Origin of the sequence: Halomonas caseinilytica (assembly GCF_001662305.1) — a bacterium.
Taxonomy (GTDB): Bacteria; Pseudomonadota; Gammaproteobacteria; order Pseudomonadales; family Halomonadaceae; genus Halomonas; species Halomonas caseinilytica.
Genome location: NZ_BDEP01000002.1, coordinates 55851 through 112465, shown reverse-complemented (window position 1 = coordinate 112465; position 56615 = coordinate 55851). Strand labels below are relative to the sequence as shown.

Annotated in this window: 51 protein-coding genes (2 of these 51 cut by a window edge); 40 read left to right on the top strand and 11 right to left on the bottom strand. The window is 63.4% G+C overall.

The features are described 5' to 3' along the window. Nucleotides 1-645 carry the 5' portion of a tRNA (adenosine(37)-N6)-threonylcarbamoyltransferase complex transferase subunit TsaD gene (gene tsaD / locus A9O65_RS01125; protein ID WP_064701115.1) on the bottom strand. Its footprint begins 384 nt before the window's first position, so the window shows 645 of its 1029 coding nt (coding positions 1-645); the start codon lies at nucleotides 643-645; its stop codon lies beyond the left edge, outside the window. 257 nt (nucleotides 646-902) lie between these two features. Between tsaD and rpsU the strand changes: the two genes are divergently transcribed. The 3 genes from rpsU to rpoD all read left to right on the top strand — a co-directional run bounded on the left by rpsU (nucleotide 903) and on the right by rpoD (nucleotide 5170). Then, nucleotides 903-1118, top strand: a complete 216-nt coding sequence (gene rpsU / locus A9O65_RS01120; RefSeq protein WP_013333229.1) for a 30S ribosomal protein S21 — start codon at nucleotides 903-905, stop codon at nucleotides 1116-1118. A gap of 122 nt (nucleotides 1119-1240) precedes the next feature. Next, nucleotides 1241-3064: a DNA primase gene (gene dnaG / locus A9O65_RS01115; protein WP_064701114.1), complete on the top strand. Its 1824-nt coding sequence runs from the start codon at nucleotides 1241-1243 to the stop codon at nucleotides 3062-3064. 258 nt (nucleotides 3065-3322) lie between these two features. Then, nucleotides 3323-5170: an RNA polymerase sigma factor RpoD gene (gene rpoD / locus A9O65_RS01110; RefSeq protein ID WP_064699204.1), complete on the top strand. Its 1848-nt coding sequence runs from the start codon at nucleotides 3323-3325 to the stop codon at nucleotides 5168-5170. An 86-nt stretch (nucleotides 5171-5256) separates the two neighbouring features. On the opposite strand, the gene A9O65_RS01105 is transcribed toward rpoD, so the two are convergent. Both A9O65_RS01105 and A9O65_RS01100 read right to left on the bottom strand, forming a co-directional pair. Next, nucleotides 5257-5895, bottom strand: a complete 639-nt coding sequence (locus A9O65_RS01105) for a hypothetical protein (RefSeq protein ID WP_064699205.1) — start codon at nucleotides 5893-5895, stop codon at nucleotides 5257-5259. A 68-nt stretch (nucleotides 5896-5963) separates the two neighbouring features. Beyond that, on the bottom strand, nucleotides 5964-6890 hold the full coding sequence (locus tag A9O65_RS01100) for a LysR substrate-binding domain-containing protein (RefSeq protein WP_064699206.1): 927 nt from the start codon (nucleotides 6888-6890) through the stop codon (nucleotides 5964-5966). 198 nt (nucleotides 6891-7088) lie between these two features. Between A9O65_RS01100 and A9O65_RS01095 the strand changes: the two genes are divergently transcribed. Then, on the top strand, nucleotides 7089-8468 hold the full coding sequence (locus tag A9O65_RS01095) for an L-serine ammonia-lyase (protein ID WP_064701113.1): 1380 nt from the start codon (nucleotides 7089-7091) through the stop codon (nucleotides 8466-8468). Nucleotides 8469-8700: 232 nt separating this feature from the next. Next, nucleotides 8701-9741 (top strand): calcium/sodium antiporter, encoded by a 1041-nt coding sequence (locus tag A9O65_RS01090; RefSeq protein WP_064701112.1) that lies wholly within the window; start codon nucleotides 8701-8703, stop codon nucleotides 9739-9741. A gap of 5 nt (nucleotides 9742-9746) precedes the next feature. On the opposite strand, the gene A9O65_RS01085 is transcribed toward A9O65_RS01090, so the two are convergent. After that, on the bottom strand, nucleotides 9747-10649 hold the full coding sequence (locus A9O65_RS01085; protein WP_064701111.1) for a LysR family transcriptional regulator: 903 nt from the start codon (nucleotides 10647-10649) through the stop codon (nucleotides 9747-9749). A gap of 126 nt (nucleotides 10650-10775) precedes the next feature. Between A9O65_RS01085 and A9O65_RS01080 the strand changes: the two genes are divergently transcribed. From A9O65_RS01080 to etfB, 10 genes are all read left to right on the top strand, one after another. Beyond that, nucleotides 10776-11885: an S-(hydroxymethyl)glutathione dehydrogenase/class III alcohol dehydrogenase gene (locus tag A9O65_RS01080; RefSeq protein WP_064699210.1), complete on the top strand. Its 1110-nt coding sequence runs from the start codon at nucleotides 10776-10778 to the stop codon at nucleotides 11883-11885. An 82-nt stretch (nucleotides 11886-11967) separates the two neighbouring features. Continuing rightward, complete coding sequence (fghA, locus tag A9O65_RS01075) at nucleotides 11968-12819, top strand: S-formylglutathione hydrolase (RefSeq protein ID WP_064699211.1); 852 nt, start codon at nucleotides 11968-11970, stop codon at nucleotides 12817-12819. Nucleotides 12820-13108: 289 nt separating this feature from the next. After that, complete coding sequence (gene gbdR, locus A9O65_RS01070; protein WP_122983335.1) at nucleotides 13109-14251, top strand: choline metabolism transcriptional regulator GbdR; 1143 nt, start codon at nucleotides 13109-13111, stop codon at nucleotides 14249-14251. Nucleotides 14252-14393: 142 nt separating this feature from the next. Further along, nucleotides 14394-15095 (top strand): monofunctional biosynthetic peptidoglycan transglycosylase, encoded by a 702-nt coding sequence (gene mtgA / locus A9O65_RS01065; protein WP_064699213.1) that lies wholly within the window; start codon nucleotides 14394-14396, stop codon nucleotides 15093-15095. A 142-nt stretch (nucleotides 15096-15237) separates the two neighbouring features. Further along, nucleotides 15238-16215 (top strand): dipeptidase, encoded by a 978-nt coding sequence (locus tag A9O65_RS01060; RefSeq protein WP_064699214.1) that lies wholly within the window; start codon nucleotides 15238-15240, stop codon nucleotides 16213-16215. 77 nt (nucleotides 16216-16292) lie between these two features. Beyond that, the gene (locus tag A9O65_RS01055) at nucleotides 16293-16841 is read left to right on the top strand and encodes a DUF5943 domain-containing protein (protein WP_064701110.1); all 549 of its coding nucleotides are present in this window, start codon (nucleotides 16293-16295) and stop codon (nucleotides 16839-16841) included. Nucleotides 16842-16852: 11 nt separating this feature from the next. After that, entirely contained in the window at nucleotides 16853-18925 is a 2073-nt protein-coding gene (gene dgcA / locus A9O65_RS01050; RefSeq protein WP_064699216.1) for a dimethylglycine demethylation protein DgcA, read from the top strand. A gap of 207 nt (nucleotides 18926-19132) precedes the next feature. After that, the gene (locus A9O65_RS01045) at nucleotides 19133-21127 is read left to right on the top strand and encodes a (Fe-S)-binding protein (protein ID WP_064701109.1); all 1995 of its coding nucleotides are present in this window, start codon (nucleotides 19133-19135) and stop codon (nucleotides 21125-21127) included. Further along, nucleotides 21127-22395, top strand: coding sequence for an electron transfer flavoprotein subunit alpha (gene etfA / locus A9O65_RS01040; RefSeq protein WP_064701108.1), 1269 nt, complete (start codon nucleotides 21127-21129; stop codon nucleotides 22393-22395). Before A9O65_RS01045 ends, etfA begins: the two co-directional genes overlap by 1 nt. Next, nucleotides 22385-23188 carry an electron transfer flavoprotein subunit beta gene (etfB, locus tag A9O65_RS01035; RefSeq protein WP_064699219.1) on the top strand — a complete coding sequence of 268 codons (804 nt, stop codon included), beginning with the start codon at nucleotides 22385-22387 and terminating at the stop codon, nucleotides 23186-23188. Before etfA ends, etfB begins: the two co-directional genes overlap by 11 nt. A 91-nt stretch (nucleotides 23189-23279) precedes the next feature. Here the strand turns inward: etfB and A9O65_RS01030 are convergent, their stop codons facing one another. Further along, complete coding sequence (locus tag A9O65_RS01030; protein ID WP_064699220.1) at nucleotides 23280-23798, bottom strand: invasion associated locus B family protein; 519 nt, start codon at nucleotides 23796-23798, stop codon at nucleotides 23280-23282. A 528-nt stretch (nucleotides 23799-24326) separates the two neighbouring features. On the opposite strand from A9O65_RS01030, the gene fdhA reads away from it, so the two are divergent. Further along, nucleotides 24327-25520: a formaldehyde dehydrogenase, glutathione-independent gene (gene fdhA / locus A9O65_RS01025; RefSeq protein ID WP_064699221.1), complete on the top strand. Its 1194-nt coding sequence runs from the start codon at nucleotides 24327-24329 to the stop codon at nucleotides 25518-25520. Between the two features lie 184 nt (nucleotides 25521-25704). Continuing rightward, on the top strand, nucleotides 25705-25944 hold the full coding sequence (locus tag A9O65_RS01020; RefSeq protein WP_064699222.1) for a hypothetical protein: 240 nt from the start codon (nucleotides 25705-25707) through the stop codon (nucleotides 25942-25944). A gap of 56 nt (nucleotides 25945-26000) precedes the next feature. Here A9O65_RS01020 and gbca read toward each other — a convergent pair whose 3' ends face one another. Further along, nucleotides 26001-27284 (bottom strand): glycine betaine monooxygenase oxygenase subunit, encoded by a 1284-nt coding sequence (gbca, locus tag A9O65_RS01015; RefSeq protein WP_064701107.1) that lies wholly within the window; start codon nucleotides 27282-27284, stop codon nucleotides 26001-26003. Between the two features lie 331 nt (nucleotides 27285-27615). On the opposite strand from gbca, the gene gbcB reads away from it, so the two are divergent. The 11 genes from gbcB to A9O65_RS00960 all read left to right on the top strand — a co-directional run bounded on the left by gbcB (nucleotide 27616) and on the right by A9O65_RS00960 (nucleotide 41205). After that, on the top strand, nucleotides 27616-28722 hold the full coding sequence (gbcB, locus tag A9O65_RS01010) for a glycine betaine monooxygenase reductase subunit (protein ID WP_064699224.1): 1107 nt from the start codon (nucleotides 27616-27618) through the stop codon (nucleotides 28720-28722). A gap of 84 nt (nucleotides 28723-28806) precedes the next feature. Then, a complete protein-coding gene (locus A9O65_RS01005; RefSeq protein WP_064699225.1) occupies nucleotides 28807-29847 on the top strand; it encodes a GlxA family transcriptional regulator in 1041 nt (346 codons plus the stop codon). Between the two features lie 293 nt (nucleotides 29848-30140). Beyond that, nucleotides 30141-31442 carry a serine hydroxymethyltransferase gene (gene glyA / locus A9O65_RS01000; RefSeq protein WP_064701106.1) on the top strand — a complete coding sequence of 434 codons (1302 nt, stop codon included), beginning with the start codon at nucleotides 30141-30143 and terminating at the stop codon, nucleotides 31440-31442. A gap of 46 nt (nucleotides 31443-31488) precedes the next feature. Then, a complete protein-coding gene (locus A9O65_RS00995; protein WP_064699227.1) occupies nucleotides 31489-32739 on the top strand; it encodes a sarcosine oxidase subunit beta family protein in 1251 nt (416 codons plus the stop codon). A gap of 98 nt (nucleotides 32740-32837) precedes the next feature. Continuing rightward, a complete protein-coding gene (locus A9O65_RS00990) occupies nucleotides 32838-33197 on the top strand; it encodes a sarcosine oxidase subunit delta (protein WP_064699228.1) in 360 nt (119 codons plus the stop codon). After that, nucleotides 33194-36232, top strand: a complete 3039-nt coding sequence (locus A9O65_RS00985; RefSeq protein ID WP_064701105.1) for a sarcosine oxidase subunit alpha family protein — start codon at nucleotides 33194-33196, stop codon at nucleotides 36230-36232. The genes A9O65_RS00990 and A9O65_RS00985 overlap by 4 nt, the downstream gene beginning before the upstream one ends. Then, nucleotides 36225-36875 carry a sarcosine oxidase subunit gamma gene (locus A9O65_RS00980; RefSeq protein WP_064699230.1) on the top strand — a complete coding sequence of 217 codons (651 nt, stop codon included), beginning with the start codon at nucleotides 36225-36227 and terminating at the stop codon, nucleotides 36873-36875. The genes A9O65_RS00985 and A9O65_RS00980 overlap by 8 nt, the downstream gene beginning before the upstream one ends. 166 nt (nucleotides 36876-37041) lie before the next feature. Further along, a complete protein-coding gene (purU, locus tag A9O65_RS00975; protein WP_064699231.1) occupies nucleotides 37042-37908 on the top strand; it encodes a formyltetrahydrofolate deformylase in 867 nt (288 codons plus the stop codon). A gap of 130 nt (nucleotides 37909-38038) precedes the next feature. Continuing rightward, nucleotides 38039-38428, top strand: a complete 390-nt coding sequence (locus A9O65_RS00970; protein WP_064699232.1) for a DUF4168 domain-containing protein — start codon at nucleotides 38039-38041, stop codon at nucleotides 38426-38428. Between the two features lie 146 nt (nucleotides 38429-38574). Next, entirely contained in the window at nucleotides 38575-40482 is a 1908-nt protein-coding gene (locus tag A9O65_RS00965; RefSeq protein WP_064699233.1) for a DUF294 nucleotidyltransferase-like domain-containing protein, read from the top strand. Beyond that, nucleotides 40483-41205, top strand: a complete 723-nt coding sequence (locus A9O65_RS00960) for a 3'-5' exonuclease (RefSeq protein ID WP_064699234.1) — start codon at nucleotides 40483-40485, stop codon at nucleotides 41203-41205. 6 nt (nucleotides 41206-41211) lie between these two features. Here the strand turns inward: A9O65_RS00960 and cobO are convergent, their stop codons facing one another. Then, on the bottom strand, nucleotides 41212-41811 hold the full coding sequence (cobO, locus tag A9O65_RS00955; RefSeq protein WP_064701104.1) for a cob(I)yrinic acid a,c-diamide adenosyltransferase: 600 nt from the start codon (nucleotides 41809-41811) through the stop codon (nucleotides 41212-41214). Nucleotides 41812-42007: 196 nt separating this feature from the next. Here cobO and A9O65_RS00950 point away from each other — a divergent pair, with 196 nt between their 5' ends. From A9O65_RS00950 to pepN, 3 genes are all read left to right on the top strand, one after another. After that, nucleotides 42008-42475, top strand: coding sequence for a GNAT family N-acetyltransferase (locus A9O65_RS00950; protein WP_064699236.1), 468 nt, complete (start codon nucleotides 42008-42010; stop codon nucleotides 42473-42475). A 117-nt stretch (nucleotides 42476-42592) separates the two neighbouring features. Next, a complete protein-coding gene (locus A9O65_RS00945) occupies nucleotides 42593-42976 on the top strand; it encodes a YbaN family protein (RefSeq protein WP_064699237.1) in 384 nt (127 codons plus the stop codon). An 82-nt stretch (nucleotides 42977-43058) separates the two neighbouring features. After that, the gene (pepN, locus tag A9O65_RS00940; RefSeq protein ID WP_064701103.1) at nucleotides 43059-45689 is read left to right on the top strand and encodes an aminopeptidase N; all 2631 of its coding nucleotides are present in this window, start codon (nucleotides 43059-43061) and stop codon (nucleotides 45687-45689) included. An 87-nt stretch (nucleotides 45690-45776) separates the two neighbouring features. On the opposite strand, the gene A9O65_RS00935 is transcribed toward pepN, so the two are convergent. Together A9O65_RS00935 and A9O65_RS00930 are read right to left on the bottom strand one after the other, a co-directional pair. Beyond that, on the bottom strand, nucleotides 45777-46064 hold the full coding sequence (locus tag A9O65_RS00935) for a hypothetical protein (RefSeq protein WP_082919974.1): 288 nt from the start codon (nucleotides 46062-46064) through the stop codon (nucleotides 45777-45779). 83 nt (nucleotides 46065-46147) lie between these two features. Next, nucleotides 46148-47746, bottom strand: a complete 1599-nt coding sequence (locus A9O65_RS00930) for a cation:proton antiporter domain-containing protein (RefSeq protein ID WP_170862771.1) — start codon at nucleotides 47744-47746, stop codon at nucleotides 46148-46150. 142 nt (nucleotides 47747-47888) lie between these two features. Here A9O65_RS00930 and yegS point away from each other — a divergent pair, with 142 nt between their 5' ends. Genes yegS through A9O65_RS00915 form a run of 3 tightly spaced genes read left to right on the top strand, consistent with a single transcriptional unit; the run spans nucleotide 47889 to nucleotide 50099 of the window. Continuing rightward, nucleotides 47889-48851 carry a lipid kinase YegS gene (yegS, locus tag A9O65_RS00925; RefSeq protein WP_082920085.1) on the top strand — a complete coding sequence of 321 codons (963 nt, stop codon included), beginning with the start codon at nucleotides 47889-47891 and terminating at the stop codon, nucleotides 48849-48851. A gap of 10 nt (nucleotides 48852-48861) precedes the next feature. Next, nucleotides 48862-49293, top strand: a complete 432-nt coding sequence (locus A9O65_RS00920; RefSeq protein ID WP_064699240.1) for a VOC family protein — start codon at nucleotides 48862-48864, stop codon at nucleotides 49291-49293. A gap of 56 nt (nucleotides 49294-49349) precedes the next feature. Further along, complete coding sequence (locus tag A9O65_RS00915) at nucleotides 49350-50099, top strand: hypothetical protein (protein WP_064701102.1); 750 nt, start codon at nucleotides 49350-49352, stop codon at nucleotides 50097-50099. Nucleotides 50100-50187: 88 nt separating this feature from the next. On the opposite strand, the gene A9O65_RS00910 is transcribed toward A9O65_RS00915, so the two are convergent. After that, a complete protein-coding gene (locus A9O65_RS00910; RefSeq protein WP_013333187.1) occupies nucleotides 50188-50394 on the bottom strand; it encodes a cold-shock protein in 207 nt (68 codons plus the stop codon). Between the two features lie 303 nt (nucleotides 50395-50697). Between A9O65_RS00910 and A9O65_RS00905 the strand changes: the two genes are divergently transcribed. Then, nucleotides 50698-51123, top strand: a complete 426-nt coding sequence (locus tag A9O65_RS00905; protein ID WP_064699242.1) for a TM2 domain-containing protein — start codon at nucleotides 50698-50700, stop codon at nucleotides 51121-51123. A gap of 9 nt (nucleotides 51124-51132) precedes the next feature. Further along, entirely contained in the window at nucleotides 51133-51777 is a 645-nt protein-coding gene (locus A9O65_RS00900; protein WP_064699243.1) for a LysE family translocator, read from the top strand. A 103-nt stretch (nucleotides 51778-51880) separates the two neighbouring features. Here A9O65_RS00900 and A9O65_RS00895 read toward each other — a convergent pair whose 3' ends face one another. Beyond that, nucleotides 51881-53827, bottom strand: coding sequence for a transglycosylase SLT domain-containing protein (locus tag A9O65_RS00895; RefSeq protein WP_064701180.1), 1947 nt, complete (start codon nucleotides 53825-53827; stop codon nucleotides 51881-51883). 147 nt (nucleotides 53828-53974) lie between these two features. On the opposite strand from A9O65_RS00895, the gene A9O65_RS00890 reads away from it, so the two are divergent. From A9O65_RS00890 to htpG, 4 genes are all read left to right on the top strand, one after another. Then, nucleotides 53975-54304, top strand: a complete 330-nt coding sequence (locus A9O65_RS00890) for a YkvA family protein (protein ID WP_064699244.1) — start codon at nucleotides 53975-53977, stop codon at nucleotides 54302-54304. A 67-nt stretch (nucleotides 54305-54371) separates the two neighbouring features. After that, nucleotides 54372-54866 (top strand): PaaI family thioesterase, encoded by a 495-nt coding sequence (locus tag A9O65_RS00885; RefSeq protein WP_064699245.1) that lies wholly within the window; start codon nucleotides 54372-54374, stop codon nucleotides 54864-54866. Beyond that, the gene (locus A9O65_RS00880; protein WP_064701101.1) at nucleotides 54859-55329 is read left to right on the top strand and encodes a PaaI family thioesterase; all 471 of its coding nucleotides are present in this window, start codon (nucleotides 54859-54861) and stop codon (nucleotides 55327-55329) included. Before A9O65_RS00885 ends, A9O65_RS00880 begins: the two co-directional genes overlap by 8 nt. 94 nt (nucleotides 55330-55423) lie before the next feature. Continuing rightward, nucleotides 55424-56615, top strand: partial view of a molecular chaperone HtpG gene (htpG, locus tag A9O65_RS00875; protein ID WP_064701100.1) — the 5' portion only. It continues 698 nt past the right edge of the window; 1192 of the gene's 1890 nt are visible here — the first part of the coding sequence; the start codon lies at nucleotides 55424-55426; the stop codon falls past the right edge of the window.

The window sequence follows — 56615 nt, the reverse complement described above, 5'->3', positions numbered from 1 at the left end:
CTTCAAGCCGGAAAAGCTGAAATCCAGCCCCGGGCGATCGGTCATGGGGCGCGGGAAGCGCAGTCGGCCCGGGTCTCCCGTTTCGGCGAGCCGTGCCACCGCCGGGCCACCGGGATACGTCAGGTCGAGCATCTTGGCCGTCTTGTCGAAGGCCTCGCCGGCGGCGTCGTCCACCGATTCGCCGAGCAGCCGGTAGCGTCCGATGCCCGCGACTTCCACCAACTGGGTGTGCCCGCCGGAGACCAGCAAGGCCACGAAGGGGAAATCGGGGGGATCGTCTTCCAGCATGGGGGCGAGCAGGTGTCCCTCCATGTGATGCACGCCGAGTACCGGAATGTCGAGTGCCCGGGCCATGCCGTGGGCCGTACTGGCGCCGACCATGAGGGCGCCGACCAGTCCCGGGCCGGCGGTGTAGGCGATGGCGTCGAGGTCGCGGCGGCTGGCGCCGGCATCGTCGAGAACGCGCTGGATCAGTGGCAACAGGCGTCGGGTGTGGTCGCGGGAAGCCAGTTCGGGTACCACGCCGCCGTATTCGGCATGCATGGCGATCTGGCTGTGCAGGGCGTCGGCCGCAAGGCCTCGCTCGGTGTCAAAGAGGGCGACGCCGGTTTCGTCGCAGGAGGTCTCGATGCCCAGTACGCGCATGGTCATGGCTCGGTGGATCGGAAATGGCGGTATTCTACGCGTTTTGGGCGCAGGGCGGCAGGGGCTGGAGATCGCGAAACGGTTTGCATGGTGAGGTCACGACGACTAGAATACTGTGCGCTGCAAGACTGGGTCGTGCGCCTGGGGCTCGCTTTATTTGTTTCGCCACGCTGCGGCTCGTCCGGGCGAAGCGCGATGAATGCCCCCGAGGCGTGCGTTCAAACCGAACTCAAGTTTTCAAGGTAGGTGAGTGCTTAATGCCTTCTGTCAAAGTACGCGATAACGAGCCGTTTGACGTCGCGCTGCGTCGCTTCAAGCGTTCCTGTGAAAAAGCCGGTGTGCTTTCCGAAGTTCGCCGTCGCGAGCAGTACGAGAAGCCGACCGCGGAGCGCAAGCGCAAGGCGGCAGCCGCCGTCAAGCGTCACGCGAAGAAACTCCAGCGTGAGCGCAAGCGTTTCGAACGGCTCTATTGATCCGTACTTGGGGTGACCCTTCTCGGGTCGCCTCGGGAGGACGCCAAGCGGCCGCCAATCGGTGGCCGCTTGTTTTTGCAGTGTTCCTCTCGCCCCCTTCCTCCGCTTTCGGGATAGCCTGAATGGCCGGACAGATTCCGCAACGTTTCATCGATGACCTGCTGGCCCGCACCGATGTGGTCGAGATCGTGGGGGAGCGGGTCAAGCTCAAGAAGACGGGTCGCAATCACTCGGGGCTGTGCCCCTTTCACCAGGAGAAGTCGCCGTCGTTCACCGTCAGTGCCGACAAGCAGTTCTATCACTGCTTCGGGTGCGGCGCGCACGGTAACGCCCTGCGCTTCCTGATGGAATATGATCGCCTGCGCTTCCCCGAGGCGGTGGAGCAACTGGCCGCGCGGCTGGGCCTCGAGGTGCCTCGGGAAGGGGATGATGATCCTCGGCAGCAGGTGCGCGAGCGCAAGCGAAAGGAAGGCGTCAATCTGCTGGAACTGGCAGCGAGCTTCTTTCGCGAGCGACTGAAGATGCCGGAAGGGGAGGCGGCTCGGGCCTACCTCGACAAACGTGGCCTCTCACCCGAAGTGGTGCGGGATTTCGGCATCGGCTTCGCGCCGGCGGAGTGGGAGGCAATGCGTCGCCACCTCGGCGAGCGCGGCATCAGCGAGGCCGTCCAGATCGAATATGGTCTGCTGGTTCATCGCGAGGACAGCGGGCGGACCTATGATCGCTTTCGCGATCGGGTCATGTTTCCGATTCGAGACATTCGTGGCCGCACCGTGGCCTTCGGGGGCCGGGTGCTCGGCGATGCCAAGCCCAAGTACCTCAATTCGCCCGAAACGCCGGTGTTCCACAAGGGGCGAGAACTCTACGGTCTTTATGAGGCCCGTCAGGCCAATGCCCGGCTGGATCGTCTGGTGATCGTCGAGGGGTACATGGATGTGGTGGCACTGGCCCAGTTCGGTATTCGCAATGCGGTGGCCACGCTGGGAACGGCAACCACCGAGGATCACCTGTCGCGGCTGTTTCGAGTCGTCGATGAGGTGGTGTTCTGCTTCGATGGCGATCAGGCCGGCCGTCAGGCAGCGGATCGCGCGCTGCGTACGGCCCTGCCGATGATGATTGACGGGCGTCAGGCACGCTTTCTGTTCCTGCCCGAGGGCGAGGATCCGGACACCCTGGTGCGTCGCGAGGGGGCCAAGGCTTTCGAGGACAGGGTAACCTGCGCGAGCCCGCTTTCGGAATTCCTGTTCGAGCAGGCCTCGCAGGGGCGCGATCTGGCGCGTATCGAAGACCGCGAGCGCTATGCGAGCCAGGTGCTCGAGGCGATCGGCGTGCTGCCTGAGGGTGTGCTGAAATCCTTGTTGCTGACGGAACTCTCGCGCCGTACTGGCGTCGACCAGTCAAGCTTCGAATCTTTGATGAAGCACCACGGGGAGGCCGAGAGCGAGGCGCACGCCCCGGCCGTCGAGACAGGGGCTCCGCCGACAGTCGAGGCGCCGGCGGGGAGCGAGTCGCCAGCGAAGGATGGGGCGCTCGGGTTGATGGCCCGGGCACTGCAGTTGCTGGTGCATGAGCCGGGACTGGTCGAGCGTCTACCGGAAAGCGACGACTGGTGCGCCCATGAAGGGGAGGATGCCCGACTGTGTCGTGAAGTGGTGCGTCTGCTCAAGGCGGGGCGCTACCGCAGTGCCCAGGTGTTGCTGGCGCACTTCCATGGCACGCCGGAAGGCGAGCGCCTGGCGGAGCTGGCTCGTCGTGAGCCCCTGGTGCCAAAGGGGGTGCGCGGTGCGGAGCTGGATAACTGGGTGGCGTATTTCCAGCGCCATCATCGGAAGCGTTCACCTCAGGAAGAGTATGACACGCTGCTGGCGCGGAGCCGTGCCGGCGAACACTTGTCGCAGCAGGAGCGCCAGCGGCTGAGTGAGTTGCTGATGGAACTCAAGGGGTGAAGTCTTTCGAGCGCTTGCCGGGCTGGCGCGAAACCGCCGGCAAAAGTGGCGCGAGGGTTGAATTCTCTCCTACCATCACCACATTAGGGGCGTAACCGAACGGGACGCAACCGGACAAACTAACACACCTGAATGACCGCGCAAATACACCGAACTAGCAAAACAGTAGGCTAAACCGCTATACTGTTCGGCTTATCGAGTTTTTCTCCGCCTCAGTGCTTCAGGTGCTTCATTCTTCTTCGTCGAGATAGGGTTTCTATGGCTGGAAATGCGCAGCAGCAGTCACGTCTGAAGGAGTTGATCGCGCGCGGCAAGGAACAGGGCTTCCTGACCTATGCCGAGGTCAACGACCATCTACCCGAGGATATCGCCGACCCGGATCAGGTGGAAGACATCATCGGCATGATCAACGACATGGGTATCAATGTCGTCGAGGAAGCCCCCGACGAAGACACCCTGATGATGGCCGATCAATCCACCGACGAGTCGGCGGCCGAGGAGGCCGTGGCGGCGCTGGCGGCGGTGGAAAGCGATGTGGGCCGCACCACCGATCCGGTGCGCATGTACATGCGCGAAATGGGGACCGTGGAGCTGTTGACCCGCGAGGGCGAGATCGAGATCGCCAAGCGCATCGAGGAAGGCACTCGGGAAGTGATGTCGGCGCTGGCCTACCTTCCGGGCGCGGTGGATTCCATTCTCGAGGCCTATGACGCCACTCAGGATGAGGAGGCGCCGGGGCGTCTTTCCGACTTGTTCTCGGGCTTCATCGATCCCGACGAGGGTATTCCCGGCGTGGCCGAGGCCGATGTACCGGAACCCGAGCTCGAGCAGGGCGCCGCTGACGGTGAAGCCGCCGATGACGACGATGACGCCGAGGAAGAGGAATCCGGGGGTGGGCCGGACCCTGAAGAGGCGAAGGCACGCTTCGAGCAGATTCGCGAGCAGAACGAGGCGGCGCGTCGCGCTATCGAGGAGCATGGTCGCGATGCCAAGCAGGCTCAGGCCGAACTGGCGCGTCTCGCCGAGCTCTTCTCGCCGATCAAGCTGGTGCCCAAGCATTTCGAACGCCTGGTCGGACAGGTGCGTATCAGCGTCGAGCAGGTGCGTGCCCAGGAAAAGGCGATCATGCAGATGTGCGTCAAGAAGGCGAAGGTGCCGCGCAAGACCTTCATCAAGTCCTTCCCGGGCAATGAGTCCCGTCAGGACTGGGTGGATGCCTTCATGGCCGAGAATGCCAGGTACGCCGATCGCCTGGCGCCGCTCAAGGGCGACATCCAGCGTGCACAGCGCAAGATCGCCTTCGAGGAAGAGATGGTGGCGCTGATGGTGACCGACCTCAAGGAGGTCAACCGAAAGCTCTCCATCGGTGAGGCCAAGGCGCGTCGGGCCAAGAAGGAGATGGTCGAGGCCAACCTTCGTCTGGTGATTTCCATCGCCAAGAAGTACACCAACCGCGGTCTGCAGTTCCTGGACCTGATTCAGGAAGGCAACATCGGTCTGATGAAGGCGGTGGACAAGTTCGAGTATCGCCGCGGCTACAAGTTCTCGACCTATGCCACCTGGTGGATTCGTCAGGCGATCACGCGCTCGATTGCCGACCAGGCGCGCACCATCCGGATTCCGGTGCACATGATCGAGACCATCAACAAGCTCAACCGCGTCTCGCGCCAGATGTTGCAGGAGATGGGGCGCGAGCCGACGCCCGAGGAGCTGGGCGAGCGTCTCGAGATGCCCGAGGACAAGGTGCGCAAGGTGCTCAAGATCGCCAAGGAGCCGATCTCCATGGAGACGCCCATCGGCGACGATGACGATTCCCACCTGGGGGATTTCATCGAGGATGGCACCATGGTGCTGCCCATCGACTCGGCCACCGGCGAGGGGCTGATCGAGGCCACCCGCAATGTGCTTGGCGGCCTGACGGCCCGCGAGGCCAAGGTGTTGCGCATGCGCTTCGGTATCGACATGAACACCGATCACACCCTCGAAGAGGTCGGCAAGCAGTTCGACGTGACCCGCGAGCGGATTCGCCAGATCGAGGCCAAGGCGCTGCGCAAGCTGCGCCACCCCTCGCGTTCCGAGCCGCTGCGCTCCTTCCTCGACGAATAGCCGGCGATACGTCGACTATCCGGCTCAATGTGCGACGCCCGCGGGTTTGCCCCGCGGGCGTCGTCGTTTCGGCCTCGCCTGGAGGTTTACCGTTCGGCGGCGAGTCGGCGACGTACCAGCAGCACCAGCTCCAGCATGGCGAACAGCAGCAGGGTATAGCCGAACAGTTCAGTGACCTCTTCCGCTGCATCCTTGATGATACGCAGGTAATGATCGCCCAGGATCGCCTGCCAAAGCTCGCTGCGCCCATAGAGACGCGAGAAGGCATAGGTGGTCAGAAAGCCGGCCGCGAAGAGCCCGAAGGAGAAGGTGCCGGTGATCGACTCGAGTTCGGCCACGAAGGCGCGGCGGTGGCGGATCACCACGAACAGTACGGGAAGCACCAGCAGTGTCACCAGCGTCTGCCAGGCGCCGTCGAAGACATAGGTGTCGAGCCAGGCGTCCTGCTCGCGGATGAACGAGGCGCCGAGCAGTCCGACCAGCAGCAAGGCGACATTGGGCAGCTGGCGTTGCCAGACCCGTACGGAAAGGGCCAGCCCTGTGGCCAGTAGCAGCAAGAAGGATTGGGTCAGCTCGGTGAATCCGGATTCCGAAAACCGGACGTCGACGAACTGCTGGGCCTCCTGCATGACGCCTTCCATCAGGGCGGCAATGATCAGCAGGTAAGCCAGGGCTCTCAGGCAGGTGGCGCGAAAACTAATCCGGTCGGGAGAAATCTTGGGCATCTGTCTTCTCGCGGCGAGGTGAATCGAAGCCCGATATTATACGCATCTTGTTCTGTCGTCGCTCGGGGCTAGCGGGTGGGAAGCGGTCTTTCCGCCTCTTCCACGAGCCAGTCATGCACGGCTTTCACACGACGGTCGTCCAGGGCGCCGGCAGCGTAGACGATGCCGTAGCGCATGCCGGTGGCAACGCGTCGTTCCAGGGGGGCAATCAAGGCACCGGTGTCCAGTTCGTTGGTGATCAGTGTCTGGCGAGCGATGGCCACGCCCATGCCGGCGATGGCGGCTTCCATGGTCAGATGGTTGCGATTGAAGGTATAGCCGCGGTGCACGTTGACCGAGGGGGCCTCAATGGCCTCCAGGTAGTGTTCCCATTCGCCGTAGTCGCGGCTTCCGCGCCAGGCGGTTACGTCGTGCAGCAGCGGATACCAGGCCAGATCCTCGGGGCGGCGCAGAGGTGGGCGGCCGCGCAGCAGCGAGGGTGCGCAGACCGGAAAGATGGTCTCCTCGATCAACGGGGTGATGGCCAGCCCCGGGGTCTGGCCGTCGTTGAGGTCCAGGGCGAGGTCGAAATCGCCCTCTCGCAGCGAGGTGCTGCTGTCCTCGGCGGTGACGTGAAGTTCGATATCGGGGAAGCGTGCCTGCAGTCGGGGCAGGCGAGGCATCAGCCACTTGTTGAGGAAAGAGGGGACGCTGCGCAGGCGGATGATGCCGCTCATGACCCCGCTGCGCAGCCGCTTGACCTCGAGTCCGACGGCTTGATAGGCGTCATCGACCACCGTGGCGAGTCGCCTGCCTTCCTCTGTCAGGGCAAGGCGCCGGGGTAGGCGCCGGAACAGCTTGAACCCGAGGCGATCCTCCAGCTGCTTGATCTGCTGGCTGACAGCACCCGTGGTGACGTGCAGCTCTTCTGCTGCCCGTGTGAAGGAAAGATGCCGAGCGCTGACGGCGAAGACCTTCAGCCAGGCGTGGGTCTGAGAGTTGAGAAGACGGCTCATGGTTTAGTCATACTATACTGAAAGCGAGATATTCTCGATTGCCCTAGGAAAAACGTGGCTCCAACATAAGGGTCAAACAAGGTAAATGCCACTTGGCTTTAGCCTGACTGACACAAAAGCATGAGAGAAGGCCTACGACAATCGCCTTCCACCAGACCCTGATCACCGGTTCCCCCGGTCGCGCAATGAGGCATCACCATGGCAATCAGCGTCTTCGACTTGTTCAAGATCGGTATCGGTCCATCTAGCTCCCATACGGTGGGCCCGATGCGGGCGGCCTATGACTTCGTCCAGGCGTTGCGTGGTCGAGATCTGCTCGAACGGGTGGCTCGGGTCGAGATCCATCTGCATGGCTCGCTCTCGTCCACCGGCAAGGGACATGGCACCGATCGGGCGACGATCATGGGGTTGATGGGAGAACGTCCCGATCACATCGACCCAGCGATCGTCTCGCCCTGTATCGAGGAGCTGCTGGAATCCCAGACCCTGCTGCTCGATGGGCACCTGGCGATCCCCTTCGTCTGGGCGCGCGACCTGCAGTGGCATGACGAGAGTCTGCCCTATCATCCTAATGCCATGACGCTGGTGGCTCACGGTCACTCCGATGAGCTGTACCGCAATGTCTTCTACTCGGTGGGAGGCGGCTTCGTGGTCGATCAGGGGCAGGTCGACCGGGATGAGCTGGATGCCGACACCACGGCCTTGCCCTACGATTTCAACAGTGCTGCTGAATTGCTGGCCCTGTGTCGCCTGCATGACATGCGCATCAGCGAGCTGATGATGGAGAACGAGAAGGCCTGGCGGGATGAGGCCGAGGTAGGTGCCGGTCTCTGGCGCATCTGGGAGGCCATGCAGGACTGCGTCAACCAGGGATTCGCGCATGAGGGCATTCTGCCCGGTGGTCTCGAGGTCAAGCGGCGTGCAGCCGCTCTCCATCGTCGACTGTTGGCGATGGAGGATGATACCAGCCTGATCACCTCCACCTTCTCCGCCATGGACTGGGTCAATGTCTTCGCTCTGGCGGTGAACGAAGAAAATGCCGCCGGTGGCCGGATGGTGACCGCACCCACCAATGGCGCGGCAGGCATTATTCCGGCCGTGCTGCATTACTACATGAAGTTCCAGCCGGATGCCTGCGAGCGGAATGTGGTGGATTTTCTGCTGACCGCCGGTGCCGTGGGCATTCTTTGCAAGAAGAACGCCTCCATTTCCGGCGCCGAGGTCGGGTGTCAGGGCGAGGTGGGCTCAGCCTGTGCCATGGCCGCCGCCGGGCTCACCGAGGTGATGGGAGGCAGCGTCGGCCAGATCGAGAATGCCGCCGAGATCGGCCTGGAGCACAATCTGGGCCTGACCTGCGACCCGGTCGGTGGGCTGGTCCAGGTGCCCTGCATCGAGCGCAATGCCATCGCCTCGGTCAAGGCGATCAATGCCACCCAGATGGCGCTGCGCGGCGACGGTGAGCATTTTATCTCCCTGGACAAGGCAATCCGTACCATGCGCGATACCGGCGCCGATATGCAGGAGAAGTACAAGGAAACCTCCAAGGGCGGCCTGGCCGTCAATGCCATCGAATGCTGAACCGATCGTTTCCTGGGCTGTGCCTTCAGCCTTGTTGCGCGGCATCCTTCGGGTGCCGCGCTTTTTTATGAGCCTCCCTTATGGGCTTCTCGTGCCGGTGACGGGATGGGGCGTTTGGCCGAGTCGTTCTCTTGGTCGGAACGCAGTTGCACCGCTACCTCGACCGGTGTAATAACCATCGGGCAGATCTCCATGGCAAACCTGTCAGGAGAGCGCGATCGAGAGGGCACACATGATGATTATCGGGTTTGTCGCCGGCCTGGCGCTGTTGATCGTCGGCGCCGAGGTGTTGGTCAGGGGGGCGTCGCGTCTGGCGCTGCGGATGGGGATCTCGCCGTTGATCATCGGTCTGACGGTGGTGGCCTTCGGCACCAGTTCGCCGGAACTGGCGGTCAGCGTGAAGTCGGCCCTTGACGACCAGGCCGGCATTGCCATGGGCAACGTGGTGGGCAGCAACATCTTCAATGTGCTGTTCATCCTCGGTGTCGCAGCACTGATCGTGCCGCTGACGGTGGCCCCTCAGTTGATCCGCCTGGACATCCCGCTGATGATCGGCCTCTCCGGGCTGCTGCTGGTGCTGTCGCTCGATGGGCGGCTGGGGCGCGTTGATAGCCTGCTGCTGGTGGCCTGCCTGGCCGCTTACCTGCTGTTTCTGTTTCTGCACAATCGACGTGAGGCGCCGCCGCCGTCCGAAAAGGCGAACACGCCCCTGCCTCTCAATCTGTGCATGGTGCTCGGTGGGCTGGCGCTCTTGGTGCTGGGCTCGCGCTGGTTCGTGGGCGCCTCCGTCGAGATGGCGGCCAGGCTGGGGATCAGCGAGCAGGTGGTCGGGCTGACGATCGTGGCGGCAGGTACCTCGCTGCCCGAGGTGGTGACGTCGCTCATCGCCGCCCTGCGGGGTGAGCGCGACATTGCGGTGGGCAATGTCGTGGGCAGCAACATCTTCAACATCCTCGGCGTGTTGGGGCTGTCCGGATTGCTGGCGCCGTCCGGCATCGGTGTCTCGGCGGCCATGCTGGGCTTCGACATGCCGGTGATGCTCGCCGTGGCGCTCGCCTGCCTGCCGATCTGCCTGACCGGCGGCACGATCAACCGCTGGGAAGGGGGAGTGTTGCTGGGCTACTACCTGGCCTATACCGCTTATCTGGTACTGCAGGTCGCTCATCATGACGCGTTGCAAGGCTTCGGAGCGGTGATGAGCTATTTCGTGTTGCCCATCACGGCCCTGACCCTCGTGGTGCTGGTAGTGCAGGAGCGTCGCCGTCACACCTAGGGACGTCATGCGCTCGGCCGGCGTTGTGCCGGCAGGCTGGGCCCGAGCTCGGCGACCAGGTAATCGAGGAACTGGCGAACCTTGGGGGAGCGGTGCCGGTGGCGGGGATAGACGGCCCAGACCGCGGTATCGTCGTGTCGGTAGGCGTCGAGCACGCTGATCAACTCGCCCCGGGCCAGATGCTCGTCGACATAGTAGTCGGGCAACTGTGCAAGCCCCAATCCCTTGAGCGCGGCATCGAGCAGGGCCGGTCCGGAGTTACCGCGCCAGGGGCCATCGATGCGTATCTCGCGGCGCACGCCGTTGACGTCGAATCGCCAGTGATCACGCGTACCCACCAGGCAGCGATGGCGAGCCAGCTCGGAGAGGGCGTGGGGCTGGCCGTAATGGGTGAAGTAGTCGGGTGAGCCGACCACGTACTCGCGACGTTCGCACAGCCGGCGAGCGATCAGCGATGAGTCCTGGAGCGTGCCCATGCGGATGGCGATGTCGAAGCCTTCATCGATGATGTCGACTCGCCGGTTGGTGAAGTGCATGCGCACCTCGAGCTGAGGGTGGAGACGCATGAAGTCATGGACCAGGGGCGCCAGATAGCGTTCACCGAAGGTGGTGGCGCAGGTGAGACCGAGCAGGCCGCTGGGGCGGGTCTGGAGCTCCTTGACCGCAGCTTCGGCTTCGCGGAAGCCATCGAACAGATGATGGCAGTGTTGGTAATAGAGGCGGCCGGCCTCGGTCAATCGAATGCGGCGTGTGGTTCGGTACAGCAGGGGGGTATCCAGCTGGTTTTCCAGTTGGCTGACCAGCCGGCTGACATGGGAGCTCGATACCCTCAGCCGTTCGGCGGCGGCGTTGAAGGCGCCCAGGCGCACGACCTCGATGAAGGCCTCGACACGGTCCCAGCGTTGCATTCCGGTGTTGCCTCTCTCGTCATTGTTGCTATGTGACAATAATGTCATGCGTTTGATGCAGTTTATACCGACGGTCTCTCTTGCCTAGACTTGGGTGATGCCAATCACCCACCGAGAGGATGGACCATGAAGTCTCGTGCCGCCGTTGCCCTGGAAGCGGGCCAGCCCCTGCAGTTGACCGAGATCGATGTCGAGGGCCCCAAGGCTGGTGAGGTGCTGGTGCGCATGGCCGCGACCAGTGTCTGCCATACCGACGCCTATACCTTGTCCGGTGCCGACCCGGAGGGCAATTTCCCCGCGGTGCTGGGTCATGAGGGTGCCGGGGTCGTCGAGGAAGTCGGCGAGGGCGTCACCAGCCTGCGCCCGGGGGACCATGTCATCCCGCTGTATACGGCCGAATGCGGCCAGTGCAAGTTCTGCCTGTCCGGCAAGACCAACCTGTGCGGCGCCGTGCGTGCCACTCAAGGCAAGGGCGTGATGCCGGATGGCACCAGCCGTTTCTCCCTGGAAGGCAAGCCGCTGCATCATTACATGGGCACGTCCACGTTCAGCGAGTACACCGTGTTGCCGGAGGTGTCGCTGGCTTCGGTATCGAAGCAGGCGCCCATGGACAAGATCTGCCTGCTGGGTTGCGGCGTCACCACCGGTATCGGCGCGGTCATGAACACCGCCAAGGTGGAGCCGGGCTCGACGGTAGCGGTCTTCGGCCTGGGGGCCATCGGCCTGGCGGTGATCCAGGGCGCGGTAATGGCCAAGGCGAGCCGCATCATCGCCATCGACGTCAATCCGGAGAAGTTCCAGCTCGCCGAGCAGTTCGGTGCCACCGAATTCGTCAATCCCAAGGATTACTCGGCCTCCATTCAGGAGGTGATCGTTGACCTGACCGACGGCGGTGTCGATTACTCCTTCGAATGCATCGGCAATGTCAACGTCATGCGTTCAGCGCTGGAGTGCTGCCACAAGGGCTGGGGCGAGTCGATCATCATCGGCGTGGCCGGTGCCGGCGAGGAGATTTCCACCCGCCCGTTCCAGCTGGTGACCGGTCGCGTCTGGAAAGGCTCTGCCTTCGGTGGCGTCAAGGGGCGCACCGAACTGCCGGGTTATGTCGAGCGTTACATGAACGGCGAGATCAATATCGACGACTTCATCACTCACGACATGCCTTTCGAGGAGATCAACGAGGCCTTCGACCTGTTGCATCGAGGCGAGAGCATCCGCACCGTGCTGCATTATTGAAGCGCGTCCGTATTGAAGTGCCGATGCCGCGCACGCGGGATGTGATACGCGCGAGGCCGCGCAACCATATGAGGAGTCTCCCATGACCATGACCGAGCATCTGGAGCTGGTCTCGGCCAACCGCAGCTTCGGTGGCTGGCACAAGCGTTACCGCCATCGTTCCCGAGCGCTGGACTGCGAGATGGTGTTCGCCATCTATCTGCCGCCTCAGGCCGAAACCGAGCGTGTGCCGCTGCTGTGGTGGCTGTCGGGGCTGACGTGCACCGACGAGAACTTCATGCAGAAGGCTGGTGCCCAGCGCCTGGCCGCCGAGCTGGGTATCGCCATCGTCTGCCCTGACACGAGCCCTCGCGGCCTGGACCTGCCGGGCGAGCATGACAGTTACGACTTCGGCTCCGGTGCCGGGTTCTACGTCAATGCCACCGAGGCGCCCTGGAAGGATCACTACCGGATGTATGACTATGTGGCCGAGGAGCTGCCGTCGGTGGTGCGTCAGCATTTCCCGGTCAATGGTCGCGAGTCGATCAGTGGGCATTCCATGGGCGGGCACGGGGCCCTGATCATGGCGCTGCGTCGCCCCGGCCACTATCGCTCGGTGTCGGCGTTCGCCCCGGTCGTCAATCCGACCCAGTGTCCCTGGGGGCGAAAGGCCTTCAGCGCCTATCTGGGCGAGGATGTCAGCCGCTGGACCCAGTACGATGCCTGTGAGCTGGTGGCGCGCGGCGCCTCTCGCCAGCCGCTGTTCATCGACCAGGGCGAGGCCGATGACTTCCTGGACGAACAGCTTTGCCCCGCGCGGCTGGAGGCGGTATGCGCCGAACATGATCATCCGTTGACGCTGCGACGTCAGCCCGGCTATGACCATAGCTACTTCTTCATCGCCAGCTTCATCGATGATCACCTGCGCTATCACGCCGAACGCCTGCGCGCTTAGTACGGGCATTGTCATTCCGACCCGCGCCGGCCCGATCCTGGGCCGGCGCTTTCGTTTGGGGATGTCGTGTCGTATCCACGGGCGTCTCCCGCGTGCTCAAAACCGACACCATTGTCGCAGGATACCGGGAAAGGGGGCGCTGATAGGCAAATTTGACATGCCAGAAAACGACACAAGGATTACATTCCGGGGTGAGCTTGTCTGATCGCGACAGACGGCTCGGTCAACGGCGTCAGGCGCCTGTCGACAATAACAAGATGGTCCACGATAACCGTGCTGGAGTTTCATGATGACAACCACTGCCCAGGCCTCTCCGAAGGCCGCGCCCCAGACCCTGGGGTTTCTTCTGCTGGAGAATTTCACCCTGATCTCGCTGGCCTCGGCCATCGAGCCGCTGCGCATGGCCAACCAGCTGGCCGGTCGAGAGCTCTATCGCTGGTACACGTTGAGCCTGGATGGCAGCCCGGTGAGTGCCAGCGATGGGCTGCAGGTTACGCCGGATGCTTCCACCACGGTACCGCTGGCACTGGACACGGTGATCGTCTGCGGCGGTGTGGCCCCGCAGCGTAGTGTCCAGCGCGAGCACGTCGGCTGGCTGCAGTCCCAGGCGCGCCGCTCTCGTCGCCTGGGGTCGGTGTGCACGGGCAGTTGGGCGCTGGCCCGGGCGGGGTTGCTGGATGGCTTCGAGGCCAGCGTCCACTGGGAGTGCCTGGCTGCCATGCAGGAAGCGTTCCCCAAGGTTGCTTTGACCACCCGGTTGTTCTCCATCGATCGCGATCGGGCCACGTCCTCCGGTGGCACGGCGCCGTTGGACATGATGCTGACGCTGATCGGACGGGACCATGGGCGTGAACTGTCGGCAGGTATCTCCGAGATGTTCATCTACGACCGCGTGCGCGGCGAGCAGGACCAGCAGCGCGTGCCGCTCAAGCATGTGCTGGGTACCACCCAGCCACGGCTGCTGGAGATCGTGGCGCTGATGGAGGCGAACCTGGAAGAGCCGATCAGCCTCGATGAACTGGCCGATTACGTGAATGTCTCGCGGCGTCAGCTGGAGCGCCTGTTCCAGAAGAACCTGCATTGCTCACCCTCGCGCTACTACCTTAAACTGCGCCTGACTCGGGCTCGCCAACTGCTCAAGCAGACCCCGATGTCGATCATCGAGGTCGCTTCGGCCTGCGGTTTCGTGTCGACGCCGCACTTTTCCAAGTGCTATCGCGAGTACTTCGGTATCCCGCCGCGTGACGAACGGCTGAGCAGCAGCGCCGTGGAGCTGGTGCCCCCGGTGCGACTTGGCCAGGACGCGGCATCGATGCTGCAGTCAGCGGCCGCGTTCGAAGCCTTGCCCAATGAACCGGTCTCCGCCGCCATGACGGCCCTGGACCAGGCTCGGGGCGAGCCGACCTATGCCAGCGTGAGATTGAGAACGTGAGGGGACACACTGCCTAAATGCCTATGCACGTCAATCGCCTCTCGATAGCCGCCTTGCCTGGCGGCTATCCTTTGGGCCCGTCAGGTATGGGGGCTGGCCTTCATGACGCTCGACCATTGCGGCAGCGTTTTCCGAGAGAGACATGATGCGGGAATGGCTGCGACGGGCGGCACGCGTCCTGGGGCTCGCGCTGCTGGGGTGGGTGGGGCTGTCCGTCCTGCTGGTCCTGATGTTCCGGGTGGTGCCGGTAGCCGGCTCCATGGTGATGATCGAGCGCAAGGTGGAGGCCTGGCTCGCCGGTGAATCCCTGGATATTCGCCAGCAGTGGCGTCCCTGGCCGCAGCTTTCCGACAACGCCAAGCTGGCGGTGATCGCCGCCGAGGATCAGCGGTTTCCGGATCATCATGGCTTCGACTTCGTCGAGTTGCGGCGTGCCGTGATGGCGAGCCTGGGTGGCGATGCCCTGCGCGGTGCCAGCACGCTCAGCCAGCAGACCGCCAAGAACCTCTTTCTCTGGACCGGCCGCAACTGGGTGCGCAAGGGGCTCGAGGCGTGGTTCACCCTGCTCCTCGAGTTGCTCTGGCCCAAGGAGCGCATTCTCGAGGTCTACCTCAATATCGCCGAATGGGACAACGGCGTCTTCGGCCTGGAGGCGGCGGCGCAACACTATTTCGGGGTCTCTGCCGCCGAGTTGACGCCAGTCCAGGCCAGCCGCCTGGCGGCGATCCTTCCCAATCCCCGCGGCTGGAGCGCCTCTCGTCCCGGTGCTTACGTCCTGCAACGTAGCGACTGGATCCGTGGCCAGATGCGCAATCTGGGGCCTGCCTACCTGGATCGCCTGTGAGCTTCTCCACCTCGACACGCAAGCTGTCGCGATCACGACGCTCGTGACGTTTTTGGGATTTTCCCGGTCGCTCCCAGGCGCCGGGGCGAGGGGGGCGAGGGCTATGCTGCCGGCATGATCATGCATCAACCGGAGCCCTGTCATGACCCCTGCCGAGCTGCACCAGGACGCCATCGTCATCGATGGTCTGATCATCGCCAAGTGGAATCGCGAACTCTTCGAGGACATGCGCAAGGGCGGGCTGACCGCTGCCAATTGCACCGTCTCCGTCTGGGAGGGATTCCAGGCCACCGTCAACAATATCGTCGCGACCAACGCCCTGCTGGCCGAGTCCAGTGACCTGGTCCGTCCCGTGCGTACCACGGCGGACATCACTCGAGCCAAGGAAGAAGGCAAGACCGGCATCATCTACGGATTCCAGAATGCCCATGCCTTCGAGGACCAGATCGGCTACGTCGAGGTCTTCAAGCGTCTCGGCGTCGGCATCGTGCAGATGTGCTACAACACCCAGAATCTGGTGGGGACCGGCTGCTACGAGCGCGACGGCGGCCTGTCCGGGTTCGGTCGCGAGATCGTCGCTGAAATGAACCGCGTGGGCATCATGTGCGACCTCTCCCATGTCGGCGAGAAGACCTCCACCGAAGTCATCGAGGCCTCCGAGAAACCGGTCTGCTACTCCCACTGCCTGCCGTCCGGGCTCAAGGACCATCCGCGCAACAAGTCCGACCAGGAACTGAAGTTCATCGCTGACCATGGCGGTTTCGTCGGCGTGACCATGTTCACTCCCTTCCTGCGGGCGGGTGTCGACGCCACTATCGACGACTATGTCGAGGCCATCGAGTACGTGATGAACATCGTCGGTGAGGACGCCATCGGCATCGGCACCGACTTCACCCAGGGCCAGGACCATAATTTCTTCGAGTGGCTGACCCACGACAAGGGCTATGCCCGTCGCCTGACCCGCTTCGGCGAGATCATCAATCCCGAAGGCATTCGTACCATCGGCGAGTTCGGCAACCTCACCGAGGCGTTGCTGCGACGCGGCTTCAGCGAGCCCCAGGTACGCAAGATCATGGGGGAGAACTGGGTGCGCGTGCTCAAGGACGTCTGGGGTGAGTGAGACGCCGGCGACAGCCGCAAGCGCTCATGCTACCTGAAGCCCTACCACAATAATCAGCAAGTTTGAGGAACAACACCGTGACCAAGATGGCTCCTGAACTGCCCATTGAGGTGGATGCCGAGACCGGCGTCTGGACCACCGATGCGTTGCCGATGCTCTACGTGCCGCGCCACTTCTTCATCAACAATCATGTGGCCGTCGAAGAAGCGCTCGGTGTCGAGACCTATGCCGACATTCTCTATCATGCCGGCTACAAGAGCGCCTGGCACTGGTGCGAGAAGGAAGCGGAGCTGCATGGTCTGAAGGATGAGGCGGTCTTCGAGCACTACATGACGCGTCTTTCCCAGCGTGGCTGGGGCCTGTTCATCACCGAGCACATCGACCTCGAGGCTGGTACCTGCCGGGTACGTCTTGAGCATAGCGCCTTTGTCTACCAACTGGGCAAGGTCGGGCGCCGGGTCGAGTACATGTTCACCGGGTGGTTCGCCGGTGCCATGGACCAGATCCTCGCCGCACGGGGCAGTCAGCTGCGCACCATCGCGGAACAAACCCAGAGCGCCGCTGAAGAGGGCTGTGACGTTGGCTACTTCGTCACCGTGCCGCGCGATACCCGGGATCAAGGCTGAGGAGAGAGACCATGGCGTTCGATGCGATGTTCCAGCCGATCCAGATCGGCAACCTGACCATTCGTAACCGGGTGGTGAGCACCGCCCATGCCGAAGTCCATGCCACCGATGGCGGCATGACCACGGAACGTTACGTCAAGTACTACGAAGAGAAGGCCAAGGGCGGCTGTGGCCTGTGCATCTGTGGCGGCTCCTCGCCGGTGTCGATCGATAGTCCCCAGGCCTGGTGGAGTTCGGTGAATCTCGCCACCGATCGGATCATTCCGCACTTCCAGAACTTGTCGGAAGCCGTGCACAAGCACGGCGGCAAGATCATGATCCAGATCACCCACATGGGGCGTCGTTCGCGCTGGGATGGCTTCGACTGGCCGCACCTGCTGTCGCCGTCGGGCATCCGCGAACCCGTTCACCGCTCGACCTGCAAGACCATTGAAGAAGAAGATATCTGGCGCATCGTCGGCGATTTCGCCCAGGCCGCGCGTCGTGCCAAGGAAGGCGGGCTGGATGGTGTCGAGCTTTCCGCCGTCCACCAGCACTTGATGGACCAGTTCTGGAGCCCCCGGGTCAACAAGCGTACCGACCAATGGGGCGGCAGCTTCGAGAACCGCATGCGCTTCGGCATGGAGGTGCTCAAGGCCGTTCGCGAGGAAGTGGGTGACGATTTCGTGGTGGGCATGCGCATCTGTGGTGACGAGTTCCATCCGGACGGCCTGTCCCACGAGGACATGAAGCAGATCGCCGCCTACTACGATGCCACAGGCCAGGTCGACTTCTTCGGCGTGGTCGGCTCCGGCTGCGATACGCACGATACCCTGGCCAACGTGATCCCCAACATGTCCTATCCGCCGGAGCCCTTCCTGCACCTGGCGGCGGGCATCAAGGAGGTGGTCAAGGTCCCGGTGATCCACGCCCAGAACATCAAGGATCCCAATCAGGCCAATCGGATCCTCGAGGGCGGGCATGTCGATCTGGTGGGCATGACCCGGGCGCATATCGCCGATCCGCACCTCATCGCCAAGATCAAGATGGACCAGGTCGATCAGATCAAGCAGTGCGTGGGCGCCAACTACTGCATCGATCGTCAGTATCAGGGCCTGGATGTGTTGTGCATCCAGAATGCCGCCACCTCCCGCGAGTATCTGGGAATGCCGCACGAGATCGAGGTCACGGAAGGGCCCAAGCGTCGCGTGGTCGTGGTGGGCGGTGGTCCCGGTGGCATGGAAGCGGCTCGTGTCGCCGCTGAGCGTGGGCACGAGGTGACGCTGTTCGAAGCCGCCGAGCAGCTCGGTGGCCAGATCACCATCGCTGCCAAGGCACCGCAGCGCGATCAGATCGCCGGTATCACCCGCTGGTATCAACTCGAGCTGGCGCGGCTGGGCGTCGATCAGCGCCTGGGGACGCGGGCCGACGAGGCCACCATCCTCGATTTGCGCCCGGACGTCGTGGTGCTGGCCACGGGGGGACGTCCCTTCCTCGATCAGCACGAGGAGTGGGGCTACGACGAAGATCCCGACAAGAGTCTGGTGGTCAGTACCTGGGATGTTCTCGAAGGCCGCGTCGAGCCGGGCAAGAACGTCTTGATCTACGACACCATCTGCGAATTTTCCGGCGTCTCGGCGGCGGACTATCTGGCCGACAAGGGGGCCAAGGTCGAGATCGTCACCGACGATATCAAGCCGGGTTCCGCGGTGGGTGGCACCACCTTCCCGACCTACTATCGTAGCCTCTACGAGAAGGAGGTGATCATGTCCTCCGACCTGGGGCTCCACAAGGTCTACCGCGAGGGCGAATCGCTGGTGGCGGTACTCGAGAACGAGTATACCGGTGCCCAGGAAGAGCGCGTGGTCGATCAGGTCGTGGTGGAGAACGGCGTGCGCCCCGATGAGACGCTCTACTATGCCCTCAAGCCCCAGTCGCGCAACAAGGGTCAGGTGGACCTCGAAGCGCTCTACGCCGCTCAGCCACAACCCTGCCTGTCGGAGGGAGGTGACGGATTGTTGCTGTTCCGCTTGGGAGACTGCACTTCGCCGCGCAATACGCATGCGGCGATCTACGATGCCCTGCGTCTCTGCAAGGACTTCTGAGGAAAGCTGTTGCACTGGCCAGGCGTTGTCGAAGGTCGGCTGTCAGGCTCATGGGCTTCCGGCCCACGCCGCTGACTCGCTGGCCTTCGCCTGGCCTGGCCGTTGCCCATGACGCTTTCCCGCCCATCGAGGCGAATGTGTCAGGCGCTTTCTTTACCTGCGTCGGAACGCATCGATAACAACTCCATGTTCGTGAGGTGAGACGAGATGCTCGATATCCTCCTGCCGATCCTGATCGCCGCCGCGCTGGCACTGGCGGCGATCGGTGCCGCGCGGCGCGTGCGCCTGTGGCGCCAGGGGCGGCCCGCTCGGGTCGACTTGCTCAAGGGACTCGCCGCCATGCCGCGTCGTTACCTGGTGGATCTGCACCATGTCGTGGCGCGGGACAAGGTGATGTCCAATACCCATGTGGCCACCGCCGGCGGTTTCGTTGCCGCCGCCGTGCTGATGATCCTGGTCCACGGGCTGGGACTGGCCGAAGGGGTGCTCGGTTGGTTGTTGCTGTTGGCCAGCGCCACCATGTTCGTCGGCAGCCTCTTCGTGGCGCGCCGTCGTCTGAACCCGCCGGCTCGCCTTTCCCGTGGCCCTTGGATGCGCTTGCCCAAGAGCCTGATGGCCTTCTCGTTGAGCGTGTTCGTCATCACCCTGCCCAGTGTCGGCCTGCTGCCCGAAGGCCTGTTGGCTGGCGCGGGGGGCGTTATCTTGACCCTTCTGCTGGCGCTGCTGGTGACCTGGGGGCTTGCCGAGATGCTGGTCGGCATGGGTTGGGGCGGCCCGATGAAGCATGCCTTTGCCGGAGCGCTGCATCTGGCCTTCCACCGTCGGCCCGAACGCTTTTCCACCCGGCGAGGGGGCGAAGGACGCTCGACCGGTCTCAAGGCCCTGAACCTCGAGGACCCGGAAGCGCCACTCGGTGTCGAGAAGCCCGCCGATTTCACCTGGAACCAGTTGCTGGGGTTCGATGCCTGCGTGCAATGCGGGCGTTGCGAGGCAGTGTGCCCGGCCTTCGCTGCCGGCCAGCCGCTCAACCCCAAGAAGCTGATCCAGGACATGGTGGTGGGCCTGGCCGGTGGCAGCGACGCCGGATATGCCGGCAGCCCCTATCCTGACCGTCCCGTGGGCGAGCATCACGGCTCGCCCCATGGCCCCATCGTGGCTCGGGAAGGCAAGGCGCTGGTCGACGCCGAAACGCTGTGGTCCTGTACCACCTGTCGGGCCTGCGTCGAGGAATGTCCGATGATGATCGAGCACGTCGATGCCATCGTCGACATGCGGCGCTTTCTGACGCTGGAACACGGCCAGACACCCGGCAAGGGGGCCGAAGTGCTCGACAACTTGATCGCCACCGACAACCCTGGCGGCTTCGACCCCGGCGCCCGGATGCACTGGGCTGCCGACCTCGAGCTGCCGCTGATGTCCCAGCGTGGAGAAGCCGACGTGCTGCTGTGGCTGGGTGACGGTGCCTATGACATGCGCAACCAGCGGACCCTGCGTGCCCTGATCAAGGTGCTGCGTGCTGCCGGCGTCGATTTCGCGGTGCTGGGCGACGAAGAACGCGACGGCGGTGACGTGGCGCGACGGCTGGGCGATGAGGCGACCTTCCAGTCGCTGGCCCGCCGCAACATTGCCACGCTGTCGAAGTATCGTTTCGATCGCATCATTACCTGCGACCCGCACAGCTTTCATGTCCTGGGCAACGAGTACGGCGAACTGGGTGGCGACTATGACGTTTTCCATCACAGCACCTTCATCGCCGAGCTGTATGACGCCGGGCGCCTGACCTTCCGAGCATGGAAAGGGGGGCGTGTGACCTATCACGATCCCTGCTATCTGGGGCGCTACAACGGCGAATTCGAGGCGCCGCGCAATGTGCTCAAGGCGCTGGGCATCGAGGTGGCCGAGATGCAACGTTCTGGCTTCCGCTCGCGCTGTTGCGGCGGTGGCGGCGGCGCGCCGATTACCGATGTGCCGGGCAAGCAGCGAATTCCCGACATGCGCATGGGCGATGTCCAGGAAACAGGTGCCGATCTGGTCGCCGTCGGTTGTCCGCAGTGCACGGCCATGCTGGAAGGCGTGGTCGACAGCGACGCCGAGGTCCGCGATATCGCCGAGCTGGTGGCGGATGCACTGGTCGACAGTACGCCCTCCAGCACGCCTGGACCGGCGTCGACCCGGCAGCCGTTGGCTGAGGAGGTGGCGTGATGAGTGAGATCAAACGGCGCGACCCGCGCAAGGAATGGATTGCCCGCAATCGTCTGCATCCGCAGCACCTGGAAGTTCTGGCGGAACTGGGCCAGGGGGCGGCCAGCGAATGGATGGGGCCGAACGGTGTGCTTCGGCGCAACCCTCATGCGATAGGCTTCATCGGCCCCAATGGTATCAAGCGAATCGATCGCAGCGGGGCGCAGCAGGGCGTGGCCGGTGCCGGGGCCGCGACGTCGACCGTGGTCCAGAAGCCACTGGTCGAGATCGACGAGCCGGCCTTCTCGGTACTGGTGGTGCCGGACATGGCCGGCGGCCGCCTGAGCGGCCATGACCGGGATCTGCTCGGTCTGGCTCGCCGTCTTGCCGATGCGGACCCGGAGGATCAGGGCGCCGTCGTGGCCGTCATCTTCGGTCCCCACAAGGAGACGAGCTTTGGCGAGGCGGGCATCGATCGCCTGCTGCATCTCGACTCGCCGGACGTGGCGGGCTATGCGCCCGAGGCGCGATTGGGGGCCCTGGCAGTGGTCGAGCAGGCCTGGGCGCCGCGGCATTGGCTGTTGCCGGACTCCAAGCTGGGCGGCGGCGAGATGGGACGACGCCTGGCGGCGCGTCTCGGCGAGCGGCCGGCAACAGGAGTCTGGCAAGTCGAGGCGGATACTGAAGTGCCGTCGGGATGGCGTTGTACGGCGCGGGGAGCGGCGGAGTCGGTAGATATCCAGCGCCCCCTGCCACGGGTCGCGCTGGCCCTGGCCGAGTGTGCCGAGCCGGTCAGCGAGACGCGCCATGCCGCCGTTGAACTGGCCTTGCCCCAGCCATTGCCATCGATGCTGTCGCGTATCGAGGATCTCGGCCAGGTGCCCGTCGATCCATCCGGCGTCGCCCTGTCCGAGGCCGAGTTCATCCTGTCTGCCGGTAACGGCGTCAAGGACTGGGAAGGCTTTCATCACGCCGCCGAGGTGCTGGGGGCGACCGAAGGGGCGTCCCGGGTGGCGGTGGACGATGGCTTCATGGCGCGCGATCGTCAGGTGGGCGCCACCGGCACCTGGGTGACGGCTCGGGTCTATGTGGCCGTGGGCATCAGTGGTGCCATCCAGCACCTGCAGGGCATCCAGACGTGCGAGAAGGTCGTGGCGATCAACATGGACCCGGGGTGCGACATGATCAAGCGCGCCGATCTGGCGGTGATCGGCGACTCGGCCCGGATACTCGAGGCCTTGGTCAGCCTGGTGGAACAAGCGCGAGAGGAGAAACGCGATGCAGCCTGACACCACCATGACGCCGGCGCTGGAAGTGACGGTGCTGGTTTCCATCGGGCGTCATCCGGTGACCGGCCGGGCGAGGCGTGCCGATCAAGACGCCCGGGGCGTTGAGCTGGCGCGGTCGCTGGCGGACGCTGAAGTGAGCCTGCTGCATGCCGGTGAACTGGCAGAGGCGAGTGAGCCGGCGTTGCGTGGCTACCTGGGCATGGGCTTCTCCGAACTCTCGTTGCTCGAGCAGCCGGAGGGCGCCGATGTGCTGCCTGCGCTTGCCGAAACCCTGGACGCGGCCATGCCACAGCTGGTGATTACCGGCGAGCGCGCCGAGCGGGGAGAAGGGTCGGGATTGTTGCCCTACCTGCTGGCCGAGCGTCTCGGATGGCCCCTGGTAAGTGGCTTGGCGGCGGTGGAAAGCGTCGAGAATGGTGTGGCGACCCTGCTACAAGCCCTGCCGCGCGGGCAGCGGCGGCGTCTCAAGGTGCGCCTGCCGGCTATCGTCACCGTCGACGGCGCGGCTCCCGCGCCTCGCCAGAGCGCTTATGGACCGGCGCGCCGTGGCACCTTCGAGACGATCGCGGGCCCGGTCAGTCGCGACGAGGCATGGGCCGAATGGCAGGTGCAGCCCGCCCGCAAGCGCCCCAAGCGCCTGAAGATCGTCAAGGCAGCCTCGGCGCGGGATCGCTTCAAGGCTGCCGCGGCCAAGGCCGAAGGCGGGGGCGGTCAGGTACTGACAGATGTCACGCCGGAACAGGGGGCCGAGGCAATTCTGAAGCTGCTGCGCGAGGAAGAGGTTCTGCGTTGACACGCCAGCCCGTGAGGCGCTTGAACGAAACGCAAACGGCGGCCTGAGAGGGCCGCCGTTTTTGCGTTCCGAGGTCGGGCGAGCTTCGATATCAGATCTGGGCCATGGCGTCGGTGAAGCCCATCAGCGAGATATCCAGGTCCATGCGCTGACCGTTCGGTGCGATCAGGCTCAGGGTTGCCGTGGTGCCGCCACGCAGGCCTTGCAGCAGCGAGGGCTGGAGGGGTACGTCGGCACGGCAGCCTTGTTGCTGGCAGACCTGATAGGGGAACTGCACCGGTTCGCCGTTATCGACGCTGAGTTGCAGGCCCGGCGCCAGGCGGACGCCCAGCGGCATCAGGAAGGTCATCACGGGCGTATCGGCTTGAGGCGGGTTGGCGATGACCACGCGCATCAACGGCTGGTCGCTGTCGGCATTGGTGATGATCTGGTTCATGGTGCAGGGCCCCTGGCTGGCATCCTGCGGGCAGATCACTTCCCAATCCTGGTACTGCTCGGTAGTGACGTTGGCATTGCCCGTCGGTTGTTGCTGGGCGAAGGCCTGCGGCGCGAAGGCCAGCAGTGAAAGCAGCGCGACGAGACAGAGGCGTGGCGCGAGGCGGTCAAACATATTCGGCAATCTCCTGTAGGTGGCAGCGAGTCCATATCGCTGGGGTAGTTCAACATGACTATCACCTCCGTGGCGAATGCGCCAGGAGGCAATGTCGGTGGCTTTCCGTATCGGGCCGATTCGATGCCCGTGCCGTGACCGGAAACGCACCACTCATCATCCCGAGACACTTTGTAAATCAATGCCCCGTGCCGGGCAACCAGCGTATCGTGAACGGGGCGAAAACGTCGGCCGAGTGGCGCGTCGAGACATTCGATGGCGTCGCTGGCGACAATGGCCTCTGGATGGCTTGACGGTGGTGTGCGTCGAATGATCGAAGGAAGAGGCCGGGATAGGGGCGTCCCCATCGCGGCATGCGCTTGCCTCTCGGCCTGCAGGGCCGTCCCGGGCAGGTGGCCGACGCTGTGTCATGACGGATGTCTCGTTTTGACATGGCGGTGACTCGCTGGGAACAGTGCGCTTCCGTGGAGGGGCTATGGTCGAGAGGCGGAGCTTCCGCCTCTCACCACAAGCCGAAGGAAGATAACCATGAGCACAGCCAACCGCGGTGTCGTCTACAAGGGTCCAGGGCAAGTCGCTGTCGAGTCGATTCCCTACCCGGAACTTGCGCTTGGCAACCGCAAATGCCAGCACGGCGTGATTCTAAAGGTCGTGACCACCAACATCTGTGGCAGTGACCAGCATATGGTACGAGGCCGCACCACGGCCCCCGAGGGGCTGGTTCTCGGCCACGAAATCACCGGAATCGTCATTGAAACCGGACGCGATGTCGAGTTCCTCAAGCCGGGCGATATGGTCTCGGTACCCTTCAATATCGCCTGTGGTCGCTGCCGTAACTGCAAGGAAGGCCAGACCGGTATCTGTCTCAACGTCAATCCGGCCCGTCCCGGTGCTGCCTACGGTTATGTCGACATGGGTGGTTGGGTCGGTGGCCAGACCGACTACGTCATGGTGCCCTATGCGGATTTCAACCTGCTGAAATTCCCGGATGCCGATCAGGCGATGGAGAAGATCCGTGACCTGACGTTGCTGTCCGATATCTTCCCCACTGGCTTCCATGGCTGCGTCACTGCTGGCGTTGGCCCGGGCAGCACTGTCTACATCGCCGGCGCCGGTCCGGTCGGTCTAGCCGCGGCGGTATCTGCACAGCTGCTGGGCGCGGCCTGCGTCATCGTCGGCGACATGATCGAGGAGCGTCTGGCACAGGCCCGTAGCTTCGGCTGCGAGACCATCGACCTGACCCAGGATGGCGACATGGCCGACAAGATCGAGGTGATCCTGGGCGAGCGCGAGGTCGATGCCTTCGTCGACTGCGTCGGTTTCGAGGCCCACGCCTGTGGCTGCAACCACGGCAAGGAAGCGCCCGCGGCCGTGCTGAACTCCGCCATGTCGCTGACGCGTGCCGGCGGGAAGATCGGCATTCCGGGCCTGTATGTGACCGAAGATCCCGGCGCCGCTGACGAAGCCGCCAAGCAAGGCTCCTTGAGCATGCGCTTCGGCCAGGGTTGGGCGAAGTCCCATTCCTTCCATACCGGTCAGTGCCCGGTCATGAAATATCACCGTCCGTTGATGCAGGCGATCCTGTTCGACAAGGTCAAGATCGCTGATGCGGTCAATGTTCAGATGATCACCCTGGATGAGGCGCCCAAGGGGTATGCCGACTTCGACGGTGGCGCGGCGAAGAAATTCGTCATGGATCCTCATGGCAGCGTCGCTGCCTGAGACACAGTCGACGACATGATGGCTCGACGAGGTCCATCCGGTTTCCCGGGTGGACCTCTTTTGGCATTGCCAGTCCTGCGGGGCGATGCCAGTCTTCGTCAAGAGCAAGCGTCACGTGCATCGCGCGGCCCAGCGTCACGCCGGGATACGTCGATGCGGCGATGGCCGAAGGGAGGATGATGCGATGATGATCGTTGAGCTGATCGATGGGGACGATTTCCGCGACCGGCTGGTTGAGTTGGGAGTGCGCATCCCTGAACACGCCTGTCCCGAGACCTGTGCACGAATGGCGTTGCGCAAGCATATGGACGTGGGGGTGCCTGGACTCCAGGACCTGGTGCGCGAAATGATGGGCAAGACGGATGTGTTGCTGCCCTCGGTGAGGGCGGCCATCGAGCGCTTTTTGCTGCCCGGGTTGCGTTGATGCGACCCTGAATGCCGCCGGCCCCGTAAGGGGCCGGCGATATCGTCAGGTGGCGGTCATCCTTCGGCCAGGGCCAGGTGGGAGGTGTAGCCGAGGTTTTCCAGCATGCGTTCGCTGTACCAGTCGACGAAGTCGATCACGCCGAATTCGAACGTCTCGGAGTAGGGGCCCGGTTCGTAGGCGGAGGAGTTGATGCCGCGCTGGTTCTCCTCGGCGAGACGACGATCCTGGTCGTTGGTAGCGTCCCAGACGCGGCGCATCCGCTCGGGATCGTAATCGACGCCCTCGACGGCATCCTTATGCACCAGCCACTTGGTGGTCACCATGGTTTTTTGCGGTCCCAGCGGGAGGACGCGGAAGACCACGGCGTGATCCCCCATGAAATGGTTCCAGGAATTGGGCAGGTGGAGGATGCGTAACACGCCGAGGTCGGGGCTTGGCACATTTCCCATCAGCTTCTGGCAGGCCTGCTTGCCATCCATGGTCATCGAGACGGTACCGTCCAGCAGCGGCGTGCGGGTCAGGCGATTGCGTCGGCCCAACCGCTTGAGCTGCCAGGGCACGCCCATGGCTTGCCATTCCCCTTGCTTGCGCGCCACCAGTTCCTTGTAGGCCGGTGTGGCGCGAGGATCCTCGCTGTCGTCGAATTCCTGCAGGGAGTTGAGCAGTTCCGGGTGCGCGCCGTTGCAGTGGTAGCACTCCCGGTTGTTCTCGATCACCAGTTTCCAGTTGGCCTGCTCGACGATGCTGGATTCCACGGCCACCTTGACGTTGTCCATGTCATAGGGGGCGAGATAATGCTCCAGGGACTCCAGCAGCTCGTCGATGGCCGGAGGCTGTTCGGCCAGGCTGATGAAGATGTAGCCGCCGGCGGTCCTGACGTGCACGGGCTTCAAGCCGTAGGCGGAAAGATCGAAATCCTCGCCCATGTCGGTGCCGGCGAACAGCAGCCGCCCGTCGAGTTCATAGGTCCACTGGTGGTAGGGGCAGACCAGCTTGGCGACCTTGCCGCTCTCCTTCAGGCACAGCCGCGAACCACGGTGCCGGCAGACATTGTGGAAGGCATGTATCTCGCCCTTGTTGCCGCGCACGATGACAACCGGATTGTCCCCGATCTCCAGGGTGATGAAGTTGCCCTTGGAGGGAAGCTCGCAGGTCAGGCCGGCGAACAGCCATTCCTTCGAGAAGATCTCCTGGATATCCAACTGGAACAACCGTTCGTCGTTGTAGAACGGCTGTGGCAACGAGAAGCGGCGATGGCGCTGCGTCAACATCTCAGCCGCGGCATCGCGGGCCGTGGCCAGGGGGTCATCCAGACGGGCAAAGGACAGGGAATCCATGAAGCACTTCCTCATTGCAGGGTCACTCGCGTGACCTCGGGATTGTAGGTTGGGGGAGCCGGTCAGGGTCGTGCGGGCCGCGCGACGGTGTAGGTCGTGGCGGATTGGCAGCGAGTGTGGAACAGCGTCAGAAGCGGGGGTTGTCTGCCGACGACGCGAGTCGATGCAGTTGCGACGCCAGATGTAAGAAAAATTGGTATCTCTGGATGCCATGGATATGCCTGTGTCGCTGACAGGCAAGCCGACAAGCGAGGGGCTGCGCAGAATTCGCTCAACGGCAGGCGGGCACCGCGGTCGGACACCTCCATGCTGCAGCCTAGGCGACGCGACGATGACAATGAACTTTCTTAACCCCGTCACCACCCAGACCTGGACCAATGGCCGCCATCTGGTGCGTTGCGTCAAGGTGATCCAGGAGACCTGGGATACCCGTACCTTCTGTTTCATGGCCGAACAGCCGGTCATGTTCTTCTTCAAGCCGGGGCAGTTCGTCACCCTGGAACTGGAGATCAATGGCGAGCCGATCATGCGCTCCTACACCATTTCCAGTTCCCCGTCGGTTCCCTACAGCTTCTCGATCACCGTCAAGCGCATGCCGGGCGGCGTGGTGTCCAACTGGCTGCACGACAACCTGAGCATCAACGACGAACTGGCGGTGCATGGGCCGGTCGGCAACTTCAACATCATCGACTATCCGACCGACAAGATACTGATGCTTTCCGGTGGTGTCGGCATCACGCCGTTGATGTCCATGGTGCGCTGGCTGTTCGATACCAATGCCGCCGTCGATCTGCAGTTCGTGCACAGCGCGCGTACGCCCAAGGATCTGATCTTTCATCGTGAACTGGAGCACATCTTCTCGCGGATTCCCGAGTTCAAGCTGCATATCGTCTGCGAGCGGGGTGACGAGCTGGGCGAGGCCTGGTCGGGGTTCCGTGGTTACCTGAATCAGGCGATGCTCGAGCTGATGGCGCCGGACTTCATGGACCGGGAGATCTTCTGCTGTGGTCCCACGCCTTACATGAATGCCGTCAAGCAGTTGCTGAAGGCCAACGGCTTCAACATGGACCACTACCATGAGGAGTCCTTTGGCGCCACGCCGATGGACGTCCAGGAAGAAGTCATCGAGAACGTCGAGCAGGCCGAGGCCGAGGCGGAAGAAGTCGATGCCGCCGATCTGGTCACCGTGGAGTTCAGCTCCACCGGCAAGAGTGTCAAGATTCTGCCCAGCGAGACCGTGCATGCCGCTGCCTCCAAGCTCGGCCTGCACATTCCCAAGGCATGTGGCATGGGAATCTGTGGCACATGTCGAGTGGGGCTGTCCTCCGGCCAGGTGGATATGGAGCACAATGGCGGCATCACCGAAGAGGACATCGAGGAGGGCTACATTCTCTCCTGCTGCAGCAAGCCGTTGGGCGATGTCGTGGTGGACTTCTGAGACGACTGCCCTGCCGGGGTTTGCGTCATTGTTCAACGACCGGGAGACTGAAGCGCTCCCGGTCGTTCCGTTCGAGAGGCCCTCATGACCGATTCCCTTGCGCCACCGCTTTCCGTCGGCTTCGTGCTGTTGCGTCGTTTCACCATGCTGCCCTTCGCGGCCTTCGTCGATTGCCTGCGTCTGGCGGCGGACGAAGGCGACCGGAGTCGGCAACTACGCTGCCATTGGGTGTTCATGACCAGCGCGGGGCAGGATGCCATTTCCAGTTGCGGGGCGGCGATCACGCCCTGTACAGCCTTTCGCGAGCCGACGGAGTTCGACTACATCGTGACCATCGGTGGCGTGCAGGACGAGCATGATGATGTGGACGAGACGGCGATTGCCTACCTGCGTCGGGCGGCTCGTGCGGGCGTGCCGCTCATCGGCGTCTGCACCGGAGTCTTTGCGCTGATCAAGGCGGGCGTGATGGGCGGGCGGCGCTGTTGTGTCAGTTGGTACCACCATGGCGACCTGACACGGCGCTTCCCCGATATCGAGCCGGTGGCGGATCGGCTGTTCGTCGACGACGGCAATCGGCTGACATGCGCCGGCGGCACCGCCGCCGCCGATCTGGCGGCCTATCTGGTGGAGCGCCACCTGGGCAAGGCCTGGGCCATGAAGAGCTTGCATATCATGCTCATCGACGAGGTGCGTCGCGGTGATCATCCCCAGCCGCAACCAGTGGTCTTCGACAAGGTGGAGGATCGCGTGGTGCGACGCGCCATCGGTATCATCGAACAGCATCTCGGCGAGGTGATCACGGTGGATGAGCTGGCTCGTCGGGTAGGAACGTCGCGCCGCAATATCGAACGCAAGTTCCGCGACGAGCTCGGTGTCGGTCCGCAGAAGTTCGCTCGAGACCTGCGTCTGCGCTATGGCCTCTGGTTGCTGCACTATACCGCCAAGAGCGTGACCGAGATCGGTGAGCGCTGCGGTTTCTCCGACACGGCGCACTTTTCCCGCCACTTTCGTGATGCCTTCGGTGCCACGCCTTCCACGGTGCGCAAGACGGCCTCGGGACGCGAAGCGATCCAGGTCGATCCCTTCTTCCTGCATATTGAATCACGCCCTGCCCAGGAGGCGTGACAGCGAACCGCGAGGGTGTGCCTCGGGGGAGTTGGTCTCCGTGGAGTGGTGGAGATATTCAATCTTTTGGCGAGAAAAATATCGCCCTGAACAGTATGTTGCGCGGCCAGTCGTGAATATGGCGTTAAAGTTGTCGCATACGTTCAATCGCTGAGCGTCCGGGTTGGCTATTAATGAGGCAACGGAGAACGGATCGCGGCCGGGTGTCTCGGTCGACGATGACGGTGTCGCTTCCAGAATACCTGGCGATCCACTTTTTCTTAACGTTGTGAAGTCAACCCTCAGGTGATGCCATGAACGACAACAACCTTACCCAGACCGATCCGCAGATCGCCGCCGCCATTGCTGACGAAGTGGCGCGACAGGAAGCCCACATCGAGCTCATCGCCTCGGAGAACTATGCCAGTCCGCAGGTCATGGCCGCTCAGGGCACTCATCTGACCAACAAGTATGCCGAGGGATATCCCGGCAAGCGCTACTATGGTGGCTGCGAGCACGTCGATGTGGTCGAGCGCCTGGCTATCGAGCGGGCCTGTGCGCTGTTCGGCGCCGATTACGCCAACGTCCAGCCGCACTCTGGTGCCCAGGCCAACGCAGCGGCCTTCATGGCGCTGGTCTCGCCGGGTGACACCGTGCTGGGCATGAGCCTGGCTCACGGCGGTCACCTGACCCATGGGGCGGCGCCGAACTTCTCCGGCAAGCACTACAACGCCGTGCAGTACGGCCTGAATCCCGAGACCGGCGAGATCGACTACGAGGAAGTCGAGCGCCTGGCGCACGAACACCAGCCCAAGCTGATCATCGCCGGCTTCTCGGCCTATTCCCGGGTGATCAACTGGCGCCGCTTCCGCGATATCGCCGATGCCGTTGGCGCCTGGCTGCTGGTCGACATGGCGCACGTCGCGGGTCTGGTGGCCGCCGGTCATTATCCGAGCCCGTTGCCCCATGCGCATGTGGTGACCACCACCACCCACAAGACCCTGCGGGGGCCGCGTGGTGGCTTGATCCTCTCCGCCAGCGGCGACGAGGCACTCTACAAGAAGCTCAACGGCGCGGTCTTCCCCGGCCAGCAGGGCGGTCCGCTGATGCATGTCATCGCCGCCAAGGCGGTGGCCTTCCGCGAGGCCATGAGCCAGGACTTCGTGCGTTATCAGGCGCGGGTCATCGACAACGCCCGCGCCATGGCCGAAGTGTTCGTCGAGCGCGGCTGTGATGTGGTATCCGGCGGCACTGACGACCACCTCTTCCTGGTATCGCTGATCAAGCTCGGCGTGACCGGCAAGGGCGCGGATGCCGCCCTGGGTCGTGCCAATATCACGGTCAACAAGAACGCGGTTCCCAATGATCCCCAGAGCCCCTTCGTGACCTCGGGGCTGCGCATCGGCACCCCGGCGGTGACCACGCGTGGCTTCGATCAAGCGGATTGCGTGGCCCTGGCCGGCTGGATCTGCGACATCCTCGATGTGCTGGCCAAGGAAGAGGACACCACCGAGATCGAAGCCGAGGTGCGCGGCAAGGTCGCCGAGCTGTGTGCTCGTCATCCGGTCTACGGTGCGCCTCGGGAAAGCCAAGCCGACGCCGCCTCCATCGCGTGACGCCCTTCCCGCCCGCCAGGGCGGGAATCCAGTAGGAGAGATCCCAATGCAACGTTATTCAGGCTTCGGGCTGGTCAAGCACGCACTGAGCCATCACGAGAACTGGCAGCGCCAGTGGCGCAACCCCACTCCCAAGAAGGCGTACGATGTGATCATCGTCGGTGGGGGTGGCCATGGCCTGGGCACGGCCTATTATCTGGCCAAGGAATTCGGCATCCGCAATGTGGCGGTGATCGAGAAAGGCTGGCTGGGTGGCGGCAACACGGCGCGCAACACCACCATCGTGCGTTCCAACTACCTGTGGGATGAAGCCGCCGCGCTCTACGAACATTCGATGAAGCGCTGGGAAGGGCTGTCCCAGGACCTCAACTACAACGTCATGTTTTCGCAGCGCGGCGTGCTCAATCTCGGGCATACCCTGCAGGACATGCGCGACATCCAGCGCCGGGTCAACGCCAATCGCCTGAACGGCATCGACGGCGAGGTGCTCGATGCCAAGGGCGTGCAGGAACTGGTGCCGATCATGGATTGCTCCAAGAACGCCCGGTATCCAGTGATGGGGGCATCATGGCAGCCCCGCGCCGGGGTGGCGCGTCACGATGCCGTGGCCTGGGGCTATGCCCGCGGTGCCGATGCGCTCGGCGTGGACATCCTGCAGCAGACCGAGGTTACCGGCTTCAAGATTCGCGATGGCCAGGTCTACGGCGTGCATACCAATCGCGGTGACATCGAGGCCAAGACCGTCGGTTGCGTGGCCGCCGGCAACTCCGGGGTACTGGCGAAGATGGCCGGGCTCAAGCTGCCGCTGGAGTCGCATCCACTGCAGGCGCTGGTGTCCGAACCGCTCAAGCCGGTGCTCGACACCGTGGTGATGTCCAACCATGTGCATGGCTATATCAGCCAGTCGGACAAGGGCGACCTGGTCATCGGTGCCGGCATCGATGGCTACAACGGTTATGGCCAGCGCGGCAGTTATCCGACCGTGGAGCATACCCTGCAGGCCATCGTCGAGATGTTCCCGATCTTCTCCCGGGTACGCATGAACCGGCAGTGGGGCGGCATCGTCGATACCTGTCCCGATGCGTGCCCGATCATCTCCAAGACCAAGGTGAAAGGGCTCTACTTCAACTGCGGCTGGGGAACGGGAGGCTTCAAGGCCACGCCGGGTTCAGCCCATGTGTTCGCCGCCAGCCTCGCCAAGGGAGAGATGCACCCGCTCGCCGCACCGTTCTCCATCGACCGCTTCAATACCGGGGCATTGATCGATGAGCACGGCGCTGCCGGCGTGGCCCACTAGGCGCTGACGAAAAGGGTCCGTGTCCGACGACTGTCGTTCAGCACCAGTGAGCGCAGAACAACCATTTTGCTTTCATCCTGAGTGATGGAGGAAAAGACATGTTTTATATCTATTGCCCGTATTGCGGCGAGCACCGGGAAGAAGAAGAGTTTCACCCCAAGGGTGAGGCGCATATCGTGCGGCCGGAAGATCCGGAATCCTGCAGTGACGAGGAGTGGGGCGATTACCTGTTCTTCCGCAACAATCCGCGCGGTATCCACCATGAAATGTGGGTCCACGCCGTGGGTTGCCGCAAGTTCTTCAATATCACCCGCAACACGGCAACCTACGAAATCCTCGAGACCTACCGGATGGGCGAGGCGCCGTCCATCACGGCCGAATCCCGTGATGGTCAGGCATCGACCGGTGCCCAGGCCGAGACCTCAACCGCCCAGATGCAGGAAGGAGTTCGAGCATGAGCCAGCCCAATCGTCTCGCCCGGGGCGGGCGTCTCGACCGCTCCCGTGAGCTGAGCTTCACCTTCAACGGCAAGACCTATCGGGGGCATCCCGGCGATACCCTGGCCTCGGCGCTGCTGGCCAATGGCGTGGACATCGTCAACCGCAGCTTCAAGTATTCCCGGCCCCGGGGCATCGTCGCCGCCGGCGCCGAGGAGCCCAATGCGGTGGTCCAGCTCGGCTCGACCGAAGCGGCCCAGGTGCCCAACGTGCGTGCCACGCAACAGGCGCTCTTCGATGGCCTGGAGGCACGCAGCACCAACGGCTGGCCCAATGTGCAGCGCGACCTGATGGGCGTGATCGGCAAGCTGGGCGGCCAGTTCATGCCGCCGGGGTTCTACTACAAGACCTTCATGGCGCCGGCCTCGATGTGGATGACCTACGAGAAGTACATCCGCAAGAGTGCCGGGCTCGGACGAAGCCCGATGGAGAAGGACCCGGACATCTATGATCACTTCAATCGCCACTGCGATGTGCTGGTGATCGGCGCCGGTCCAGCCGGGCTTTCGGCGGCGCTGGCGGCCGGTCGCAGCGGTGCGCTCGTGATCCTGGCCGACGAGCAGGAAGAAATGGGCGGCTCGTTGCTCGACTCCCGCGAGTTGCTTGATGAGCGGCCGGCGGATCAGTGGGTGGCCGAGGCTGTCGAAGAACTCGCCGGGCTCGACAACGTCCTGCTGCTGCCGCGCACCACGGCCAACGGTTATCACGATCACAACTTCGTGACCCTCCATGAGCGGCGTACCGAACATCTGGGCGAGACAGCTCCCCAAAAAGGCGGTCGTCGTCAGGTGCGTTCACGCCTGCATCGCGTCCGGGCGGGACAGGTGGTGCTGGCCACGGGTGCCCACGAGCGGCCCTTGGTCTATGGCAACAATGATGTGCCGGGGAATCTCCAGGCCGGTGCCGTCTCGACCTACATTCGTCGCTACGGGGTGGTGCCGGGCAACAAGCTGGTGCTGTCCACCAGTAACGATCACGCGTATCGCGCCGCACTCGACTGGGCGGAAAGCGGACGCGAGGTCGTGGCCATCGCCGATGCGCGTGCCGAGCCCAGCGGGGAGCTGGTCGAGCAGGCTCGCGCCAAGGGTATTCGCATCATCCCCGGCGCGGCGGTGCTCGAGGCCCGAGGCCAGAGCCGCGTGACCGGCGCCCGTGTGGCTCGGGTGGATCTCGAAGGCTTCCGCGTGGCCGGCGAAGCCGAGACCCTCGACTGCGACACCATCGCCAGCTCCGGCGGCTACAGCCCGGTGATCCATCTGGCATCGCATACCGGTGCCCGGCCCACTTGGCGCGAGGACATCCTCGGGTTCGTGCCCAACCTGGTGAACGGCGTACAGGCCGCGGGGGGCGCTCGGGGAGTCTATCCCACGGCGGAAGTGTTGGCCGATGGCTGGGCCGTCGGTGGTCAGGCGGCCGTGGCGACTGGCTTTGACGCCGTCGAGGCGAGTCTGCCGCAGGTCGCGGCGCGCCAGGAAGGCAAGCCGGTGGCGCTCTATCAGGTGCCTCACGAAAAGCCGACCCTGCGTGGGCCGAAGCAGTTTGTCGACCTGCAGAACGACGTGACAGCGGCCGCCATCGAGGTGGCGACCCGAGAGGGCTTCGAGTCCATCGAGCATGTCAAGCGCTACACTGCGATGGGCTTCGGCACCGACCAGGGCAAGCTCGGCAACATCAATGGCATGGCCATCGCCGCGCGCTTCCTGGGGCGTTCGATCCCGGAGGTCGGCACCACGGTGTTCCGTCCCAACTACACGCCGGTGACCTTCGGGGCCGTGGTCGGGCGCCATTGCCGCGAGTTGTTCGATCCCGAGCGCTATACCGCCATGCACCAGTGGCATGTGGAACATGGCGCGGAGTTCGAGGATGTCGGTCAGTGGAAGCGCCCCTGGTACTTCCCGCGCCGGATCGAGGGCCGCATGGAAAGCATGCGCGAGGCGGTGGCTCGGGAGTGCCGTGCAGTGCGTGAGAAGGTCGGTATCCTCGATGCCTCGACGCTCGGCAAGATCGACATCCAGGGCCCGGATGCCCGTGAGTTCCTGGGACGGGTCTATACCAACAAGTGGGCCAAGCTGGCTCCGGGGCGGGTGCGTTACGGCCTGATGTGCAAGGACGACGGCATGGTGATGGACGATGGCACCACCAGCTGTCTGGGCGAGAACCACTTCCTGATGACCACCAGCACCGGTGGTGCGGCGGCCGTACTGGAATGGCTGGAGCTCTGGCATCAGACCGAATGGCCCGAACTCGAGGTCTACTTCAACTCGGTGACCGACCATTGGGCGACCATGACCGTGACCGGCCCGGAAGCGCGCAAGCTGCTGGCCGAGATCACCGATATCGATCTCGATCGCGAGGCCTTCAAGTTCATGGACTGGCGCGAGGGCCGGATGGCCGATGTGCCAGCGCGGGTATTCCGCATCTCCTTCACCGGTGAGTTGGCCTACGAGATCAACGTCCAGGCCAACTATGCGCTGCATGTCTGGGAGACCTTGTTCGCCCATGGGGAGAAGTACGAGCTGACGCCCTATGGCACGGAAACCATGCACGTGCTGCGGGCCGAGAAGGGCTTCATCATCGCCGGTCAGGACACCGACGGCTCCGTGACGCCCGAGGACTTGGGCATGCACTGGGCGATCGGTTACGACAAGCCGTTCTCTTGGATCGGCAAGCGGGCCCTGACGCGGCCGGACACCGCGCGCACCGACCGCAAGCAGTTGGTGGGACTCAAACCCCGTGATCCCAAGGTGGTGCTGGAAGAGGGGGCGCAGATCGTCTTCGATCCTGACCATGCGATCCCCATGCCCATGAAGGGGCATGTGACCTCCAGCTACTACAGCCCGACCCTGGACAGCGGCTTCGCCCTGGCCGTGGTCAAGGGCGGTCAGCAGCGGATGGGCGAGACCGTCTATCTACCGATGGCCGACGGCCAGGTCCACGAAGCCGAGATCGTCAGCCCGATCTTCGTCGATCCCAAGGGAGAGCGCCAGAATGTCTAACATTGTTGATGACAAGGTCAAAACCTTCGATACCCGCACCGAGGCCAAGGTGCCGGTAGAGTCGCCGCTGGCCTATTCCTATCGACGTTCGGGCGCCCCGGCGCCCGGCAAGGACAGTGGCGCGGTGTTGCGGGAACGTCCCTTCCTCGGCCACCTGGTGCTGCGCGGCGGAGCCATCGTCCTCGATGAGGCGCTGCGCTCGGTACTCGACATGCCGTTGCCTGGTGAACCGCAGGGGCTGGTCGTCGACGCCAGTGGCGAACGTAGTGTGCAGTGGATATCGCCCGACGAATGGCTGCTGATCGTGCCCGGCGGCGAGGAGTTCGAGCTGGAAAACCGCCTGCGTGAAGCCCTGGGCGATGCGCATTTCGCCATCGCCAATGTCGGCGGTGGTCAGACCCTGCTCGAACTGGAGGGGGCGGCGTCCAGCGAGTTGCTGATGAAATCGGTGATCTATGACGTACACCCGCGCCATTTTCCGGTGGGCAAGGCCGTGACCACGGTGTTTGCCAAGACCTCGGTGATCCTGCGTCGTCCTTCCGAGGAGCGCTGGGAGCTGGTAGTGCGGCGTAGCTTCGCCGACTACGTCTATCGTTGGCTGCTGGATGCCGGGGAAGAGTACGCCATCGGCGTCGAGCGTTAGGCAACGCGTGCGCGAGCCTGGTTCGACGTGCGCCGGACTGCCCTTCGTGCCGGGTCCCGTGAGGCTGGCACATTGTCCCGCGTGACGCTGGCATCAGTGTTTCCATCATCACGTCGTGATACGAGGCCGGGGCTTGCCCCGGCCTGTTTCGTCAGGAGATTTCACCATGAGCCGTAGCGCCGATACCTGGATCTTGACTGCCCAGTGCCCCAGCCGACTGGGCACCGTGGATGTGGTCACCCGTTTTCTCAAGGAAAGTCGCTGCTACATTACCGAGCAGCAATCCTTTGATGACAGCCTGGCTGAGCATTTCTTCATCCGCACCGAGTTTCGGCCTCTGGATGCCGATTTCGATCCCGAGGACTTCCATGCCCGTTTTGCGAATCGGGCGGCGGAGTTCGAGATGGCGTTCGACCTGACTGCGCCGGATAGCCGTGTGCCGGTGGTAATCATGGTCTCCAAGGCGGATCATTGTCTGAACGATCTGTTGTATCGCTATCGCACCGGGCAGTTGCCCATCGAGATTCGCGCGGTGGTGTCAAACCATCCGGACCTGAAGCCGCTCGCTGACTGGCATGGCCTGCCGTACCATCACTTGCCGGTCACGCCGGAGACCAAGGCCGAGCAGGAAGCGGAGGTCTGGCAGGTGATCGAGGAGACCGGCGCGGAGCTGGTCATCCTGGCGCGTTACATGCAGGTGCTCTCCAGCGAGCTCTGCGAGCGGCTCGCGGGGCGGGCGATCAACATCCATCACTCGCTGCTGCCCGGCTTCAAGGGCGCCAAGCCCTACCACCAGGCTTATGCCAAGGGCGTCAAGCTGGTCGGCGCTACCGCTCACTACATCAATGACGACCTGGACGAGGGGCCGATCATTACCCAGGGCGTGGAAACGGTCAGCCATGTCGACTACCCGGAGGATCTGGTCGAGAAGGGGCGTGATATCGAACGTCTGACCCTGGCGAGGGCGGTGGCGTACCACGTCGAGCGCCGAGTGTTTCTCAACGACCAGCGTACGGTGGTCTTCACGCGGTGAGGGGCTTTGTCTGGATTGATTCATGCGGGTAGTTACAAACTGTTACTGTTTTGTCTGAACTCGCCTGGATGGGTGGCGTCACAGGGAAGCGCAATCACGAAACGCACCCAATGAATGACTGGAGATCTTCATGCAACGACTCACTACCTTGCTGTCTGCCGCCGTACTCACCACCGGGTTGATGGCAGGCGTTGCCCAGGCTCAGGACTCCTCCACCGCGACCAATCAGGCGCAGACCCAGGCCCAGACTCAGACCCAGAACTTCTCCGATGAGCAGCTGCAGAAGTTCGCCGATGCCTCCAAGGACATCGCGGCGATCTCTCAGGATTACACCAAGCAGCTGCAGGGTGCTGAGGGTGAGGAAGCCCAGCAGTCCATCCGCGAGGAGGCCAACAGCAAGATGATCGAGGCAGTCGAAGGTAGTGGCCTCGAGGTGGAGACCTTCAACGCCATCGGTCAGGCGGTCCAGCAGGATCCCGAGCTGATGCAGCAGGTTCAGGAAATGACCCAGGGTCAGTGAACCGTGTGACATCCTTCCCGCAACGGCGGGGACCAGCGAATGGGCCACCTTCGGGTGGCCTTTTTTCGTAGGGTTGAAGACCCGTGCTTTACAGCGCATGCCAGGCCTTTCAGACTAACCAAACCTGTCTCTTGCGGAGTCTGGACATGGATGTGGAATTGCTGGAAATTCGCCAGCACATGGGGCGTTTTCCGCCCTTCGAGACGCTGTCCGACGCCTTGCTCGACGAGGTGGCGAGCCGAGTCGAAGTGTCGTACTTCAAGGCCGGCGAGGAGATTCTCGCCCTGGACCAGGAACTCCATGAGCTGTGTTACATCCGCAGCGGTGCGGTGGAGGTGTTCCGGCGCGGGGGAGAACTTCACAACCGGCTCGGCGAGGGCGATATCTTCGGCCAGCTGAGTCTGCTGCGTCATCATCGGGTGCGTTATCCGGCCAGGGCCATGGAAGACACCCTGATCTACTTCATTCCCGAGGATATGTTCCAGCGCCTTTGCGAGGACGACGACGAATTCGCCGATTTCGTCGAACTGCAACGGCCGCGCCTGGAAAGTGCGGTGGAACAGCAGCGGAAGAACAACGACATGATCATCACGCGGGTGCGCAAGCTGCTCACCCGTTATCCCGTGATGGTCGAGGCCTCCACCACCGTACAGGAGGCCGCCCGGCAGATTGGCGACTTCCAGGCATCGGCCGTGCTGGTGCTGGACGAGCCCGGCGACAATCCCCGCTACACCTTCCGCGACAGCGAGGACCGTGCCTGGCAGGTGCGCGGTATCCTGACGGATAGCGATTTTCGTACCCGGGTGGTCGCCGAGGGGCGCTCACCGGATACTCCGGTGGGCGACGTGGTCGTCAACAAGATGATTGCCGTGCAGTCCGACGAATCGGTCCACGAGGCCATGCTGTGCATGCTGCGCAACAATATCCATCACCTGCCGGTCATGCATCGGCGCCGGCCGGTGGGCATCGTGCACCTCTCGGATATCATTCGCTACGAGACACAGAGCAGCCTCTATCTGGTCAGCAACATCTTTCACCAGCCCAATGCGGAAGGTCTGGCGCGCCTGGCGCCGGATGTCAGTGCCGCCTTCGTGAGGATGGTCGAGGAGGGGGCAGATTCCCGCATGGTCGGCAGTGCTCTGTCGACCATCGGGCGCAGCTTCACCCGCCGTCTGCTGGAACTGGCCGAGGAGACGCTCGGGCCGCCGCCGGTACCGTACTGCTTCATGGCCCTGGGCTCCATGGCCCGCAACGAGCAGTCGATCGTCACCGACCAGGACAATGCCCTGGTCCTGTCGGATGACTTCGACCCCGAGCAGCACGATGCGTACTTTCTGGAGATGGCGCGCATCGTCAGCGATGGTCTGGACGCGTGTGGTTATCCTTATTGCAAGGGTGACATCATGGCCACCAATGAGCAGTGGCGCCAACCGCTGGCGACCTGGAAACGCTATTTCAGTGAGTGGATCGAGGAGCCGAACCCCGAGCGCCTGCTGCACAGCTCGATCTTCTTCGATCTGGATAGCGTGCATGGCGATAATGTCATGGTCGAGCAGCTCCAGGATCTGGTGGCCGAGAAGGCGGCCCAGAGCCCGCTCTTCCTGGCGGCCATGGCCCGCAACGCCCTGAACCGCACGCCACCGCTGGGATTCTTCCGTACCTTCGTCATGGAGAAGGATGGCAAGCACAACAACTCGATCAACCTCAAGCGGCGTGGTACCGCGCCACTGGTCGATCTGATCAGAGTCCATGCCCTGGCCTGCGGCTCTCGTTCCCAGAACAGCTTCGATCGCCTCGATGATATCGACCGGACATCCCTGCTGGCGCCTGGCGTCAGCGACCGCTTGCGTTACTCCCTGGAACTGATGTCGATGTCGCGCATTCGTCATCAGGTCATCGACCTCGAGCATGAGCAACCGCCGGACAACAACATCGAGCCGGAGAATGTATCGAGCCAGGAACGCCACAACCTCAAGGAAGCCTTCCAGGCATTGAGCCATGCCCAGAAGTTTCTCAAGTTCCGTTATCCGATGCCGTCATCAAGGTCTCGCTAGATGACGATGCTCGTTCCCCGCCGCCCGCAGGTCCCCGATTGGCCCGCTTACCTGGCCGATCGGGCCGAAAAGGCGCGTGATCCAAGGCTTGCTCGTTTCTTTGCCGCCGGCACTGCATCACCCGACACGCCGATCGGCGAGGCGCCAATGGTGGCGCTGGACATGGAAACGACCGGGTTGGATGCACGTCGTCATGCCATCGTCAGCATCGGGGTCGTGCCGTTCACTCTGGGGCGCATCGCCTTGAGCGAGCGACGCTACTGGATCGTCAGGCCCCAGCGTACCCTGCATGCCGAGTCGGTGACCTTTCACCACATCACGCACAGTGATATCGAACGGGCGCCCGAGTTCGGAGAGATTCTCGATGACTTGCTGGAAACGCTCGCCGGCCGGCTGGTGGTGGTGCATTACCGGCACATCGAGCGACTGTTCCTCGATGATTCGGTGAAGGCGCGTCTGGGCGAGGGGCTGATATTCCCGGTGATCGACACCATGGCGGTCGAGGCGCGCTTCCATCGTCAGTCCTGGCTGGCGCGGTTCAAGCGCTGGGTGGGGCGGCCGCCTGCCTCGATTCGTCTCTATGACAGTCGGGGCCGCTATGGCTTGCCGCTCTATCAAGGCCACCACGCCTTGACCGATGCCCTGGCCACGGCGGAACTGTTGCAGGCCCAGGTCGCCCATCATTATCAGCCGGAGATGCCGATCGGCCAGCTCTGGACCTGAGAGCCCTCAGTAGTCGATACCGCGTCGGGCCTGCAGCCCGGCGTTGAAGGCGTGGCGCACCTCGCGCATCTCGCTGACGGTATCCGCGGCATCGAGAAGCCGGCGGTGGGCGTTGCGCCCGGTGACGATCACCGTCTGCTCGGCCGGACGGTTGTCCAGGGCCGTGGTGACCTCGTCGATGTCCAGGTAGCCGAACTTGAGCATGTAGGTGATTTCGTCGAGCACCACGAGGTAGACGTTCGGATCGGCGAGCAGGCGTCGCGCTTCGGCCCAGACCGTCTGGCAGGCGCGGGTATCGGCGTCGCGGTTCTGGGTCTCCCAGGTAAAGCCGGTCCCCATGATCGCCACTTCGAGATTGGCATCCTCAATGAGTCGCTCGCGTTCGCCGCATTCCCAGGTGCCCTTGATGAACTGCACCACGCCGACACGGTAACCGTAGCCCAGCGCACGGGTCACGGTGCCCCAGGCGGCGGTGGTCTTGCCCTTGCCGTTGCCGGTGAAGACCAGTAATTGGCCCCGTTGTTCGTTGGCCTTGGCGATGCGCTCGTCGACATGGGACTTGAGCTTCTGCATGGCCTGGCGGTGGCGGTTGTTACGATCCGTCATGCGCGGTGTCCGAGCCTGGTAGGAAAGAGTTGGGAAAGGAAAGGCACGATAGAGGAAGTCAGGTTACGTGACGCGGCAGACAACGTCGATGCTTTCATGCAGCCTTCGAATTCCATGAACAACCTTCACGTCCGCATGGCTGACAGCGCCATGACGGCCCGCCACAATCTGGGCCAGAATTCTCGGACGCTACATCATGACACCGACCTTGCGCCTCGCCTCGGGCCATGACCTGCCTTCATTGTGCCAACTTGAACAAGTCGCCCTGAGTGGTGATCGCTTCAGCCGACGGCAATTTCACCATCTGCTGTATCGTGCTCATGCCCTGACGCTGGTAGCGGAGGGGGACGCCAGGCGCTTGCTGGGTTACGGGACCCTGCTGTTGCGGCGTAACAGCACCCAGGCCAGGCTCTATTCGTTCTGCGTGCATCCCGGCGCTCGGCGGCATGGCGTGGGGCGAGGCATGTTGCAGTGGCTGACCTCGGCGGCGATGGCGCGTGGCTGTGACCGGCTGGTGCTGGAAGTGCGCGTCGACAATCCTGTGGCGCTCGGGCTGTATCGCAGCGAAGGCTTCCTGCCCGACGCTTGGCTGACGGATTATTATGAGGATGGATGCGCCGCCTGGCGGATGACGAAGGAACTGAGCGCATCACCGGGCGGGTGAAGCGGTTTCCCATAGCCGTTTATGACCTGGCGTCATTGAGGATGTCGATTGGCAGTCCGCTTGGCGATGCGCTTCAATGGGAACATAGTCTTCACCGCCACAGGGAGTGAGCGCCGCATGTCACAAGCACGCCGTGTCGCCTTCATGACCCTGGCCGGTATCAGTTTCGTTCTCGGAGTGATCGGTGCCTTCCTGCCGATCATGCCGACGACCTGTTTCATGTTGCTGGCGGTCTGGTTCGCGTCGCGCAGTTCCCCGCGATTCGCCGCCTGGATTCGTCGCCATCCACGTTTCGGGCCCACGGTCACGGCCTGGGAAGCCGAGCGGGCGATTCCTCGCCATGCCAAGTGGCTGGCAGGTATCATGCTGATCGTGTCGATGGTGATACTGGCCTTCACCGTCAGCCTGATGTGGCTCAAGCTGCTGCTGATCCTGGGGCTGGCACTGCTCGGTGTCTGGATCCTGACGCGGCCGGAGCCGGTCACCAGTTCCGGAACCTGAACCGGACAGGGTCATCACGCTTTGAGGTTCGGGCTCGCCGAGCCGTACAATGGTTGGCAATTTTCGACAGGAGCCATCCTCGATGTCCCAACCTCAAGCAATTTACCTGAGCGACTATCGTCCGCCCGCCTACCGCGTTACCCATACCGAGCTGACCTTCGATCTCGATCCTGCCGCCACCCGCGTCAAGGCGCGGCTGCATGTCGAGCGTCACCCCGAGCGCGAGGCCGGCGAGGCCCTGGAACTCGATGGCGAGCAACTGACGCTCAAGTCCATCGCCATCGATGGTCAGCCGCTGGAGGAGGACGAGTACCAGCTCACCGAACAAGGGCTGCGGGTGGCACGGGTGCCGTCACGCTTCCTGCTGGATACCGAGGTGGAAATCGCCCCCGAGCGGAACACCGCCCTGGAAGGGCTCTATCGATCCGGCGGCATGTTCTGCACCCAGTGCGAGGCGGAAGGCTTTCGTCGCATCACCTTCTATCCGGACCGCCCGGACGTCATGGCCACCTTCTCGACCACGGTGATCGGTGATGCCGCCAGCTTGCCGGTGCTGCTTTCCAACGGCAATCCGGTGGAGAAGGGCGAGCTGCCGAATGGGCGTCATTTCGTCACCTGGGAGGATCCGCATCCCAAACCCTGCTACCTGTTCGCCCTGGTCGCCGGCGATCTGAAGAAGGTCGAGGACCACTTCACGACCATGAGTGGCCGTGACGTCACCCTGCAGATCTGGGTCGAGGAGGAAAACCTCGGCAAGACCGACCATGCCATGGCCTCGCTGAAGCGCGCCATGCGCTGGGACGAGGAGACCTACGGTCGTGAGTACGATCTCGACCTGTTCATGATCGTGGCGGTCAACGACTTCAACATGGGCGCCATGGAGAACAAGGGCCTCAACATCTTCAACTCGGCCGCGGTGCTGACCCATCCCGATACTGCCACCGACGCCGCCTTCCAGCGGGTCGAAGGCATCGTCGCCCACGAGTATTTCCACAACTGGTCCGGCAATCGAGTGACCTGCCGTGACTGGTTTCAGCTCTCGCTCAAGGAAGGCTTCACCGTCTTCCGCGACCAGAGCTTTTCCGCCGATGTGAACTCGGCGCCGGTCAAGCGTATCGAGGACGTTTCCTTCTTCCGCACCGCCCAGTTCGCCGAGGATGCCGGCCCCACCGCGCACCCGGTGCGTCCGGATCACTACATCGAGATCGGCAATTTCTACACCCTGACGATCTACGAGAAGGGCGCCGAGATCGTGCGCATGTTGCGCAACCTGGTGGGCTGGGAAGCCTTCCGTCGTGGTTCGGATCTTTACTTCTCGCGCTTCGATGGTCAGGCGGTGACCATCGAGGACTTCGTTTCCTGCATGGCGGAGGCTTCCGGCCACAACCTGGATCAGTTCATGCTGTGGTACTCCCAGGCCGGCACCCCGGAGATCGATGCGCACGGCGAGTATGATTACGCCCGGGCCGAGTACCGGTTGATCCTGCGTCAGCGCACCCCGGCGACGCCGGACCAGCCCGACAAACAGGCCTTGCACATTCCGATACGCCTGGGGCTGGTGGGCACCAAGTCCGGCCGCGACCTGGCGCTGACGCTGGACGGTGAATCCCTGGGCCGCGATGCGGTGATCCATCTGCGCGAAGACGAGCAGGAGTTCGTTTTCACCGATCTCGCCGAGGCGCCCGTGCCGTCGCTGGCCCGTGGTTTCTCGGCACCGATCAAGCTGAACTTCCCGTATTCCCGCGAGGACCTGGCCTTCCTGCTGGCCAACGACAGCGATGGCTTCAATCGTTGGGATGCCGGTCAGCGCCTGTCGCTGCTGGCGCTCGACGACCTGATCGCCGCGCATCGCAACGGGGTGGAAAAGGTCATGGACGGACGTGTCATCGAGGCCTTCCGCACCCTGTTGACCGGCGATACCGATGACAAGGCCGTGCTCGCGGAGATGCTGACGCTGCCGTCCGAGGCCTATATCGCCGAACAGCAGCCGCTGGTCGATGTGGATGCCATCCACGCGGCCCGACAATTCGTCAAGCAGTCCCTGGCCCGGACCCTGCGCGACGAATTCCTGGCGGTCTACCAGGCCAATCGCGACGACTCGCCCTATGCCCCCGAGCCCGACCAGATTGCCGCGCGCAGCCTGAAGAACGTGGCCTTGTCCTATCTGATGAGCATCGAGGACGAAGAGGGCGTGGAACTGGCTCAGCAACAGTTCGAGGCCGAGCACAACATGACCGATGTGCGCCATGCCCTGACGTTGCTGACGCACAGCAGTCGCGATGATCTGGCCGATCCCGCGCTCAAGGCATTTGGCCGGAAGTGGGCCCATGATCCGCTGGTCATGGACCAGTGGTTCAGCATCCAGGTCTCGCGTCCCCAGGCGGATGCCCTGGAGCGGGTCAAGTTCCTGATGGATCATCCGGCCTTCTCGCTGACCAATCCCAACAAGGTGCGTGCCCTGATCGGTGCCTTCGCCCAGAACCGCGTCAACTTCCACCGCCTGGACGGCGAGGGCTACAAGCTGCTGGCCGATGTGGTCATCGAGCTCAATCGTCTGAACCCGGAGATCGCCGCGCGCATGATCACGCCGTTGACGCGTTGGGCGCGTTATGACGAAACCCGCCAGGAGCTGATGAAGGCCGAACTGGAGCGCATTCGTGCCGAGGACCTGTCGCCGAATGTCTATGAGGTGGTAGAAAAAGCACTGGCGTGAGCCGATGTGAGTGCTGCAAACAGAAAGCGCCGCCCTGACGGGCGGCGCTTTTTTCGTGTGTTGCGCTGCTTGCTGAATGACGGTGATCTAGTTGATCAGCCAGCCGAGCACTAGCAGCCCCAACAGCCACCAGAAGAGGGTGGCGATGATGGCACGTTGCATCAATGCGCGCAGGCCGCGCCACAGCATCCAGAGGCCGAGCACCAGGATGGCCAGGCTGAGCAGTGACGGCGAGATGCCGAGCGAGCCGGACAGGCCGTTCAACAAGCCGTCGACGGCATCGTCGGCATGCGTGAACAGGCCGGTCAGGAGGTCGACGATCAGGCGAATGCCCTCGCCTATCAGGCTCCCGATGAGGGCAAAGAAGTCTTCCATGAGGATTCCGTCGCTGGTCTGAACCGGGCATCAGTATCGCGGTTCATGGGGGAGCGGGGCAAGGCGGCACGAGACGTCCGCCATCAGCCTAGCTGGCCGATCTTCGAATCGATGCCTGCCTCTTCGGCGGCGCTGTCGGCCAGTGCCCGACCGGCCTCGTCATAGACGTGGAAAACGGCGTGGGCGCCGAGTTCGCGGATCGGCTCGATCTCCTCGGGATACTCCACCACGGCGGTGATGTGGCCCGGGAATTGGCGCGAACGGAGCTGCTTCAGTGCCGCCAGGTTGCCGGCATGGTGGGGCATGGCCAGCACGACCATGCGTACCTCGGGGGACATCAGCAGCTTGTCCCAGAAATCGGAGTCCACGGCATCTCCTTCCAATATGTTGAAACCGCGTTCGCTCAGCTGGGCAACGCTTCTGGGATTGCTGTCGATACCCAGTACCTGGAGACCATATTCCTTCTGAAGGCGACGGTAGGCGCTGCGTCCGATGCGACCCATGCCCAGCACCACGGCCTCGGCATTCCCCACTTCGATAGGGCGGTCGCTGGGGGAAAGGGTATCGGTATCGATGGCCGGCAAGCGGGCTTCGATGTGACGGTAGAGACGCTCGTTGAACGCATTGAGCAGGGAGGACACGGCAAAACTCACGGCCACTGCCAGGGACAGGGTCACCAGCCACTTGGCAGGCAGCCAATCGGCGCCCACGGCGATGGCACCGACGATCAGGCCAAACTCCGAGTAGTTGGTCAGGCTCAGTGATGCCAGCAGGGACGTGCGGTGGCGCATGCGAAAGCGCATGAAGACCAACTGATAGAGGATGCCTTTCAGGGGCAGCAACAGGACCAGCAACATCGCCATGCCCATCTGTTCCCAGGTCGGCAGGGCCGTCAGTCCCAGGCTCAGGAAGAATCCCACCAGCAGGAGTTCCTTGAGACTGAACATGGAACGTGCCAGCGTCTGGGCCGCCGGATGAGGGGCCAGCAGCAGGCCGATGATCAGGGCGCCGAGATCGCCCTTGATGCCGACCGCCTCGAAAAGCGCATAGCCCAGCACCAAGGCCAGCAGGATGCCGAACAGCATCTGCATCTCTCCGTGGCCGAGCCGGTCGAGCAGGGCGCGCATAGCGGGTGCCAGAGGGATGAGCAGCACCAGGCCCAATGCCCAGAGGCTGGGCAGGGTGCCGCTGGAAAGGGTCAGGAAGGCGACCGCGAAGATGTCCTGCATGATCAGCACACCGATGGCCAGGCGACCATAGGCGGTCTGGGTCTCGCTACGTTTCTCCAGTACCTTCACCACGAATACCGTGCTGGAGAAGGACAGGGCAAAGGCCAGCAGCAGCAGGGTGGTTGGGGCGACCCCGGCCAGCAACGGCAATCCCAGTGCCTGGAGGGCCGTGAACATGGCCACCAGCATCAGTGTCGAGACAAGCATGTGCAAGCTGGCGCCGCCCCAGACATCCCGGCGCAGTAGCGTGCGGATGTCCAGCTTGAGTCCGATGCTGAACAGCAGCAGGGTCACGCCCACGTCAGCCAGAACACCGAGCAGCGGCGGTGGTGCGATGCCCAGAAAGTTGAGTGCGAAACCGCCGGCCAGAAAGCCCACCAGGGGAGGAAGGCGTAGGCTCAGGGCAACGAGACCACCGAGGAAGGCGGCGATGATGATGGCCGGGTCGATCATGAAGGCTCCGCGGTACCGGGAAGACGTGCAGGCAAATAGTGTAAGGAAGTCGTAAAGTGAATGGCATTCATCATTTCAGCGTAGCGGGACGTCGTGAAGCGAGCGTGACGTATCCAGGTGCCATCAAGGAGGTGGGGTGGGCATGACCAGGCTGATTCTCAATGGCCAGGCAGCGCAATTGCCGCAAGTGCGAGATGCCGTCTTCGCTAGCCGAGAGGCGGGTGCCGACCTGGAAGTGCATGTGACCTGGGAGGATGGGGATGCCGCCAGGCTGGCCGAGCAGGCCGGACGTGCCGGGCGGTCGCGAGTGATCGCCGGCGGTGGCGATGGCACGGTCAACGAGGTGGTCAATGGCCTGATGCGCCTGCCGCGCGAACGTCGCCCGGCCCTGGGCATCCTGCCGTTGGGTAGTGCCAACGACCTGGCGACCTCACTGGGCTTGCCCCTGATGCCCGCGGAGGCGCTGGAGGCAGCGTTGTACCTGCCGTCGCATTCCGTTGACGTGGCGCGGCTGGATGATCGCTACTTCCTGAATATGACTACCGGCGGGTTCGGGGCTGAGGTCACGTCTTCCACACCCAAGAGTCTCAAGCGATTGTTGGGCGGTGGTGCCTATTCGTTGATCGGTGCGCTCAAGGCCTGGCAGTACCGCCCCTATCCCGGACGCCTGAGCTGGGCGGAGGGGCAGCGCGATGCCTCACTGTTCGTGCTGGCCATGGGCAATGGCATCCAGTCCGGCGGTGGCCAGCGCCTGACGCCGGAAGCTCGCCTCAACGATGGCCTGCTGGATATTCTGCTGGTACGCGATTTTACCTCGTTACGGGAAATGGTGACGATGCGCCGTGAGCTGCTGGACCGTCCCGCCAGGGGCGAGTTCGTCGAAACCTTTCGTACTTCCTGGGTGACGTTCGAGAGTGAAGGTGACCTTCCGCTGACGCTGGATGGCGAGCCGTTGCGTCGCCGGGGCTTCCATGTCGAGATCGATACCGGGGCTCTGGAACTCGCGGCACCGAGAGAGTGTCCTTTGCTCGAGCGTCATGCGCCAAGGGTGACGGAGTCGAGGACCACGCGGCATCATGAAGGAGTCGATGCCACCAATTCATAGAGGATCCATCATGCTGACGCCTTTTCATCTCGCCGTTCAGGTGCGCGACCTGGCCGAGGCCCGACGCTTCTATGGCGAGTTGCTGGGTTGCGACGAAGGCCGCTCCAGCGATACCTGGGTCGATTTCAATCTCTATGGGCACCAGTTCGTCTGCCATCTCAATCCTGCCCTGGGCGAGGATGCTGGGCTCGAGGGACATCGTAATCCCGTGGATGGTCATGGCGTTCCCGTGCCGCATTTCGGGGTAGTGCTGGAAATGGAAACTTGGGAAGCCTTGGTCGATCGCTTGACCGCGGCGGGTATCCGCTTCGAGATCGAACCCTACGTACGCTTTCAGGGAGAGCCCGGCGAGCAGGCCACCATGTTCTTCCGGGATCCCAGTGGCAATGCCATCGAGTTCAAGGCATTCCGAGACATTCAGGGACAACTGTTTGCGACATAGCTTGCGATGGGGCAGGGGCTCTGGTGCAATGTCGCTTCGTTTCTTGGGAGGCAACGATGGCGATGAAATTCTGTGTGCCGCTTGCACTGGCATTGGCGTTGGTGCTTGCCGGGTGTGGTGACGACAATGGCACGCCCGCGGGCGAAGAGAACGTGACGCAGGAAGCCGACGCGCCACAGCAGCAAGACACTGAAGCGGCCACCACGGACGACGAGGCGACGCAGAGCGAGCGGGTTGCGCGTGATGCCGAGAGTGCCGACCCGGAACAGGCAGCGAGCGAAGCCGCGTCTACGGAGAGCGCCGAGTCGTCGTCGGAGAATGGCGCCGAGTTCGCCGACGAACCATCGGCTCTCGAGTCCCCGCAGGACGGCAATGCTGCCGGCGTCCTGGAGGAGTCGGAAGCGATGCCCGGCGAGACCAGCAGTGACGACGTCGACGCCATCATCGAAGAGACCGAGCGGCGCTTCGAGGAAGCCAGCCAGAAGATCGACGAGCAGTTCAAGGAGGCCGAGCAGGAGACACCTGAGCCGACAGCGGCGCCGGAATCCGAGACCTCCGTGGATCTCGACACCGCGCTCGAGTCAGACGCCGGATTGCCCGAAGACGCTGCCACCCTGGAAGAGGCCAGTTCCGATCCGGAGGTCCAGGCGATCCTGGAGGAGACGGAGCGGCGCTTCGAGGAGGCCAGCCAGAAGATCGATCAGCAGTTCGAGCAGGCCGAACGTCGGGTGCCCGACGAAATCAGCGATGCGACCGAGGAGCCGGGCGGGGCAACGTCTTCCACGGACGATGACACCACGCCTTGACCGGCCATCAAAAAGGCCCACCTGCTGGTGGGCCTTCGAGAAGGTGTCGCGTCGGATGACGACGACGCCGGGGCGGAGGTCGTGGACCTCAGTCGGTGACCCGGACGTTGGAGGCCTGAAGGCCTTTCTTGCCCTGCGTGACTTCGAAGGAGACCTTCTGGCCGTCCTGCAGGGACTTGAAGCCTTCAGCCTGAATCTCGGAGAAGTGGACAAAGAGGTCATCGCCGCCGTCTTCCGGAGAGATGAAGCCATAGCCCTTGGTGTCGTTGAACCACTTGACAGTGCCAGTTGCCATTGTCGATTTCCTTAACTAGCTAAATGATGATGCTGGGTCGAACGGCCCTCAACCGCGCCGTGACCCAAGTGCGTGGGCAAGACAAGAAAGAAGTGCGCACTGGGTGTATCGAAGGGATCGACGTACAACTGACGACTTTTCTACTTGCTGACCAACGCAATGGATGGTGCACCAGCACCAAGGTTGCGTCAACAGAGTGCCGCGGGGAGACTGGTGCTTCCCACCCTTGGTCACTGTAGATCGAAAGCTCCGGGGCGTCCAGCGGCTCGGTGCAGTGCAACAGCTCAATGGCGAGACAGGCTCATGAACCATACGCACATTTCCTCGAAAGACACGCACAGCAAGCTGATCGGCTATCTGCTCTGGTTGTTCGGCTTTCTCGGGGCACACCGCTTCTACTATGGCAAGCCGGTCACCGGCACGATTTGGTTCTTCACGTTCGGCCTGCTGGGCATCGGCTGGTTGATCGACCTGTTCCTGATCCCCGCCATGGATCGTCAGGCGGACCTGCGCTTCCAGGCTGGTCCGATCAACTACTCCCTGGCCTGGTTGCTGCTGACTTTTCTGGGGGCCCTGGGCATTCATCGTTTCTACCAGGGCAAGTGGCTCACCGGTATCCTCTATCTCTGTACCCTGGGGTTGCTCGGTCTTGGCGTGCTGTACGATTTCTGGACCCTCAACGACCAGATATCCATGCGCCATACCGAGCGAGGCATCTTTGGCGGCTGAGGAACGGCGATGTTCTTCGATTCACAGTTCTGGCCCTTTCTGGTGGCGATTACCCTGCTCAGCATCACGCCGGGCGTCGATACTCTGCTGGTCATCCGCAATACCGCCCGCGGCGGGATTCGGGACGGCGTTCTGACCAGCCTGGCGATCTGCAGCGGGCTCTTCGTGCATGCTGCCGTCTCGGCCCTGGGCATTTCACTGATCCTGCTGCAGTCGGCCTGGGCGTTCGGCGCGCTCAAGCTGGCTGGTGCGGCCTATCTGGTCTGGCTGGGCATCAACAGTTTGATGGCGGCGCGGCGCGGCCAGGGACTGCCCGTGTCCGGCGTCGAGGAGGCAACCCGTTCGGTGCCCATGTGGCGGCCGTTGCGTGAGGGACTGCTTTCCAATGTCCTCAATCCCAAGACCGTGGTCTTCTACATGGCCTTCCTGCCGCAGTTCATCTCGCCGGGAGACCCGGCGCTGGCCAAGTCGCTGTGGTTGGCCGGCGTGCACTTCATCGTCGCCAATCTATGGCAGATCGGCGTGGTCTTGATGGTGGGCAGCGCCAGCCGCTGGCTGGCCAGCCCGGCCTTCTCGCGCTGGTTGAATGGCCTGACCGGCGGTGTCTTGATCGGCTTCGGCATCAAGCTCGCGTTGACACGAAGCCCCAGCTGACAGGGCTTATCCTCTTAAAGGCGCGGAGCGCCGTACTGCCCCCTTCTAGCGGCATTAGCCGCGCTTCAGCCCCCGGTGAAACCGGGGGCGTGCTTCTCTGTACTCAATTCCTCGCCTGCAGCGATCCATCATAACGCCCCTGGCGCTCCGCGGGGGTGAGCAGCGCCACACCGCGGGTGTCGCCGCCCTTGGCGAGGCTTTCGAAGATCACGCGGTATGTCATCACGGCCTGCACGTAATGGCGTGTCTCGCGGAAGGGGATGCTTTCGACGAAGAGGTCGAAGGCTTGGGGAGCGTCACGCAGCCAGCGGTCGACGCGATGCGGGCCGGCGTTGTAGGCGGCCGTGGCGGCCAGGCGGTTGCCGTGGTAGCGGTCGAGCATCTCGTCGATGTAGGTGCTGCCCAGGCGGATGTTGAGTGCAGGATCGAGCACGCCATAGGGCCCTGGGTCCGACAGGCCCAGCTTGCGGCTGACATTGGCCGCGGTGCCCGGCATCAGCTGCATCAGGCCTCGGGCGCCGGCCGGTGACAGGGCGTTGGGGTTGTAGGCGCTTTCGCGACGCGCAATGCCCATCAGCAGATAAGGGTCGACGCCGGTGCGCTCGCCCCAGTGCATGAACTGGTCGCGATAGGCCTCGGGGAATCGCCATGGCAGTGCATCCCACAGTTGGGCGGCGATGGTGGTTTGTACCAGGCGTGCATGCCAGCCGCGCTGGTGAGCGTAATCGGCCAGGGCGCGCGCTTCCTCGGTCGAGGCGCGGGCCGCGGCGGCGTACCACTCGCTGCTGGCCAGGCCGGGCTCGTCGATACGCAGCAGGGCTTCGGTACGGCGCACGGCCGGCCAGTTGGCGACGCGCTGACGCAGCCCCGGATCGACCTGGGTGGGAGCCATGTTGAGGGCATAGGGCTGGCCCAGGCGGTCGGCGGCGGCAAACCCATAGAAATCGCGTTCGGTGGCGGCACGCGCATAAGCGGCTCGGGCCGTGGTGTCGTCACCGAGTTGTGCATGGGCGCGGCCCAGCCAGTATTGCCAGCGTGCCTTGTGGCGTTGCTCGGCGGCCATGCTGTCGATCCAGCCGATCACGCCGCGCCAATCGCGATCCGCCAGGGCGACCCGGGTGCGCAATTCGAGCAGTTCGGCGTCGGCCAGACGCGGCAGGGCCTCGTCGACCCAGGCGCGATTCTGACGGATGTCGCGAACCAGCGAATAGAAGACAAGGTCGTGCTCGATCGAGCGTCGATGGGCCTCGTCGATCGACAGGTGTGGCGATATCCTGCGCCAGGCCTCCAGGGCTGCCTCGGTATCGGCTCGCGTGAAGCCGTGCATGCCTGCGGAGAACAGTGCACCGCTGCCTTGGCAGCCGGGGCCGATGCAGGTCGGTATCGTGGTAATGGCCGCGTAGTCGGCTTGCAGGCGCGCCATGGCGGCCTTGCCGTCGCCCCAGTCGGGACCGAGCATGCGGCCAAGGTATTTGGCGAGCCCCGTTTCCCCGTTGCGCCAGGCCAGCATCATGCGCTCCCAGATTTCCAGAGGGCCGATTTCGCCGCGGGCGCGCAGGGTATTGAACAGTGGATTGCAGGCCTCCGGCTGGGAATGTCCCTCGTGCCATAGCTCGCGCCCGCCTTGTGCCGCCGTGGCGGGTGCGGTATCAAGCAAGGCGGCATAATAGTGACATTGGCGCTCGGTACCGTCGGGAACGCCGTCGGCCACTGCCAGGAGATCGCCGTAGCGTCCTGCCTCGCCGTAGGCCGAGATAGCCTGGCCGCGCATCCAGCCGGCCAGTGGCGAATCACTGTGCGTCTCGATGAAGTGCAGTACGCGATCGGGGCTGGCCGCGGGGAGACGTGCCTTGAGGCGGTGGTAGTCGATGTAGCCGGCCAGGACGTGGTTCTCGATGGCGGCCTGGTCGATGGCGTGCCATTGCTGGCTCCGTGCTGCCTGCAGGGCGTCGTGCATGGCACGATCGTCGGCCGGGGCGGCCATTGGCCACCACAGCAGGGCCGCAGTCAGCAGGGCTTTCCAGTAGGCGAAGGACGGGGACCGGAGCATCTGAATATCTCGCTGGTTCGCCGGCGTGAGCCGAAAGTGAATGAAACGCATGATGGCCGCATCATATCGACGTCGTCGACAAGACCGGAGTGTCTCGTTGAGGATATCCTATCGTCTGGCCGTGTGCTGCTTCCTCAGGAGATCATGATGGCACTATTCAAAGGATTGTCGTTGTTCCAGCGCTTGAAGCACCGCTCCCGCGCCCTGGGGCGGATGGGCCGTGCCTTGCAGCTGTTCGTCCCGATGCTAGTCGACGTGGTACGTGGCCGCTACCGTCCCGTCCCCTGGAGCGCGATGGCGTGGATGCTGCTGGCGCTGGTCTATCTGGTGTCTCCGCTGGACTTGATTCCCGATTTTCTGATGCTGATTGGCCTGGTCGACGATGTGGTCGTGGTCGGCTGGCTGCTGACGAAGGTGGATCGCTCCCTCGACCCGTATCGGATCTGGAAGGAGGGGGAAGATATCGAGCAGGTCTGACGTATTGGCGGATGGGCGCGGAATGCGCTAGCTTGTTGATCAAACGTTTGTTCGTCATGAGTCAACCATGTCTTCCGATACTCCCGACGCTGCGGCCTGGCGGCGCGCCATCACACGCTTCGTCACGGTGATTCCTCATACACGAGGATTCGGCCTGACGGTGCTCGAGGCGGGGCCCGAAAGGGTGTTGCTGCGTCTGCCTTGGGACGATGATCTGCTCGGTGATTCGACGCGAGGCCTGTTGCATGGCGGCGTGGCCACCATGCTGCTGGATACGGCCTGTGGCTCGTCTGTGTTGCCGGCACTGCCCGAGCCTGAGGTGTGCCCGACTCTCGATCTGCGGGTCGACCACTACCGGCCCGGCGTGACAGGGCAGGATCTGCATGTCGAGGCTCGGGTGGTCTCGGTCACGGCTTCGGTGGTGTTCACCGAGGGACGGCTGTGGCAATGCGCCGAGCGACCGATAGCGCGAGGTATCGCCAATTTCATGCGTCTCGGCGCGCGCAATACGCCGCCGGGGTTCAAGCAGGCCCTGTTCGCCGCGGAGAACGACCATGACTGATGCCTTCCATGATGCTGAGTGGCTGGCGCGTACCCGACAGCAGGGCGATGTGACGGCCTGGCTGGAGCGGATGCCCTACGCTCGTCGGATCGGCGTATCCGTCGAGAGCGCGGAAGAGGGCGATGGCCTGCTGTTTCGTCTGGCCCCACGCGAGGACAACATCGGCAATGTGTTGCTGCCGGCCCTGCATGGCGGTGTGGTCTCGGCCTTCATGGAAACCGCCGCGACCCTGGACCTGATGCTGGCAGCGCGAGAGCCGCGCTTGCCGCGTGTCGTCGATGTCTCCATCGACTATCTGCGCACGGCCAGGGTGGTACCGACGCTGGCTCGTTGCGAGTTACTGCGCGAGGGGCGACGCATGGCCAATGTGCGTGTCTGGGCCTGGCAGTCGGACGAAGCGTCTCCAGTGGCCACGGCGCGTCTGCATTTCGCGTTGGCCGAGGTATCGGCACAGGACGCTTGAAAAACGCGTGGCGAGCCCCATATCGACGACAGTTATCCGCTGGTGGCCGTTGCCACCGCCACCACTGTCATGTCGAGAAAGGGGTCCAAGATAGATGACCACTGCCACCCATGAGGAAACCCTTGGCTTCCAGACCGAAGTCAAGCAACTGTTGCACCTGATGATTCACTCCCTGTACTCCAACAGGGAGATTTTCCTGCGCGAGCTGATCTCCAACGCTGCCGATGCCTGCGACAAGCTGCGCTACGCGGCGCTGGACAACGATGCCATCTTCGAAGGCGACAGCGACCTGCGCATCGAGATCGAACATGATCAGGATGCCGGGACCATCACGCTGCGCGACAACGGCATCGGCATGAACCGCGACGAGGTGATCGAGAACCTCGGGACCATCGCGCGCAGTGGCACGTCCGAATTCCTCAAGCAGCTGTCCGGCGAGCAGCAGAAGGATGCCAAGCTGATCGGCCAGTTCGGTGTCGGCTTCTATTCTGGCTTCATCGTCGCCGACGACATCACGGTGCGCACCCGCAAGGCAGGCACCGATGCCAGCGATGGTGTCGAGTGGCGCTCCCAGGGCGAGGGCGAGTTCAGCGTGGCGGATATCGAGCTCGAGCGCCATGGCACCGAGATCGTACTGCACCTCAAGGAGGATGCTCGCGAATTCGCCGATGACTTCCGGCTCAAGAGCCTGGTACGCAAGTACTCCGATCACATCGACGTGCCGGTGCGCATGCCCAAGGTCGAGAAGGCCCACGACGAAGAGGGCAGCGAGACCACGACCTGGGAGACCGTCAACGAGGCCACTGCACTCTGGGTTCGGCCCAAGTCGGAGATCGATGACGACGAGTACAAGGCCTTCTACAAGCATGTGGCCCATGACTTTTCCGATCCGCTGACCTGGAGCCACAACAAGGTCGAGGGCAAGCTCGAGTACACCAGCCTGCTGTATGTGCCGGGTCGCGCGCCCTTCGACCTTTACGAGCGCGATGGCGCCCGGGGCGTGAAGCTCTACGTGCAGCGCGTCTTCATCATGGACGACGCCGAGCAGTTCCTGCCGCTCTACCTGCGCTTCATCAAGGGTGTGCTGGATACGCGTGATCTGTCGCTCAACGTCTCCCGCGAGCTGCTGCAGCAGGATCCCCAGGTCGACAAGATCAAGTCGGCGCTGACCAAACGTTCCCTGGACATGCTCAAGAAGCTGGCCAAGGACGACGAGGCCTATCAGACGTTCTGGAATACCTTCGGCAGCGTGCTCAAGGAAGGTCCGGCGGAGGATCACGCCAATC

What these genes read in the sequence shown, in the direction of transcription:
- rpsU (WP_013333229.1), top strand. Translation starts at nt 903, where the DNA reads ATGCCTTCTGTCAAAGTACGCGATAACGAGCCGTTTGACGTCGCGCTG.
- dnaG (WP_064701114.1), top strand. Translation starts at nt 1,241, where the DNA reads ATGGCCGGACAGATTCCGCAACGTTTCATCGATGACCTGCTGGCCCGC.
- rpoD (WP_064699204.1), top strand. Translation starts at nt 3,323, where the DNA reads ATGGCTGGAAATGCGCAGCAGCAGTCACGTCTGAAGGAGTTGATCGCG.
- A9O65_RS01105 (WP_064699205.1), bottom strand. Translation starts at nt 5,895, where the DNA reads ATGCCCAAGATTTCTCCCGACCGGATTAGTTTTCGCGCCACCTGCCTG.
- A9O65_RS01100 (WP_064699206.1), bottom strand. Translation starts at nt 6,890, where the DNA reads ATGAGCCGTCTTCTCAACTCTCAGACCCACGCCTGGCTGAAGGTCTTC.
- A9O65_RS01095 (WP_064701113.1), top strand. Translation starts at nt 7,089, where the DNA reads ATGGCAATCAGCGTCTTCGACTTGTTCAAGATCGGTATCGGTCCATCT.
- A9O65_RS01090 (WP_064701112.1), top strand. Translation starts at nt 8,701, where the DNA reads ATGATGATTATCGGGTTTGTCGCCGGCCTGGCGCTGTTGATCGTCGGC.
- A9O65_RS01085 (WP_064701111.1), bottom strand. Translation starts at nt 10,649, where the DNA reads ATGCAACGCTGGGACCGTGTCGAGGCCTTCATCGAGGTCGTGCGCCTG.
- A9O65_RS01080 (WP_064699210.1), top strand. Translation starts at nt 10,776, where the DNA reads ATGAAGTCTCGTGCCGCCGTTGCCCTGGAAGCGGGCCAGCCCCTGCAG.
- fghA (WP_064699211.1), top strand. Translation starts at nt 11,968, where the DNA reads ATGACCATGACCGAGCATCTGGAGCTGGTCTCGGCCAACCGCAGCTTC.
- gbdR (WP_122983335.1), top strand. Translation starts at nt 13,109, where the DNA reads ATGACAACCACTGCCCAGGCCTCTCCGAAGGCCGCGCCCCAGACCCTG.
- mtgA (WP_064699213.1), top strand. Translation starts at nt 14,394, where the DNA reads ATGATGCGGGAATGGCTGCGACGGGCGGCACGCGTCCTGGGGCTCGCG.
- A9O65_RS01060 (WP_064699214.1), top strand. Translation starts at nt 15,238, where the DNA reads ATGACCCCTGCCGAGCTGCACCAGGACGCCATCGTCATCGATGGTCTG.
- dgcA (WP_064699216.1), top strand. Translation starts at nt 16,853, where the DNA reads ATGGCGTTCGATGCGATGTTCCAGCCGATCCAGATCGGCAACCTGACC.
- A9O65_RS01045 (WP_064701109.1), top strand. Translation starts at nt 19,133, where the DNA reads ATGCTCGATATCCTCCTGCCGATCCTGATCGCCGCCGCGCTGGCACTG.
- etfA (WP_064701108.1), top strand. Translation starts at nt 21,127, where the DNA reads ATGAGTGAGATCAAACGGCGCGACCCGCGCAAGGAATGGATTGCCCGC.
- etfB (WP_064699219.1), top strand. Translation starts at nt 22,385, where the DNA reads ATGCAGCCTGACACCACCATGACGCCGGCGCTGGAAGTGACGGTGCTG.
- A9O65_RS01030 (WP_064699220.1), bottom strand. Translation starts at nt 23,798, where the DNA reads ATGTTTGACCGCCTCGCGCCACGCCTCTGTCTCGTCGCGCTGCTTTCA.
- fdhA (WP_064699221.1), top strand. Translation starts at nt 24,327, where the DNA reads ATGAGCACAGCCAACCGCGGTGTCGTCTACAAGGGTCCAGGGCAAGTC.
- A9O65_RS01020 (WP_064699222.1), top strand. Translation starts at nt 25,705, where the DNA reads ATGATGATCGTTGAGCTGATCGATGGGGACGATTTCCGCGACCGGCTG.
- gbca (WP_064701107.1), bottom strand. Translation starts at nt 27,284, where the DNA reads ATGGATTCCCTGTCCTTTGCCCGTCTGGATGACCCCCTGGCCACGGCC.
- gbcB (WP_064699224.1), top strand. Translation starts at nt 27,616, where the DNA reads ATGACAATGAACTTTCTTAACCCCGTCACCACCCAGACCTGGACCAAT.
- A9O65_RS01005 (WP_064699225.1), top strand. Translation starts at nt 28,807, where the DNA reads ATGACCGATTCCCTTGCGCCACCGCTTTCCGTCGGCTTCGTGCTGTTG.
- glyA (WP_064701106.1), top strand. Translation starts at nt 30,141, where the DNA reads ATGAACGACAACAACCTTACCCAGACCGATCCGCAGATCGCCGCCGCC.
- A9O65_RS00995 (WP_064699227.1), top strand. Translation starts at nt 31,489, where the DNA reads ATGCAACGTTATTCAGGCTTCGGGCTGGTCAAGCACGCACTGAGCCAT.
- A9O65_RS00990 (WP_064699228.1), top strand. Translation starts at nt 32,838, where the DNA reads ATGTTTTATATCTATTGCCCGTATTGCGGCGAGCACCGGGAAGAAGAA.
- A9O65_RS00985 (WP_064701105.1), top strand. Translation starts at nt 33,194, where the DNA reads ATGAGCCAGCCCAATCGTCTCGCCCGGGGCGGGCGTCTCGACCGCTCC.
- A9O65_RS00980 (WP_064699230.1), top strand. Translation starts at nt 36,225, where the DNA reads ATGTCTAACATTGTTGATGACAAGGTCAAAACCTTCGATACCCGCACC.
- purU (WP_064699231.1), top strand. Translation starts at nt 37,042, where the DNA reads ATGAGCCGTAGCGCCGATACCTGGATCTTGACTGCCCAGTGCCCCAGC.
- A9O65_RS00970 (WP_064699232.1), top strand. Translation starts at nt 38,039, where the DNA reads ATGCAACGACTCACTACCTTGCTGTCTGCCGCCGTACTCACCACCGGG.
- A9O65_RS00965 (WP_064699233.1), top strand. Translation starts at nt 38,575, where the DNA reads ATGGATGTGGAATTGCTGGAAATTCGCCAGCACATGGGGCGTTTTCCG.
- A9O65_RS00960 (WP_064699234.1), top strand. Translation starts at nt 40,483, where the DNA reads ATGACGATGCTCGTTCCCCGCCGCCCGCAGGTCCCCGATTGGCCCGCT.
- cobO (WP_064701104.1), bottom strand. Translation starts at nt 41,811, where the DNA reads ATGACGGATCGTAACAACCGCCACCGCCAGGCCATGCAGAAGCTCAAG.
- A9O65_RS00950 (WP_064699236.1), top strand. Translation starts at nt 42,008, where the DNA reads ATGACACCGACCTTGCGCCTCGCCTCGGGCCATGACCTGCCTTCATTG.
- A9O65_RS00945 (WP_064699237.1), top strand. Translation starts at nt 42,593, where the DNA reads ATGTCACAAGCACGCCGTGTCGCCTTCATGACCCTGGCCGGTATCAGT.
- pepN (WP_064701103.1), top strand. Translation starts at nt 43,059, where the DNA reads ATGTCCCAACCTCAAGCAATTTACCTGAGCGACTATCGTCCGCCCGCC.
- A9O65_RS00935 (WP_082919974.1), bottom strand. Translation starts at nt 46,064, where the DNA reads ATGGAAGACTTCTTTGCCCTCATCGGGAGCCTGATAGGCGAGGGCATT.
- A9O65_RS00930 (WP_170862771.1), bottom strand. Translation starts at nt 47,746, where the DNA reads ATGATCGACCCGGCCATCATCATCGCCGCCTTCCTCGGTGGTCTCGTT.
- yegS (WP_082920085.1), top strand. Translation starts at nt 47,889, where the DNA reads ATGACCAGGCTGATTCTCAATGGCCAGGCAGCGCAATTGCCGCAAGTG.
- A9O65_RS00920 (WP_064699240.1), top strand. Translation starts at nt 48,862, where the DNA reads ATGCTGACGCCTTTTCATCTCGCCGTTCAGGTGCGCGACCTGGCCGAG.
- A9O65_RS00915 (WP_064701102.1), top strand. Translation starts at nt 49,350, where the DNA reads ATGGCGATGAAATTCTGTGTGCCGCTTGCACTGGCATTGGCGTTGGTG.
- A9O65_RS00910 (WP_013333187.1), bottom strand. Translation starts at nt 50,394, where the DNA reads ATGGCAACTGGCACTGTCAAGTGGTTCAACGACACCAAGGGCTATGGC.
- A9O65_RS00905 (WP_064699242.1), top strand. Translation starts at nt 50,698, where the DNA reads ATGAACCATACGCACATTTCCTCGAAAGACACGCACAGCAAGCTGATC.
- A9O65_RS00900 (WP_064699243.1), top strand. Translation starts at nt 51,133, where the DNA reads ATGTTCTTCGATTCACAGTTCTGGCCCTTTCTGGTGGCGATTACCCTG.
- A9O65_RS00895 (WP_064701180.1), bottom strand. Translation starts at nt 53,827, where the DNA reads ATGCTCCGGTCCCCGTCCTTCGCCTACTGGAAAGCCCTGCTGACTGCG.
- A9O65_RS00890 (WP_064699244.1), top strand. Translation starts at nt 53,975, where the DNA reads ATGGCACTATTCAAAGGATTGTCGTTGTTCCAGCGCTTGAAGCACCGC.
- A9O65_RS00885 (WP_064699245.1), top strand. Translation starts at nt 54,372, where the DNA reads ATGTCTTCCGATACTCCCGACGCTGCGGCCTGGCGGCGCGCCATCACA.
- A9O65_RS00880 (WP_064701101.1), top strand. Translation starts at nt 54,859, where the DNA reads ATGACTGATGCCTTCCATGATGCTGAGTGGCTGGCGCGTACCCGACAG.